The organism is Actinophytocola gossypii (genome assembly GCF_025165815.1).
GTDB classification, from domain to species: domain Bacteria; phylum Actinomycetota; class Actinomycetes; order Mycobacteriales; family Pseudonocardiaceae; genus Actinophytocola; species Actinophytocola gossypii.
The window spans coordinates 1-56189 of sequence record NZ_JAFFZE010000012.1 but is presented as its reverse complement, the minus strand read 5'-3'; the positions used below and the strand labels follow the sequence as shown (position 1 = coordinate 56189).

Annotated in this window: 54 protein-coding genes (1 of these 54 running past the window's edge); 22 read left to right on the top strand and 32 right to left on the bottom strand. The window is 72.2% G+C overall.

From position 1 onward, the window contains the following. Both JT362_RS14170 and JT362_RS14165 read left to right on the top strand, forming a co-directional pair. A protein-coding gene (locus JT362_RS14170) for a heavy metal translocating P-type ATPase (RefSeq protein WP_260191652.1) crosses the window boundary here: on the top strand, positions 1 to 1352 show its 3' portion. It extends 919 nt beyond the left edge of the window; the window shows 1352 of its 2271 coding nt (coding positions 920-2271); its start codon lies beyond the left edge, outside the window; its stop codon occupies positions 1350 to 1352. A gap of 100 nt (positions 1353 to 1452) precedes the next feature. Continuing rightward, on the top strand, positions 1453 to 1926 hold the full coding sequence (locus JT362_RS14165; protein ID WP_260191651.1) for a carboxymuconolactone decarboxylase family protein: 474 nt from the start codon (positions 1453 to 1455) through the stop codon (positions 1924 to 1926). Positions 1927 to 2131: 205 nt separating this feature from the next. Here the strand turns inward: JT362_RS14165 and JT362_RS14160 are convergent, their stop codons facing one another. The 5 genes from JT362_RS14160 to JT362_RS14140 form a co-directional block, all read right to left on the bottom strand. Next, positions 2132 to 2626, bottom strand: coding sequence for a hypothetical protein (locus JT362_RS14160; protein ID WP_260191650.1), 495 nt, complete (start codon positions 2624 to 2626; stop codon positions 2132 to 2134). Positions 2627 to 2642: 16 nt separating this feature from the next. Further along, positions 2643 to 3809, bottom strand: a complete 1167-nt coding sequence (locus JT362_RS14155; protein ID WP_260191649.1) for a phosphotransferase — start codon at positions 3807 to 3809, stop codon at positions 2643 to 2645. Between the two features lie 72 nt (positions 3810 to 3881). Next, a complete protein-coding gene (locus JT362_RS14150; protein WP_260191648.1) occupies positions 3882 to 4544 on the bottom strand; it encodes a response regulator transcription factor in 663 nt (220 codons plus the stop codon). Continuing rightward, entirely contained in the window at positions 4541 to 6007 is a 1467-nt protein-coding gene (locus tag JT362_RS14145; protein WP_260191647.1) for a sensor histidine kinase, read from the bottom strand. Before JT362_RS14145 ends, JT362_RS14150 begins: the two co-directional genes overlap by 4 nt. Then, on the bottom strand, positions 5991 to 6329 hold the full coding sequence (locus JT362_RS14140) for a hypothetical protein (protein WP_260191646.1): 339 nt from the start codon (positions 6327 to 6329) through the stop codon (positions 5991 to 5993). The genes JT362_RS14145 and JT362_RS14140 overlap by 17 nt, the downstream gene beginning before the upstream one ends. A gap of 147 nt (positions 6330 to 6476) precedes the next feature. On the opposite strand from JT362_RS14140, the gene JT362_RS14135 reads away from it, so the two are divergent. Both JT362_RS14135 and JT362_RS14130 read left to right on the top strand, forming a co-directional pair. Further along, positions 6477 to 6815 carry a PadR family transcriptional regulator gene (locus tag JT362_RS14135; protein WP_260191645.1) on the top strand — a complete coding sequence of 113 codons (339 nt, stop codon included), beginning with the start codon at positions 6477 to 6479 and terminating at the stop codon, positions 6813 to 6815. Continuing rightward, positions 6812 to 7735 (top strand): hypothetical protein, encoded by a 924-nt coding sequence (locus JT362_RS14130; protein WP_260191644.1) that lies wholly within the window; start codon positions 6812 to 6814, stop codon positions 7733 to 7735. The genes JT362_RS14135 and JT362_RS14130 overlap by 4 nt, the downstream gene beginning before the upstream one ends. Before the next feature lie 42 nt (positions 7736 to 7777). Here JT362_RS14130 and JT362_RS14125 read toward each other — a convergent pair whose 3' ends face one another. Then, positions 7778 to 8698 carry a DUF1996 domain-containing protein gene (locus JT362_RS14125; RefSeq protein WP_260191643.1) on the bottom strand — a complete coding sequence of 307 codons (921 nt, stop codon included), beginning with the start codon at positions 8696 to 8698 and terminating at the stop codon, positions 7778 to 7780. Between the two features lie 155 nt (positions 8699 to 8853). On the opposite strand from JT362_RS14125, the gene JT362_RS14120 reads away from it, so the two are divergent. Next, positions 8854 to 10563, top strand: a complete 1710-nt coding sequence (locus JT362_RS14120) for a discoidin domain-containing protein (protein WP_260191642.1) — start codon at positions 8854 to 8856, stop codon at positions 10561 to 10563. Here the strand turns inward: JT362_RS14120 and JT362_RS14115 are convergent. Next, positions 10551 to 11357 carry a nucleotidyltransferase domain-containing protein gene (locus JT362_RS14115; RefSeq protein WP_260191641.1) on the bottom strand — a complete coding sequence of 269 codons (807 nt, stop codon included), beginning with the start codon at positions 11355 to 11357 and terminating at the stop codon, positions 10551 to 10553. The genes JT362_RS14120 and JT362_RS14115 overlap by 13 nt on opposite strands. After that, complete coding sequence (locus tag JT362_RS14110) at positions 11354 to 11776, bottom strand: YkvA family protein (protein WP_260191640.1); 423 nt, start codon at positions 11774 to 11776, stop codon at positions 11354 to 11356. The genes JT362_RS14115 and JT362_RS14110 overlap by 4 nt, the downstream gene beginning before the upstream one ends. Positions 11777 to 11845: 69 nt before the next feature. Here JT362_RS14110 and cmtR point away from each other — a divergent pair, with 69 nt between their 5' ends. Together cmtR and JT362_RS14100 are read left to right on the top strand one after the other, a co-directional pair. Beyond that, positions 11846 to 12199: a Cd(II)/Pb(II)-sensing metalloregulatory transcriptional regulator CmtR gene (gene cmtR, locus JT362_RS14105; RefSeq protein WP_260191639.1), complete on the top strand. Its 354-nt coding sequence runs from the start codon at positions 11846 to 11848 to the stop codon at positions 12197 to 12199. Then, entirely contained in the window at positions 12199 to 12852 is a 654-nt protein-coding gene (locus JT362_RS14100) for a cation efflux transmembrane domain-containing protein (protein ID WP_260191638.1), read from the top strand. The genes cmtR and JT362_RS14100 overlap by 1 nt, the downstream gene beginning before the upstream one ends. A 315-nt stretch (positions 12853 to 13167) precedes the next feature. Here JT362_RS14100 and JT362_RS14095 read toward each other — a convergent pair whose 3' ends face one another. The 6 genes from JT362_RS14095 to JT362_RS14070 are packed head-to-tail and all read right to left on the bottom strand — an operon-like array spanning position 13168 to position 20283. Next, positions 13168 to 14556, bottom strand: a complete 1389-nt coding sequence (locus JT362_RS14095; protein ID WP_260192046.1) for a GH1 family beta-glucosidase — start codon at positions 14554 to 14556, stop codon at positions 13168 to 13170. 50 nt (positions 14557 to 14606) lie between these two features. Continuing rightward, positions 14607 to 15617 carry an ABC transporter ATP-binding protein gene (locus tag JT362_RS14090; RefSeq protein WP_260191637.1) on the bottom strand — a complete coding sequence of 337 codons (1011 nt, stop codon included), beginning with the start codon at positions 15615 to 15617 and terminating at the stop codon, positions 14607 to 14609. Then, positions 15614 to 16576 (bottom strand): ABC transporter permease, encoded by a 963-nt coding sequence (locus JT362_RS14085; RefSeq protein ID WP_260191636.1) that lies wholly within the window; start codon positions 16574 to 16576, stop codon positions 15614 to 15616. The genes JT362_RS14090 and JT362_RS14085 overlap by 4 nt, the downstream gene beginning before the upstream one ends. A 4-nt stretch (positions 16577 to 16580) precedes the next feature. Next, a complete protein-coding gene (locus JT362_RS14080) occupies positions 16581 to 17561 on the bottom strand; it encodes an ABC transporter permease (RefSeq protein ID WP_260191635.1) in 981 nt (326 codons plus the stop codon). Beyond that, positions 17558 to 18613: an ABC transporter ATP-binding protein gene (locus JT362_RS14075; RefSeq protein ID WP_260191634.1), complete on the bottom strand. Its 1056-nt coding sequence runs from the start codon at positions 18611 to 18613 to the stop codon at positions 17558 to 17560. Before JT362_RS14075 ends, JT362_RS14080 begins: the two co-directional genes overlap by 4 nt. Before the next feature lie 5 nt (positions 18614 to 18618). Then, the gene (locus JT362_RS14070) at positions 18619 to 20283 is read right to left on the bottom strand and encodes an ABC transporter substrate-binding protein (RefSeq protein ID WP_260191633.1); all 1665 of its coding nucleotides are present in this window, start codon (positions 20281 to 20283) and stop codon (positions 18619 to 18621) included. A gap of 198 nt (positions 20284 to 20481) precedes the next feature. On the opposite strand from JT362_RS14070, the gene JT362_RS14065 reads away from it, so the two are divergent. The 3 genes from JT362_RS14065 to JT362_RS14055 all read left to right on the top strand — a co-directional run bounded on the left by JT362_RS14065 (position 20482) and on the right by JT362_RS14055 (position 23407). Next, positions 20482 to 21723, top strand: coding sequence for an ROK family transcriptional regulator (locus JT362_RS14065; protein WP_260191632.1), 1242 nt, complete (start codon positions 20482 to 20484; stop codon positions 21721 to 21723). A 127-nt stretch (positions 21724 to 21850) separates the two neighbouring features. Beyond that, positions 21851 to 22861 (top strand): LacI family DNA-binding transcriptional regulator, encoded by a 1011-nt coding sequence (locus JT362_RS14060; RefSeq protein ID WP_260191631.1) that lies wholly within the window; start codon positions 21851 to 21853, stop codon positions 22859 to 22861. Between the two features lie 9 nt (positions 22862 to 22870). Further along, positions 22871 to 23407 (top strand): sugar O-acetyltransferase, encoded by a 537-nt coding sequence (locus tag JT362_RS14055; protein ID WP_311202707.1) that lies wholly within the window; start codon positions 22871 to 22873, stop codon positions 23405 to 23407. Positions 23408 to 23429: 22 nt separating this feature from the next. Here the strand turns inward: JT362_RS14055 and JT362_RS14050 are convergent, their stop codons facing one another. The 8 genes from JT362_RS14050 to JT362_RS14015 form a co-directional block, all read right to left on the bottom strand. Then, on the bottom strand, positions 23430 to 25712 hold the full coding sequence (locus JT362_RS14050) for a discoidin domain-containing protein (protein WP_260191630.1): 2283 nt from the start codon (positions 25710 to 25712) through the stop codon (positions 23430 to 23432). A 194-nt stretch (positions 25713 to 25906) separates the two neighbouring features. Further along, positions 25907 to 26905, bottom strand: coding sequence for a LacI family DNA-binding transcriptional regulator (locus tag JT362_RS14045; protein WP_260191629.1), 999 nt, complete (start codon positions 26903 to 26905; stop codon positions 25907 to 25909). A gap of 16 nt (positions 26906 to 26921) precedes the next feature. Then, on the bottom strand, positions 26922 to 27230 hold the full coding sequence (locus JT362_RS14040) for a DUF202 domain-containing protein (RefSeq protein WP_260191628.1): 309 nt from the start codon (positions 27228 to 27230) through the stop codon (positions 26922 to 26924). Then, positions 27227 to 27589, bottom strand: coding sequence for a YidH family protein (locus JT362_RS14035; RefSeq protein ID WP_260191627.1), 363 nt, complete (start codon positions 27587 to 27589; stop codon positions 27227 to 27229). The genes JT362_RS14040 and JT362_RS14035 overlap by 4 nt, the downstream gene beginning before the upstream one ends. Continuing rightward, a complete protein-coding gene (locus tag JT362_RS14030) occupies positions 27586 to 28443 on the bottom strand; it encodes an SMP-30/gluconolactonase/LRE family protein (RefSeq protein WP_260191626.1) in 858 nt (285 codons plus the stop codon). The genes JT362_RS14035 and JT362_RS14030 overlap by 4 nt, the downstream gene beginning before the upstream one ends. Positions 28444 to 28452: 9 nt before the next feature. After that, positions 28453 to 29664 carry an SAM-dependent methyltransferase gene (locus JT362_RS14025; protein WP_260191625.1) on the bottom strand — a complete coding sequence of 404 codons (1212 nt, stop codon included), beginning with the start codon at positions 29662 to 29664 and terminating at the stop codon, positions 28453 to 28455. After that, entirely contained in the window at positions 29661 to 30437 is a 777-nt protein-coding gene (locus JT362_RS14020; protein ID WP_260191624.1) for a DUF1365 domain-containing protein, read from the bottom strand. Before JT362_RS14020 ends, JT362_RS14025 begins: the two co-directional genes overlap by 4 nt. Beyond that, the gene (locus JT362_RS14015) at positions 30434 to 31720 is read right to left on the bottom strand and encodes an NAD(P)/FAD-dependent oxidoreductase (RefSeq protein WP_260191623.1); all 1287 of its coding nucleotides are present in this window, start codon (positions 31718 to 31720) and stop codon (positions 30434 to 30436) included. The genes JT362_RS14020 and JT362_RS14015 overlap by 4 nt, the downstream gene beginning before the upstream one ends. Before the next feature lie 192 nt (positions 31721 to 31912). Here JT362_RS14015 and JT362_RS14010 point away from each other — a divergent pair, with 192 nt between their 5' ends. The 10 genes from JT362_RS14010 to JT362_RS13965 all read left to right on the top strand — a co-directional run bounded on the left by JT362_RS14010 (position 31913) and on the right by JT362_RS13965 (position 42258). Next, positions 31913 to 32665: a FadR/GntR family transcriptional regulator gene (locus tag JT362_RS14010; protein ID WP_260191622.1), complete on the top strand. Its 753-nt coding sequence runs from the start codon at positions 31913 to 31915 to the stop codon at positions 32663 to 32665. A 129-nt stretch (positions 32666 to 32794) separates the two neighbouring features. After that, positions 32795 to 34108, top strand: a complete 1314-nt coding sequence (locus tag JT362_RS14005; protein WP_260191621.1) for a sigma-70 family RNA polymerase sigma factor — start codon at positions 32795 to 32797, stop codon at positions 34106 to 34108. A gap of 702 nt (positions 34109 to 34810) precedes the next feature. Beyond that, a complete protein-coding gene (locus JT362_RS14000; protein ID WP_260191620.1) occupies positions 34811 to 36004 on the top strand; it encodes an extracellular solute-binding protein in 1194 nt (397 codons plus the stop codon). Then, complete coding sequence (locus JT362_RS13995; protein ID WP_260191619.1) at positions 36001 to 37080, top strand: ABC transporter ATP-binding protein; 1080 nt, start codon at positions 36001 to 36003, stop codon at positions 37078 to 37080. The genes JT362_RS14000 and JT362_RS13995 overlap by 4 nt, the downstream gene beginning before the upstream one ends. A 214-nt stretch (positions 37081 to 37294) precedes the next feature. Beyond that, the gene (locus tag JT362_RS13990) at positions 37295 to 38149 is read left to right on the top strand and encodes an ABC transporter permease (protein ID WP_260191618.1); all 855 of its coding nucleotides are present in this window, start codon (positions 37295 to 37297) and stop codon (positions 38147 to 38149) included. Next, on the top strand, positions 38146 to 38958 hold the full coding sequence (locus JT362_RS13985; protein WP_260191617.1) for an ABC transporter permease: 813 nt from the start codon (positions 38146 to 38148) through the stop codon (positions 38956 to 38958). The genes JT362_RS13990 and JT362_RS13985 overlap by 4 nt, the downstream gene beginning before the upstream one ends. Continuing rightward, on the top strand, positions 38955 to 39719 hold the full coding sequence (locus tag JT362_RS13980) for an NAD-dependent epimerase/dehydratase family protein (RefSeq protein WP_260191616.1): 765 nt from the start codon (positions 38955 to 38957) through the stop codon (positions 39717 to 39719). Before JT362_RS13985 ends, JT362_RS13980 begins: the two co-directional genes overlap by 4 nt. Beyond that, a complete protein-coding gene (locus JT362_RS13975; RefSeq protein WP_260191615.1) occupies positions 39716 to 40789 on the top strand; it encodes a hypothetical protein in 1074 nt (357 codons plus the stop codon). The genes JT362_RS13980 and JT362_RS13975 overlap by 4 nt, the downstream gene beginning before the upstream one ends. 28 nt (positions 40790 to 40817) lie before the next feature. Next, positions 40818 to 41783 carry a sigma-70 family RNA polymerase sigma factor gene (locus tag JT362_RS13970; protein WP_260191614.1) on the top strand — a complete coding sequence of 322 codons (966 nt, stop codon included), beginning with the start codon at positions 40818 to 40820 and terminating at the stop codon, positions 41781 to 41783. Then, the gene (locus JT362_RS13965) at positions 41776 to 42258 is read left to right on the top strand and encodes a GyrI-like domain-containing protein (protein WP_260191613.1); all 483 of its coding nucleotides are present in this window, start codon (positions 41776 to 41778) and stop codon (positions 42256 to 42258) included. Before JT362_RS13970 ends, JT362_RS13965 begins: the two co-directional genes overlap by 8 nt. Here the strand turns inward: JT362_RS13965 and JT362_RS13960 are convergent. From JT362_RS13960 to JT362_RS35400, 3 genes are all read right to left on the bottom strand, one after another. Next, positions 42242 to 42709 carry a cyclodeaminase/cyclohydrolase family protein gene (locus JT362_RS13960; RefSeq protein WP_260191612.1) on the bottom strand — a complete coding sequence of 156 codons (468 nt, stop codon included), beginning with the start codon at positions 42707 to 42709 and terminating at the stop codon, positions 42242 to 42244. The genes JT362_RS13965 and JT362_RS13960 overlap by 17 nt on opposite strands. 144 nt (positions 42710 to 42853) lie before the next feature. After that, a complete protein-coding gene (locus tag JT362_RS13955; RefSeq protein WP_260191611.1) occupies positions 42854 to 44551 on the bottom strand; it encodes a formate--tetrahydrofolate ligase in 1698 nt (565 codons plus the stop codon). Positions 44552 to 44634: 83 nt separating this feature from the next. Continuing rightward, positions 44635 to 47190, bottom strand: coding sequence for a helix-turn-helix transcriptional regulator (locus JT362_RS35400; protein WP_311202706.1), 2556 nt, complete (start codon positions 47188 to 47190; stop codon positions 44635 to 44637). 84 nt (positions 47191 to 47274) lie between these two features. Between JT362_RS35400 and JT362_RS13945 the strand changes: the two genes are divergently transcribed. Beyond that, positions 47275 to 47880: a dihydrofolate reductase family protein gene (locus JT362_RS13945; RefSeq protein ID WP_260191610.1), complete on the top strand. Its 606-nt coding sequence runs from the start codon at positions 47275 to 47277 to the stop codon at positions 47878 to 47880. Here the strand turns inward: JT362_RS13945 and JT362_RS13940 are convergent. Beyond that, positions 47859 to 48515: a TetR/AcrR family transcriptional regulator gene (locus JT362_RS13940; protein ID WP_260191609.1), complete on the bottom strand. Its 657-nt coding sequence runs from the start codon at positions 48513 to 48515 to the stop codon at positions 47859 to 47861. The two genes, JT362_RS13945 and JT362_RS13940, sit on opposite strands and share 22 nt — an antisense overlap. A 76-nt stretch (positions 48516 to 48591) precedes the next feature. On the opposite strand from JT362_RS13940, the gene JT362_RS13935 reads away from it, so the two are divergent. Beyond that, entirely contained in the window at positions 48592 to 49278 is a 687-nt protein-coding gene (locus JT362_RS13935; RefSeq protein WP_260191608.1) for a hypothetical protein, read from the top strand. On the opposite strand, the gene JT362_RS13930 is transcribed toward JT362_RS13935, so the two are convergent. The 6 genes from JT362_RS13930 to galT form a co-directional block, all read right to left on the bottom strand. Then, the gene (locus tag JT362_RS13930) at positions 49260 to 49577 is read right to left on the bottom strand and encodes a hypothetical protein (protein WP_260191607.1); all 318 of its coding nucleotides are present in this window, start codon (positions 49575 to 49577) and stop codon (positions 49260 to 49262) included. The genes JT362_RS13935 and JT362_RS13930 overlap by 19 nt on opposite strands. Before the next feature lie 86 nt (positions 49578 to 49663). After that, a complete protein-coding gene (locus JT362_RS13925; protein WP_260191606.1) occupies positions 49664 to 49882 on the bottom strand; it encodes a formate dehydrogenase subunit delta in 219 nt (72 codons plus the stop codon). A gap of 1 nt (position 49883) precedes the next feature. Further along, a complete protein-coding gene (gene fdhF / locus JT362_RS13920) occupies positions 49884 to 52703 on the bottom strand; it encodes a formate dehydrogenase subunit alpha (protein WP_260191605.1) in 2820 nt (939 codons plus the stop codon). Next, positions 52700 to 54280: a formate dehydrogenase beta subunit gene (locus tag JT362_RS13915; RefSeq protein WP_260191604.1), complete on the bottom strand. Its 1581-nt coding sequence runs from the start codon at positions 54278 to 54280 to the stop codon at positions 52700 to 52702. Before JT362_RS13915 ends, fdhF begins: the two co-directional genes overlap by 4 nt. After that, the gene (locus JT362_RS13910; RefSeq protein WP_260191603.1) at positions 54277 to 54747 is read right to left on the bottom strand and encodes an NAD(P)H-dependent oxidoreductase subunit E; all 471 of its coding nucleotides are present in this window, start codon (positions 54745 to 54747) and stop codon (positions 54277 to 54279) included. The genes JT362_RS13915 and JT362_RS13910 overlap by 4 nt, the downstream gene beginning before the upstream one ends. An 82-nt stretch (positions 54748 to 54829) precedes the next feature. Beyond that, positions 54830 to 55951 carry a galactose-1-phosphate uridylyltransferase gene (gene galT / locus JT362_RS13905; RefSeq protein WP_260191602.1) on the bottom strand — a complete coding sequence of 374 codons (1122 nt, stop codon included), beginning with the start codon at positions 55949 to 55951 and terminating at the stop codon, positions 54830 to 54832. Between the last annotated feature and the right edge of the window lie 238 nt (positions 55952 to 56189).

Here is a 56189-nt window from a genome sequence, read left to right as displayed (position 1 = left end):
GCCGCCTGGTCGTTCGGGCGACCCGGGTCGGCGCGGACACCCAGCTCGCGCGGATGGCTGAGCTGGTGGAGCAGGCGCAGACCGGCAAGGCGCGCGTGCAGCGGCTGGCCGACCGGGTGTCGGCGGTGTTCGTCCCGGTGGTGATCGGGCTTTCCCTTGCCGTGCTCGGCTTCTGGCTCGGTACCGGGGCGTCGGCCGCGTCGGCGTTCACCGCGGCCGTCGCGGTGCTGATCATCGCGTGCCCGTGCGCGCTCGGCCTCGCGACGCCGACCGCGCTGCTCGTCGGTACCGGCCGGGGCGCGCAACTCGGCATCCTGATCCGCGGCCCTGAGGTACTGGAGTCGACCCGCCGGGTGGACACCGTGGTGCTGGACAAGACCGGCACCGTCACCGCGGGCGAGATGTCCCTTGTGGACGTCGTGCCGGCGCCCGGCGTGCCCCGCCAACGCCTGCTGCGCCTGGCCGGTGCGCTGGAGGACGCCTCCGAACACCCGATCGCCCGCGCCATCGCGACCGCGGCGGCCGAGTCCGGCCCGCTGCCCGCCGTCGCGTCGTTCCAGTCCGTCGCCGGCCTCGGCGTGCGCGGCACCGTCGACGACGTCGAGGTCGCCGCCGGCCGGGCCGGCCACTCCTGGCTGCCGGACCTCCCGCCCCCGCTGGCCGAGGCCCGGTCGGCGGCGGAGTCCCGCGGCCACACCGCCGTGGCCGTCGCCTGGGACGGCGAGGTGCGGGGCCTGCTGGTGGTGGCCGACACGGTGAAGCCGACCAGCGCCGAGGCCGTGCGCCAGCTGCGCGCCCTCGGCCTGACCCCGGTCATGCTGACCGGCGACAACGAGGCCGCCGCCCGCGCCGTCGCCGACGAGGTCGGCATCGACGAGGTGATCGCCGGCGTCCTCCCCGCCGACAAGGTCTCCGAGGTCCGCCGCCTCCAGGAGTCCGGCCGCGTGGTGGCCATGGTCGGCGACGGCGTCAACGACGCGGCCGCCCTCACCCAGGCCGACCTCGGCCTCGCGATGGGCACCGGCACCGACGTGGCCATCGAGGCCAGCGACCTCACCCTGACCCGAGGCGACCTCCGGGCGGCGGCCGACGCGATCCGCCTCTCCCGCCGCACCCTGAACACCATCCGGGGAAACCTGTTCTGGGCGTTCGCCTACAACGTGGCCACGATCCCACTGGCCGCCGCCGGCCTGCTGAACCCCATGCTCGCCGGCGCGGTGATGGCCTTCAGCTCGGTCTTCGTGGTCACCAACAGCCTGCGCCTACGCGCTTTCCGTACCCTGCCCGGCAACGACACGACGCCACCGGTGCCCGACCGGGAAACCCGTGAACCAGTCGCGACCGCGGCCTAGGACTCGGCGAGGAGACGTACGTCACGTTGGGTCGGGTCACAATTCCGCCGACTGTCTCGTCGAGGGTGTGTAACCAACGTCGACGGCGGAGGAGTCCACAATGGAAGCCCGACTGAACATCTTCGGCAACCAGGTCGCGGGCAAGATCATGAAGCACCTCAACATGGCGGGCAGGGCGGTGACGGACACGTCGCTGCCACTCGCCACCCAGGAGCTGGTGCGACTGCGCGCGAGCCAGATCAACGGCTGCGGCTTCTGCACCGACATGCACACCAAGGAGGCCATCGCGGCCGGGGAGACCGCGACCCGGCTGCACCTGGTCGCGACCTGGCGGGAGGCCACGGTGTTCACCGACGCCGAGCGCGCCGCCCTGGAGCTGGCCGAGCAGGGCACCCGCATCGCCGACGCGGCCGGCGGCGTCCCGGACGAGGTCTGGGCGAACGCGACCAAGCACTACGACGAGGACCAGCTCGTCGCCCTGGTGTCGATCATCGCGATCATCAACGCCTACAACCGGCTGAACGTCATCATCCAGCAGCCGGCCGGCGACTACCAGCCCGGCCAGTTCGGCTGAGCCGGCGTGGCCGGGGCGGCGGCGAGTCGTTCCCACTGACCATCCGCCCCGGCCACGCCTCGCGGCGAGGGGGTCGTTCGCCGCGGTCCTGTGGCGTCAGTCTGGCACTGGTGCTGTCGGCCGGGTCGGGCCCGGGCGAGCAGTGCGATGACGGACGCCTTCCGCGCGAGCCCGGGCGTCCCGCCGAACGTCGTCGGTCACCGCACTAGTCGGGGCTGTTCGCGCTCGCGCCGCTGTTGGCGCTGTTGCCGCTGTTGGCGGAGTCCGCGCCGCGCGGGGGCGCCGGGCTGTTGCCGGAGTCCGCGCCACCGCGGACCGGCGCCGGCGCGGGGCTGTTGGCCGACGCGGCGGCCGGGCTGTTGCCCGAGTCCGCCACCCGCACCGGCGCGGGCGCGATCTTCGCCGGGGCCGGGCTGTTGCCGGAGTCGGCCGCCGGCGCCTTGTGCCTCGGACCATCGGGCGAGTCCGCCGACCGGGCCGAGTTCGCCGACTGGGCCGACCGGGCGGAGTTGGCCGACTGGGCCGACGCGTTGGCGGTGTCGGCCTTCATCCCGCCGGTGTCGCCCTTCAGCTCCACCGCCGGCACCGGCTGTCGGTCCCGCAGCTCCACGTCGTCATTGGCCATCGCGATCCCCGCGCCGGCGAAGCCGGCCACGGCGATCGTCGCGCTGGCCACGATCCAGGTGCGCTTGATGTTCATTCTTCCGTTCCTCCTTCTATCCACGGTGGAGCCAGCGTTCGGCCAGCTCCACCCGGTCGGTGGTTGCCTGCTGCCACCCCGGCTCCTGCACCCGGTGCGGACCGGTGGCCAGGGACAGCACGACCGCGGCGGTACGCCTGGCGAGCGCCGCGGGGTCGAGGTCGCGAACGAACCGCCGGTGCAGCGACAGCCGCAGCCGGTTCAGCTCACCCGCGTGGTCCGGGTACATCAGGGCGAGCACCGCCAGGTGCGCGAGCAGACAGCCGGCGTCGTCGAGCCGCTCGCCCCGTCCGGCGGTGTCGATGTCCAGCACGCCGCTGACCCGCCCGCCGGTGACCATCAGCTGCGCCTCGTAGAAGTCGCCGTGCACCGGCACGTCCGGGCCCTCCGGCGTGTCGTGGTCGACGGCGGCGGCCACCGCCCGCGCCCGCGCGCCGAGCGCCGGCACCGACGTGGCGAGCACCTCCGCGTAGTGGCCCGCCTTCTGCCCCCACGTCACCCGCCGCTCCCCGGCGGCGAGCTCCGCCGGCAACCCGTCGAGCACCGCGACCACGTCGTCCGGGTCGAGGTCGACCCGCTCACCGGCCAGCAGCCGGTCACGCAGCGTGCGCCCGGCGAGTCCGGCGAGCACCAGCAGCCCGTCCTCGGTCCAACCCAGCGGTGCCGGCGTCGGGCAGCCCGCGTCGGCGGCGACCCGGTGCAGCTCGTACAGCGCGCGTACCTTCTCCGGCCGCAGCACCTTGACGAACACCGTCCCGCCCGGGGTCGCGACCTCGACGACCGCACGCCGCCGCGGCCGGTACGTGCGCACCCGCAGGGTCGCCGGCCCGCCCAGCCCGAGCCCGGCGACGAGCCGGCTCATCCGAGCGGGGTCGCACGCGGCCGGCAGCCCGGGAAGGTCCGGGTCGAACGGGAACCGCCACATGCCGACCTCGGTGTCGCCGTCGGTCAGCCGGGTGACCCCGTCGGGCAGCCGCCCGGACGCGGCCCCGAGCGCCTCGTCGGTGACCGACCCGTCCGTCCACACGACGCGCACGTCGTAGGAGACGGTGGTCCGCCCGCCCGGCTGGTGGTCGACCTGCCCGACGCTCCACTCCAGCGGTCGCCCACCCGCCTGCGCCAACACGGCGGCGACCAGGTCACCGGCGTCCGGCCCGGTCAGCAGGTCCTCGTTCGCTCTCACGACTACCAGAGTGCGGCCCGCGAATGACCCCCACCTGAGCCGGATGTGAAGGGACCTTCATCCGGGAGTGCGTCAGCGGCCGACGGCGTAGCCCATGCCGCGGATGGTGGAGACGCTGTCGTGGCCGAGCTTGCGGCGCAGGGCGCGGACGTAGACGTCGACGATGTTCGAGCCGGGGTCGAAGTCGTAGCCCCAGACGTGCGACAGGATCTGCTCGCGGGACAGCACCTGTCCCGGATGGCGCAGGAACAGTTCCAGCAGGGTGAACTCGCGCGCGGTGAGGTCCACCGTCCGGTCGCCGACCTTCGCCCGGCGGGTGCGCAGGTCCAGCGACACGGCACCGGAACTGAGCACGGTGGCCTCCGGGGCGTTGTCGGTACCGCGCAGCCGCAACCGGATCCGGGCCAGCAGTTCCTCGAACCGGAACGGCTTGGTGACGTAGTCGTCCGCGCCGCCCTCCAGCCCGGCCACCGTGTCCCGCACCGAGTCCCGGGCGGTCAGGATGATCACCGGTGTCGTCACCCTGGCCTCGCGCAGCCTGCGCAGCACGGCGAACCCGTCCATGTCCGGGAGCCCGAGGTCGAGCACCAGCAGGTCGAAGTCACCCGTCATGGCGAAGTCCACGGCACCGCGCCCGTTCCCGATGACCGTCGTCGAGAACCCGTTCGCCGACAGTCCCTTGCGGACGAACGACGCGATCCGCTCCTCGTCCTCCACGATCAGGATCCGGTTCACCGTGCACCCCCTGGCAACTCGATTCCGAACGTCGCCCCCGAGCCAGGGGTCGACAGCACCTTCACCGTTCCGTGGTGTGCCTCGGCGATGGCGCGGACGATCGCCAGGCCGAGGCCGGCGCCGCCGCGGTGTCCCCGGCCGCCGCCGGCGCGGGTGAACCGGTCGAAGATCACCTCGATCTCCGCGGGGGTCACGCCGGGCCCGGTGTCGGTCACCCAGAAGGACACGAGACCACCGGTCCGGGCGGAACCGACCATGATCCGGTCACCCGGTTCGGTGTGCTGCACGGCGTTGTGCGCGAGCTGCACCACAGCCTGGGTGACCCGCTGCGGGTCGACGTGCACGATGCCGACCCCGATGCCGTCCAGCCGCCAGTCCCGGTCGCCGAGTGCGCGCACCTTCGCGTCGACGTCGCTGGTCAGCTCGGCCAGCTCCACCGGCTCCGGCCGCACGAAGTCCGGGCGCTCGGCCTTCGCCAGCAGCAGCAGGTCGTCCACGATCCGGCTCATCCGGTCCAACTCGTCGGTGCACAGCCGCACCACCTCGGCCCGCTCGGCCGGGTCGCCGCCGGCGGGGTCCATCAGCTCCAGGTGCCCGCGCACGATCGTGATCGGCGTGCGCAGCTCGTGGCTCGCGTCGTCGAGGAACTCCCGCTGGGTGGCGAACGCCTGCTCCAGCCGGTCGAGCATCGCGTTGAACTGCTCGGACAGCGCGGCGATGTCGTCGTTGCCGGCGACCTGGATGCGGCTGGTGAGGTCGCGTTCGGTGATCTCGGCGGCGGCCTGCCGCACCAGCCGGACCGGCGCCAGGATCTGCCCGGCGACCACCCAGGCCGCGCCACCGGCGAACACCAGGCCGAGCAGCGACACCAGCGCGAGCGTGCGGATCGTCGCGTCGATCTCGGCGAGGTCCCGGTCGATGAGGTAGCCGACGACGTAGGCGCCGCGCCCACCGTCGGGCGCGGTGGTCACGACCTTGATCCACTGCATGTCGCCGGCGGGGGTCGACACCACCCCGGCCGACGCCGGTGAGGCGATGATCGTGTCGGTGATGTCCTGGTGTCGGTTGAGCGGGATCGGGCCGGTACGGGCCTGGTGCAGGTAACCGCCGCCCTCGATCCAGCCGAAGATGACCTCGTCGTCGTCCGGGTACTGCATCCGGACGTGGTTCTCCAGCAGGGCGTTCACGGTGGGGAACGGCTGCCGGGTGGTCTGGTCGACCCCGGTTCGGGCGACCTCGTGGTACTCCAGCGCCTCCTGCTCGAGGGCGGCGGTGGCGTCGGAGAACGCCTCCTGGCGCAGCAGGTTGCGGGTGATCAGGCAGACCGCGACGAGCACCACGGTCATCAGCACCAGCAGCCAGCACATGATCAGTACCCGTGCCGGCACGCCCCGCGTGCGCCGCTCCGGGGGAGCCGGGGGCGCCGGCCCGACCGGCGTGACCCGCTCAGTCGTCGTCGTCATCGTCGTCATCGTCGTCGTCGTCACCATCGTCGTCGTCGTCATCGTCGTCGACGACCGGTGGGGGCGGTACGACCTCCGTGCGCGGCGGCCGGGCCGGCGGCGGCGCCGGTGCCCGGGTCGTGGTCGTCGTGGTGGGTGAGGGTGTCGGGGTGGTCTCGGTCGAGGTCTCCGCCGAGCCGCTCACCGCTCCCTCACCGATCTCGACGACGTTCGGCACCCGCGGTGTCGGCGGATCGGCGGTGAGGGCGAAGGTGGCCAGGACGGCACCCAGCGGCAGCACGAGCGCCGCCGCCAGCACCGCCGTCCGGCTGGTGAACCGCATGTCACCACTATTCAGGCCGGTCGGGCGGCCGCCCATGAACCGGGGATGAGAAATCCTTCATCTCCGGATGGTCACCGCCCCGCGCTCCGCCGGCAACCCGAGGCGGGCGCCTTGCGGATAGTCAGATCATCGGTATATAACACTCACATGAGCGATGCTCCGATGCGCGAGCCGACCTTCCTGATCCTGACCGCGCTGGCCGCCCGCCCACAGCACGGGTACGGCATCCAACGTGACGTCCAGGAGATCTCCGGCGGCCGGGTCACCCTGCGCGCCGGCACCCTCTATGCCGCGCTCGACCGGTTGAGGGAGGACGGCTGGGTCGACGTCGACCGGGAGGAGGTCGTCGACGGCCGGCTGCGGCGCTACTACCGGCTGACCGAACCCGGCGCCACCCGGCTGGCCGCCGAGGTGGAGCGACTGCGAGCACATACCCGCGCCGCGCACAACCGCCTGCGCGCGCGCCTGACGGGAGGAACGGCATGACGGGCCTGGAAACCGGCTACCACCGACTGGTCGCCCTGTACCCACGCGACCACCGGGAACGCCACGGCGAGGAGATGCTCGGCGTGCTCATGGACGGAGCCACCGAGCACGCCCGGCCGGGCCTGCGGGAGACCGTCGACCTGCTGTGGGGCGCGGCCCGACTGCACCTGCGCCGAATGGTGACCGCGGACGGCAAGCCCACCCGGGACGTCTGGGCCGCCGTCGCCCTGCTCGGCCCGCTGGCCGTGCTGCTCGGCGCCGCCGGAGCACTGAACGAACTGCGCACGAGCTCGCCGGCCTCGTTGCTGGGACCGTCCCTCTCGCCCGGCGCCATGCGGTGGCAGGGGTCGCTTCCGGACCTGCCGGTGTGGGTGGTCTGGTTCGTCGTCGCCGTGCTCGCCCTGTTCCGGCTGCGGCGCACGGCCGCGGTCGGCGCCTGGCTGGGCACCGTCGGCTTCCTGAGCGTCCCGTTCATCGCCCCGGACCCCTCGATGCGGTGGTTGGCGTTGCACGCCGGATCGGTGGTGGCCGGCGTCGTGGTCGCGGCCGCCCTGACCTGGTCGCCCGGTCCGGCCAGGGGCTGGGAACTGGTGGGCGCCAAGCGTTTCACGGTGTTCGCCGGTGTCGTCGCCGCGACCGTCGTGCTGTTCGCCATCGCGCCGGGGCGGTACCACGACTCGGTGCTGACGTCGATCGGTTCGGTCCTGCTCGTCGGGGTCGCCGTGGCGGCTGGCGGGGCCTGGTCCAGGACCGGTTACCGGGCGGTGCTGATGCTGGGGCTGCCGGTCGTCCTGCCGGTGGTGCTGCTGTGGACACTGCGCATCGACCCGAAGACGGCGGTGCTGGCGGCGGGTTGCTACGGCCTGCTGGCGGTCGTGGTGCTGGCGGTCATCGGCACACCCCGCGCGCGGTCGGTGTGAGCCGAGCCCGGGGCCCGCGCGGGACGGGCCCCGGGCTCGCCGTCACGGCCGGCCCGGGAGCCGGTAGTTCTCGCCCAGCGCGGCGCCGCGGTGCGGCTTGTACTGGTCGTACCCGCGCGGGTCGCACTGCAGGCCGCCGTTGATGCAGTGCGAGACGAGGGCGGCGAGCGTCGGCGGGTCCCAGGCGTTGAAGAAGTCGTAGTGCCAGGAGTAGCCGCGTCCGCTGGCCAGGCGCACCCGCGAGGTGTCGCCGTCGACCGGGAACGCGATCTTGAACTCCAGCATCGGCACCGGGTTCGGGTGCGTCGACGGGCAGACCCCTTCGACCGGGTAGGCCATGTGGCTCTTGTGGTCGGCCGAGTCCAGGTGCACCCCGTCCCAGCAACTCGGGGCCTGGTAACGGATGTTGAGTTGGCTGCCCGCCATGCAGTGGGTCGGGAAGTCCCAGTTGAAGAAGTCGTTGCCGCACTCCCAGCCCTCGACCCGGCCGGGCGCGGTGCGGAACTCGTCGAGCGAGGCCATCGGGCTGCCGACCACGTACCGCAGGCCCGGCGGGAACGGGCGAACCGAGGTGTAGTCGAGCACGCCGGACTTGTAGTAGATGACCTGCCGCCCGATCGGCACGACCGGCTGGTCGCCGTCGAACATCGTCGGGAACCAGTACGCGGACAGGTCGTCCGGCGCGAGGCAGGACGTCGCGCCGAGCCCGGCGCCGCGCAGTGACTCCAGCGTGGAGTGGGCGTCGGTGGTGATGTTGCCGGCGAAGCTGTGGTCGTGCGACGCGCCGGGCAGGCCGGGGAAGACGATCGGGTCGTCGGGCGCCCGGTGCGTCACCGAGCAGTTGACCTGGAACTCGTGATGGGTGACGTCGTCAACCCGGAGATCGGCCTGGCTGGTGGGGGCGAAGGTCAGCAGCGCTGCGGTGGCCAGGCCGGCCGCCGCGGCGGCGAGATGTCGTCTCATGTACTCCTCCTCGGCAGGGTTCGAGGGAGAGCGCTCTCCCACAGCGTGGCACACCTGTCAAGGCGCACCCTTGACACCGGAAGGGGTGCCCGTACGATCGGAGACGAGTGGGAGAGCGCTCTCCGAACCCACTCGACCCTGCTGAGGAGACCGCGATGACGCGCGTTCGCGCCACCACGACGGTGGCGATCCTGGCCCTGCTGCTGGGCCTGCTGACCGTGCCCGCGCAGGCCGCACCGAGCGTGGTGCGGGTGACCGGCTCGCACGGCGACTGGCAGCTGACCGTCGACGGCAGCCCGTTCACGGTGCGGGGCCTGACCTGGGGCCCGCCGGTCGGCGAGGCCGCCGCCCGGATGCCCGACCTGCGCGCGATGGGCGTGAACACGGTCCGCACCTGGGGCACCGACGGCACCACCCGCCCGCTGCTGGACGCGGCGACGGCCAACGGCGTCAAGGTGATCAACGGCTTCTGGCTGCAGCCCGGCGGCGGCCCCGGCAGCGGCGGCTGCGTCGACTACGTGACGGACACGAACTACAAGTCCACCATGCTGGCGGAGTTCCTACGTTGGGTGAACGAGTACCGCGACCACCCTGGCGTGCTGATGTGGAACGTCGGCAACGAGTCGATCCTCGGCATGCAGAACTGCTACTCCGGTACCCAGCTGGAGGACCAGCGCGTCGCCTACACCCGGTTCGTCAACGAGGTCACCCGCGCGATCCACGCCGCCGACCCGAACCACCCGGTCACCTCGACCGACGCGTGGACCGGCGCGTGGCCGTACTACCGCGACCACGCCCCCGACCTGGACCTGTACGCCGTGAACTCCTACGGCGCGGTCTGCGACATCCGGCGCACCTGGACCGACGGCGGCTACACCAAGCCCTACATCCTCACCGAGGGCGGCCCGGCCGGCGAGTGGGAGGTCCCCGACGACCACAACGGCGTCCCCGACGAGCCCGGTGACGTCGAGAAGCGCGACGCCTACCCCGCTGCCTGGGACTGCCTGATGTCCCACGACGGCGTGGCGCTGGGCGGCACGATGTTCCACTACGGCACCGAGCAGGACTTCGGCGGCGTGTGGTTCAACCTGCTACCCGGCGACGAGAAGCGCCTGTCGTACTACTCGGTCGCCCGAATGTACGGCGGCGCCACACCGTCCAACACGCCGCCGGTGATCAGCGCGATGTCCGACCTCGGCGAGGTCCCCGCCGGCGGGAGGTTCACCGTCGACCTGTCGGCGTCCGACCCCGACGGTGACGCCATCTCGTACTCGCTCATGCTCAACGGCAAGTACATCGACAACGCCGGCGCGCTGGTGCCGGCCCAGTTCACCGGCACCGGCCCGTTCACCGTCACCGCGCCGGACCGGCTGGGCGTCTGGAAGCTGTACGTCTACGCGCGCGACGGCCGAGGCAACGTCGGCATCGAGTCCCGTTCGTTCCGCGTCGTCCCACCGACCGCGCCAGGAACCAAGCTGTCCCAAGGAAAGCCGACCACGGCGTCCTCCCACCAAACCCAGGGCGACGGCGCTCCCTTCCCGCCGTCCCTGGCCACCGACGATTCCCTGACCACCCGCTGGGCCAGCGACTGGAGCGATCCACAGTGGATCCAGGTCGACCTGGGTTCGGTGCGGCGGTTCGACCACGTGCAGCTGGTCTGGGAGACCGCGTACGGCCGTGCGTACGAGATCCAGGTCTCCGACGACGGCTCGACCTGGCGCCCGGTGCACTCGACCACCACAGCCGACGGGGGTGTGGACGCGATCGACGTGTCCGCGTCCGGTAGGTACGTGCGCGTCCACGCCACCCAGCGGGGAACGGGTTGGGGCTACTCGCTGTACGAGTTCGGCGTCTACCGCCGCTGAGCCGCCTCGACCGCACCGGCGCACCGGGCACGCACGGCGTCGGCGGCGGCCACCGGGTCCGCCCGCGCGACGAGCTCATCGACGTCGTGCAGCCCGGCCCGGGCGAGCAGGCCCTTCTCGTTGGTCACCCACTCACCCCGCGCGGCCAGGACCGCGTGTGCGGTCTGGGTCGCGGCCTGCACGACCAGCGCCGTCGCCTGGGCGGTCCGCCCGTGCGCGGCGTGCCCGTCGCGCGCGTACCCGAACACCAGCTCGGCCATGCCCCACCACACCCCGGGCGCCTCGCGCCGCAAGGCGTCCGGGTAGTCGGGCCGGGGCAGCTCCCCGCGCAGCACCCGGTGCGTAGCCAGCTCGCCGACGACCAGGTAGCTCGGGATTCCCGCCAGGTGGAACAGCAGCGGCTCGACCCGGAACCGCCCGGCCCGCGCCTCGACGATCTCGCGCTCGACGACGTCGAGGTCGCGGTAGTGCACGTCGACGTGCTCGCCGTCGACGGTCAGCCACGCGCCGCCGTTGAACACGCCGCCACCCCAGGCACCCAGCTCGGACACCTCGCCCGCCCACCCGATGTCGCGCAGGTCCCGGGGGTCGAACGCACCGCGGTAGTAGAGGGCGAGGTCCCAGTCGCTGTCGGGCCGGTGCGTGCCCCGCGCTCGCGACCCGCCGAGCGTCACGGCGCTCACCCCGGGCAGCGCGCCGAGCCGATCGACCACGGCGTCGAGGAAGGACACGACGGTTCCTCCAGGTCGGGTCGGGCGGCGCTTCCTGGCCAGATCGTACGGTCCCGTGGTCATGGCGGCTCCCGGTTCAGACCGGTGAGCCGGACGACGGCGGCGAAGCCGTCGTCGGTCCCCGGCCAGTGCGCGCGAACCGCGTCGAGCCCGGCGCGGCGGACGACGCCGCGCAGGACGACGGCGACGACGATGGCGTCGTCCGCGTAACCGAGAACGGGGATGAAGTCCGGGACCAGGTCGATCGGCACCGCCAGGTAGGCCAGCAGCAGACCGAGCCGGACGCGGACACCGCGCGGCAGCGTCCGGTCACCGGCGAGCCGGCGCACGAGCCGCAGCACGTCGGGCAGCAGCCGCAGCGTCTCGCGCAGTTCGTCGCCGCGCGGGCGGGCGACGAGCAGCACGACGACCAGGGCCAGCCACGCGACCACCAGCCCGGCGGCCACGCCGATGAGCAGGTCCCACCAGAACGAGCCGGTCATGCCACGCTCCCACCGGGATGACAGTTCAGTGCTTGCTGTTATATCAGCGGGCACTGTAATGTTCCATCCATGCTGACGTGTGAGACGCGGGAGTCGGCGCTGGCCCGCCTCGGTCGTGCCCTCGCCGACCCGACCCGCTGCCGGATCCTCGTCGCGCTGCTCGACGGGGTGAGCTACCCCGGCCTGCTCGCCACCCAACTCGGGTTGACCCGCTCGAACGTGTCCAACCACCTGGCCTGCCTGCGTGGCTGCGGCCTCGTGGTCGCGACCTACGAGGGGCGCCAGGTGCGCTACGCGTTGGCCGACGACCACCTGGCCCGCGCGCTCGGCGAGCTGGTGCAGGTCGTGCTGGCCGTGGACACCGAGGAGCCCTGCGTCGACGACGAGGCTCGGGCCTCGGACGTGGTTGCGGCGGGCAGCTGATGAGCGAGCGGGCAGCGTCGGCGACCGAGCGGGACGAGTGCTGCGCCCCCGCGAGACCCGATCCCCGGCGGACGTTGTTGACGCGCCGGGTGCGGCTGCTGGTCGGCGCGACGATCGTCTACAACGTCGTCGAGGCGGTCGTCGCGATCTCGGCCGGAATGGTCGCCTCGTCGACGGCGTTGATCGGGTTCGGGTTGGACTCGGTGATCGAGGTGGCGTCGGCCGCCGCGGTCGCCTGGCAGTTCTCCGGGAAGGATCCCGAGGCGCGGGAGCGGACCGCGTTGAGGGTGATCGCGGTGTCGTTCTTCGCGCTCGCGCTCTACGTCACCGTCGAGTCCGTCCGCGGTCTGCTGGGCGGGGAGCCGGCCGAGCACTCCACGGTCGGCATCGTGCTGGCGGCGGTGTCGTTGCTGGTGATGCCGTTCCTGTCCTACGCCCAGCGCCGCGCCGGCCGCGAGCTCGGCTCGGCCAGCGCGGTCGCGGACTCCAAGCAGACCCTGTTGTGCACCTACCTGTCCGGCGTGCTGCTGGTCGGGCTGCTGCTCAACTCGCTGTTCGGCTGGTCCTGGGCCGACCCGGTCGTCGCCCTGGTCATCGCCGCCGTCGCGGTCAGGGAAGGCCGCGAAGCCTTGCGCGGCGAACACTGCTGCTGACCGGGGTCGTGCTCCCGCTGGGACGGCGGCAGGAACCGGCGGACGATGCCATACCCCGGTAGTTCGCCGGTGCGGTGTAGGAGACGTGCTCCACGCCAGGACAGCCGGCGCGGCGCGCGACGACCTGACCGAACGGCGTGCCCCACCAGCCGGCAGGCGGCTCGAAGCGATCACCCGGGTGGAGCGCGGCGATCAGTCGGGCGGCGCACATCACCGCCGCGGTCTGATCCGCCCCGAGCAGCCGTTGCCGCACCACCGCGACCAACTGCTCGACCAGTGCGTCGTGCGAAACCGACACCGGAGGTGGTTCCGGACTCAGTGCCCGCGCACCCGGCGGATCGTGTCGCGGTACCAGAGGGCGCTCTGCTTCGGGGTGCGGACCTGGGTCTCGTAGTCGACGTGGACCAGGCCGAAGCGCTTGGCGTACCCGTAGGACCACTCGAAGTTGTCCATCAGCGACCACGCGAAGTACCCGCGCACGTCCGCGCCCCGCTGCCGCGCCGCCGCCACCGCGGCGATGTGCGACGACAGGTACGCCGTCCGGTCGTCGTCGCGGACGTACCCCCCGGCGTCGGCCACGTCGTCGAACGCCGCCCCGTTCTCGGTGATCACCATCGGCACCCCGGGGTAGTCGCGGCTCAGCCGTACCAGCAGCTCGGTGAAGCCCTCCGGCACGATCTCCCAGTCCATCGCGGTCACCGGGCGACCCAACGGAACAGTCGTCTGCACCGGATTGCCCTCGTCGTCCTCCGTCCGGCCCTGGGCGTCCACTCCGGACAGCCGGTGGCTGGAGTAGTAGTTCACCCCCAGCACGTCGATCGGCTCGCTGATGACCGCCAGATCCCCGTCCACCACGGGCAGCTTGACCCCGCGCACCGACAGGTCGTCGAGGATGTCGCCGGGGTACTGGCCGCGCAGCAGCGGGTCCAGGTAGATCCGCGCGCCCAGACCGTCCGCGCGCCGGGCCGCCTCCCGGTCGGCCAGGCTCTCGGTCGCCGGCATCGACGTGCCCATGTTGAGCGTGATCCCCAGCTCGACCGGCGCTGGCGCGGCGGCGCGCATCCGGCCGGCGGCCAGCCCGTGGCCGAGCAGCAGGTGGTGCACGGCCGCCATCGCGGCGGCGAAGTCCCGGCGTCCCGGCGCCTGCCGGCCCTCGTAGTAGCCGAGCATCGCCGAGCACCACGGCTCGTTCAGCGTCGTCCACGTCCGCACCCGGTCGGACAGCGCGTCGAACACGAGCATGGCGTAGTCGGCGAACCGGTGCGCGGTGTCCCGCTCCGGCCAGCCGCCGGCGTCCTCCAACTCCTGCGGCAGGTCCCAGTGGTACAGCGTCACCCACGGGTCGACGCCCTTGCCGAGCAGCTCGTCGACCAACCGGTCGTAGAACCCGAGCCCGGCCGCGTTCGCGGGACCGCGGCCGCCCGGCTGGACCCGGGGCCAGGCCACGGAGAACCGGTAGGTGTCCACGCCGAGCGACCGGATCAGCTCCACGTCGGCCGGCATCCGGTGGTAGTGGTCGCAGGCGACGTCCCCGTTCTCGCCGCCCTCGACCATGCCCGGCACCCGGCAGTAGGTGTCCCAGATGGACTGTCCACGACCGTCCTCGCCTGTCGCGCCCTCGATCTGGTACGCCGAGGTCGCCACGCCCCACCGGAAGTCCGCCGGCAGGCCGGCGATCAGCTCCGCCTCCGCGGCCGGCGCCATGGTCGCTGTGCTGTCCAAGATCCCATCCTCCGTTGTGTCGTTGAACCGGGTCAGGGTGTGACCCGCTCCGCGGTGTGCAGCCAGCAGGCCACGCTCCGGCCCGCGTCCTCCCGCCCGGCCGGCTCGGCCAGCTCCGGCGCCCGGTCGGCGCACGGGTCGAACGCCTTCGGGCACCGGGGGTGGAACGCGCACCCCGCGGGCATCGCGCGCAGGTCCGGCGGGGAGCCGGGGATACCGCTGAGTTCGCGGCGGGGGCCGCGCAGCGCGGGGAAGGAGTGCAGGAGCCCGTCGCTGTAGGGGTGCAGCGACGACCGGTACAGCTCGGCGGCCGGAGCGGACTCGACGATCCGCCCGCCGTACATGATCGCGATCCGGTCGGAGAACTCGACCAGCAGCGACAGGTCGTGGGTGATGAACAGCACGGAGAACCCGATCCGTTCGCGCAGCTCGACCAGCGTGGCGAGGATCTGGCGCTGCATCACGACGTCCAGCGCCGTCGTGGGTTCGTCCATCACCACCACGCGGGGTTCGAGCGCGAGCGCCATGGCGATCATCACCCGCTGCCGCATGCCGCCGGAGAGCTGGTGCGGGTAGCTGCCCAGCCGGTCGGCGTTGATGCCGACGAGCTTCAGCAGCTCGACGGCCCTGGCGCGGCGGGCGGCGGCCGTGGTGCGCGGCTCGTGCGCGGCGATCACGTCGGTGAGCTGGGTGGCGACCGTGTGCACGGGGTTGAGCGAGTTCATCGCGCCCTGGAACACGATCGCCACCTCGGCCCAGCGGAACCGCCGCAATCGTTTGCGGGACAACGACAGCAGCTCGATCGGCTCGCCGTCGCGCGGGTGGTAGGTGACCTGCCCGCCGCGGATCACCCCGGGCGGGGGCAACAGCCGCAGCATCCCGTAGGCCAGCGTGGACTTCCCGCTGCCGCTCTCCCCGGCCAGGCCGAGCACCTCGCCGCGGTGCAGGGTCAGGCTCACGTCCCGCACCGCACGCACCGCCGCGTCGCCGAGGCCGTAGTCCACCGACAGGTTCCGGATGGAAAGCACCGGCTCGCGGGTCATCGGGTCTCCTTCGCGGCGGGCAGGACCGGGGTGAACCCGACCCGCATCGTCACTCCGCGCGCCCGCTGCGGGCCGCCGCGCAGCCGAGGGTTGACGTACTCGTCGATGCCGAAGTTCACCAGGGCCAGCCCGGTGCCGAGCAGCGCGATCGCCAGCCCGGTCGGCACGAACCACCACCAGGCGCCCTGCGCGAGGGCCTGCTGGCTCTGTGCCCAGAACAGGATCGCGCCCCAGTTCCACTCGGACACCCCTGGCACGCCGATGAACGCGAGCGTGATCTCCGACAGCACCGCGAAGATCACCGTGGACACGAAGCTGGCGGCGATCACCGCGGTCAGGTTCGGCAGGATCTCGAAGCCGAGGATCCGCCAGGTGGATTCGCCGGTGGCCCGCGCGGCCTCCACGTAGTCGCGGCGGCGCAGGGACAGCGTCTGCGCGCGCAGCACCCGCGCGCCCCACGCCCACGAGGTGAACCCGATGACCAGCGCGATCGTCAGGTCGTTGGTCTCCGGCAGCGACAGCGTGATGATCAGGATCAGCGGCAGCGCCGGGATCACCAGGAACACGTTGGACACCGCGGACAGCGACTCGCCGCCCGCGCCGCCGAAGTACCCGGAGGTGACGCCGAAGACGATGGCGAGCACGGTGGCGACGACACCGGCGACGATGCCGACGAGCATCACGCTGCGGGTGCCGTCGAGGATCTGGCTGAACACGTCCTGGCCGAGATGGGTGGTGCCGAACCAGTGCTCGGCGCTCGGCCCGACGAGCAGGTCGTCGCCGCGCTGTCCCGGGTCGTAGGGCGCGATCCACGGTCCGATGACGGCGATCACCAGCAGGAACCCGAGGATGACCAGACCGGTGAGCACCTTGCCGTTGCGCAGGAACGACGAGCGGCGCCCGCGCTTGGCCGCCGGCTCCTCGGCCGGCGCGCTCAGCACGTCGGTGGGCACTGCCATGCGGTCAGCCCTCCTTCCTGGTGCGCGGGTCGAGCAGCAGGTAGACCAGGTCCGCGACGAGGTTGGCGACCAGCACGGACAGCGTGATGATCAGGAAGATGCCCTGGATCAGCGGGTAGTCCTTGGCGCCGACGGCGGAGAACAGCTGGAACCCGACGCCGGGGTAGGAGAACACGATCTCCACCAGCAGGGTGCCGCCGACGATCAGGCCGAGCGCGAGCGCGAACGACGACACGCTGGGCAGCAGCGCGTTGCGTGCGGCGTAGCTGACCATGACCCGCCGCTCGGACAGGCCCTTGGCGTGCGCGACGGTGATGTAGTCCTCGGCGGCGACGGTGAGCATCATGTTGCGCATGGACAGCACCCAGCCGCTCATCGAGGTGATGAGGATCGTGATGGCCGGCAGGATGCTGTGGTGGATCGCGCTGCCGATGAAGCCGAGGTCCCAACCGGGCACCACGCCGGGGTCGAACCCGCCGGAGGACGGGAACGGGCCGCCCTGGCCGGCGAACAGGGTGATGGCGATCAGGCCGAGCCAGAAGTACGGGATGGACGACAGGAACGTGGTCACCGGCATCACCAGGTCCACCCAGGATCCGCGCCACCAGCCGGCGAGCACGCCGAGCCCGGTGCCGAGCAGGAAGCTGATCACGGTGGTGATGCCGACCAGCGCGAGCGTCCACGGCAGGCTGTCGGCGATGACGTCGGCGACCGGGGTGGGGAAGAACGTGAACGACAGCCCGAGGTCGCCGCGCAGCAGCTGGCCCCAGTAGTCCCAGTACTGGGACAGGATTCCCTGGTCGGTGTCGAGCCCGAACAGGATGTAGAGCGACTGCACGGCATCCGCGTCGAGCTGCCCCCTGGCGCGGCTGATCAGCGCCTGCACCGGGTCGCCGGGGATCGCGCGGGGGAGGAAGAAGTTGATGGTGATCGCGGCCCACGCGGTGAACAGGTAGAACGCGATCCGCCGGAGCACGTAGGTCATGTGGCCGCCTCCGCGACCGTCGGTGCGTCGTAGAGCCAGCACGCGGCCCAGTGCCCGGACCCGTTGCCGTCGACGGACAGCCGGGGCGGCGCCTCGGTGCGGCAGCGGGCCATGGCGTGCGGGCAGCGCGGGTGGAACCGGCACCCGGCCGGCGGGTCGATCAGGCTCGGCGGCTCCCCGCCCGACTCGGCGGTGTCCTCGTCCGCCTCGCCGGCGATCCGGTCCGGGTCGGGCGCGGAGGCGATCAGCAGCCGGGTGTAGGGGTGGGCGGCGCGCTGGGTCACGGCCTCGCCGTCGCCGCCCTCGACGACCTGCCCGGCGTACATCACCAGCACGTCGTCGGCGAAGTAGCGGGCGGAGGCGATGTCGTGGGTGATGTAGAGGATCGCCAGGTCGAGCCGGTCCCGCAGGTCACGCAGCAGGTTCAGCACGCCGAGCCGGATCGACACGTCCAACATGGACACCGGCTCGTCGGCGAGCAGCGCCTCCGGCCCGGCGGCGAGCGCCCGCGCGATCGCGACCCGCTGCCGTTGCCCGCCGGAGAGCTCGTGCGGGTACTTGGCGAGGAACTGTTCGGGCGGGGTGAGCTGCACGCGGGTGAGCAGGTCGTGCAGGGCCGCGGTGACGTCCCGGTCGCGGTGGTGGATGCGCAGCGCCCTGGTCAGGTGGTAGCGCACGGTGTGCACGGGGTTGAGCGAGGCGAACGGGTCCTGGAACACCAGCTGCACCCGCCGGCAGTAGGCGCGGAACGCCCGGCCGCCCCGGGTGCGGACCTCGTCGCCGTGCAGGCTGATCCGCCCGGAGGTCTGCCGGACCAGCTGGGCGAGCAGCCTGGCCACGGTGGACTTCCCCGAGCCGGACTCGCCGACCATGGCGGTGACCTGCCCGCGACGCAGCACGAGGCCGACGTCGTCGACCGCGCGGACGGCGCGCCGGGTGCGGGTGAGCAGGTCGCGGGGCCGGCGGCGGACGGGGAAGTGCTTGGTGAGGCCCACCGCCTCCAGCACCACGTCGGTGGCGCCGGGGGCGGTGGGCTTCGTGCTCGCGGTCATCCCCGTCACTCGGCGGGCTTCAGGTGCAGGACCACGTCGAGCGAGTTCAGCAGCGTGGGCTGCGGCGGGGCGTACTGGTTGTTCTCGTCCGGCCAGCCGACCCAGTTCCTCGTGCTGTACTCGGCGCCGGCGTTGGCGGCGCCGGTGACCAGCACCGGCTGCTGCTCGACGAAGATCCGCTGCAGCTCGTGCATGGCCTCGGTGCGGGCGGCTTCGGACTCGGCGTTGGCGTACGCGTCGAGCGCGGCGGTGGCGTCGTCGTCGCGGAACCGGCCCCAGTTCCCGTTGACTCCGGGCGTGCCGACCGGCTTGTACAGCGCACCGTCCATCATGGACTGGTAGATGTCGTACGGGGTCGCGCCGGGGTTGGTCCAGTGCATGGCGGCCTCGAACTGGCCGGTGTCGACGTTGGTGGTCCACGCGTCGGCGTTGGCCTTCTCGACGGTCGCGGCGATGCCGAGCTGGGACAGGTTGTCCTTGATGATCTCCAGCGTGGTGATGTAGTCCGACCAGCCGGACGGGTTGGACAGGGTGATCTCGACCGGCGCGCCGGTCCTGTCCAGCAGGGTGTCGCCGTCGTAGGAGTAGCCGGCCTCGGTCAGCTCGCGCTTGGCGCCCTCGACGTCGACCTCGTAGGTCTCGCCCTGGAACTCGTCGGCGATGAACGACTCGCCCGCGGGGGTGGGGATGCCGGTGACGTTGGTGACCTCGGGGTAGAAGTAGCCGGCCTCGGCCTGCTCGAAGACGTCGCCCCGGTCGATCACCTTGCTCATCGCGCGGCGCAGCACCGGGTCGTCGAACGGCTTGTTCTCGGTGTTGAGGAACAGGCCGTGCACGGCCAGCGTCGGCGGGAACCAGAGCTTGTGGTGCTCGGGGTCCTTGTCGACGTAGACGGCCTCGTAGTTGGAGATGAACGTGAACGCCCACTCCGCGGAGCCGTTGGCGAGCGCGGTGGTCTGGGCGTTGTTGTCGTTGTAGGAGGTGTAGCGGAGTTCGCGGACCTCGGGCAGGTCCTGCCAGTACTCGTCGCGGCGGGTCAGGGTGACGGTCTGCGGGGTGAAGGTCTTCAGCTCGTACGGCCCGGTGCCGACCGGGTTCTTGACGGTGTCGGTGGCCGGGTCGTCCATCGCCGACCAGAGGTGCTCTGGCACGACGATCGAGCTGAGCACGTCGACCTGGTTGACGAACTGGGACTTCTCGAAGGTCAGCGCGACCGTGTTCCCGCTCGCGGTGATGTCCCTGAAGGGGATCGCGTTGATGTTCAGCGCGGGGGTGTCCTTGAGCAGGGTGAACGTGTAGGCGACGTCGTTCGCGGTCATCGGCTTGCCGTCGGCCCAGGTGACGCCGTCGCGGATGGTCAGTTCGAGGGCGCGGTAGTTGTCCGACCAGGTCCACTCGGTGGCGAGCCAGGGTTTGCCCTCCTCGTCGGGCTTGATCTGGCTGGTCATCACCAGGGGTTCGTAGATCATGTGGCGGTAGCCGAGCGAGGCGCCCGCGGAGGAGGGCAGGAACGGGTTGTGGTTCTCGGTCTGGGGCCCGTTCGGCATGCCGACGTTGAGGACGCCGGCCGCGTTGCCTCCTTGGCCGCTCTCGCCGCTGCCGCACGCGGCCAGGCCGGACAGGGTCATGGTGAGCGCGGCGATCAGCGCGGCGGTGCGCCTGAGTCGCATCGAATCCTCCTCGTGGACAAGGAAATCGACCGGAAACACCTTTCGGCCGTCGTCGAGTGAACCGGGGTGAGCCAGGTCACGTCAATAACAACTAAGTAACGAATTTAGACTAATTTTAAGTCGCAAATTAAGGCACCCGCCGAACTATGCTGACCGCTGTTTAGGCTGACGGCCCGGTTCGGAGGAGGGACGGGACTCATGGACTCGAAGCGCGCCACCGTGCGTGACCTGCGCAGGCGCAACCGCTCGACCCTGCTGTCGACACTTTTCTTCGACGGCCCCCTCAGCCGCTTCGAGCTGGGCCAGCGCACCGGCCTGTCCGCCGCCACGGTCAGCACCGTCGTCGCCGAGATGGCCGAGGACCGCCTGGTGGTCGAGGCCGGCCTGGTCGAGTCCGACGGCGGCCGCCCGAGGGTTCTGCTGCGCGTCAACCCCACCTACGCCCATGTGGTCGGCGTGGACGTGGGGGAGACCGGCGTGACCATGGAACTGTTCGACCTGGCACTGACCAGGCTGGCCGCACACACCCGTCCGCTACCGCCCCCCAGACCGGCCCCGGCCCTCGTGGGCCCCCTGATCGCCGCCGGCCTGACCGAGCTGCTCGACCAGGCAGGCGTCCCCGAGTCAAGTTTGCTGGGCATAGGCATCGGCGTCCCCGGCACGGTAGAACAGGGCGCCACGGTCCGCGTGCACGCCCAGGCGATCGGCTGGGACGCCATCGCCGTGGCCGAACTGCTGGGCGACAGCGGCGTCACCGCACCCCTGTTCGTCGAGAACGGCGCCAAGACCCAGGGCCAGGCCGAGATGTGGTTCGGTGCCGGGCGCGGCGCCCGGCACGCCGTGATCGCCCTGATCGGCTCCGGCGTAGGTGCCACGGTGATCACCGACGGCACCACCTACCGGGGTTCGACCAGCAGCGCGGGGGAGTGGGGCCACACCAGCCTGATCTACGGCGGCAGAGCGTGCCGCTGCGGTGCCTTCGGCTGCCTGGAGGCGTACGTCGGCGCCGAGGGCATCCTCGACCGCTACCGCAAGGCCCGCGGCGGCCGAGCGATCCCCCGCCCCGACGAACAGTCCCAACTCGACTTCCTGCTGACCGCCGCCGACCGCTCCGCCCCCGCGGCGGCGATCATCGAGGAGACCGTCGGCTACCTGGGCGCCGGCATAGCGAACCTGATCAACCTCTTCAACCCGGAACGCATCGTCCTCGGCGGCTGGGCCGGCCTGGCCCTGGGCACCCGCCTCCTCCCCGACATCCGCCGCGCCACCGCCGACCACGCCCTCCGCCACGCCTACGACCGCACCTCCATCGACCTCTGCCGCCTGGGCCCCGACGCGGTGGCCGTCGGCGCCGCCACCCTCCCCGTCGAAGCCCTCCTGACGTCCGGCACCGACCCCCGCACCCGATCCCGCCTCCAGGACGCCCAGCAGAACGCCTGACCCCGATCCCCTGCTTGTCCACAACCCGCCCAGTTGTCCTGGCCTGCCTCGGCGGGATCGAGTGGGTGCCTGGCCGAACCGGGTTCACCGCGGCCAGTCGGAGAGCGCTCTCCCGTAGCATGTCCGCATGAGTGACAGTGCGCCGACGCTGGAGGACGTGGCGCGGGTGGCCGGGGTGTCGCGGGCGACTGTCTCCCGCGTGATCAACGGCATCCGCAACGTGGACACCGAGATCCAGAAGGTCGTCCGCCGGGCCATCGAGGAGACCGGGTACGCGCCCAACCGCGCCGCTCGCTCCCTCGTCACCCGCCGCACGGGGGCTGTCGCGCTGGTCGTCTCCGGGGCGGGCGAGCCGGCCGAGCACGTGTTCGGCGATCCCTTCTTCGGCCGGGTCGTCGCCGGGGTCGTCGCCGTCCTGCGCCGGCACGGCTCGCACCCGCTGCTCATGCTCGCCGACACCGCCGACGCCCGCGCCGACGTCCTCGCCCACCTGCGGCAGGGTGGCGCGGACGGCGCGCTGCTGGTGTCGACACTCGCCGAGGACCCGCTGCCGGGGATGTGCGTGCGGGCCGGCGTGCCGGCGGTGCTCTTCGCCCGGCCCAACCCGCCCGTCCCGATCAGCTACGTCGACGTCGCGCACCGCGCCGGCGCCGCGCTCGCCGCCGACCACCTGCGAGCCAGAGGGTGCGAACGTCTCGGCACGATCTCGGGGCCGCTCGACGTTCCAGCTTCCCGGGAGCGGCTCGACGGGTTCCGCGACGCGCTGCGGGGGCACGGGCCCGTTCCGAACGAACCGGGCAACTTCACCCACGCCAGCGGCGAGACCGCGATGGCCCGCCTGCTCGCCGCGCACCCCGACCTCGACGGCGTCTTCGCCGCCAACGACCTGATGGCCCAGGGCGCGCTCGGCGTCCTGCACCGCGAGGGCCGCCGCGTCCCGGACGACGTCGCGCTGGTCGGGTTCGACGACTCCAGCCCGGCCCGCTCCTGCCGGCCCGCGCTCACCACGGTCCGCCAGCCCGTCGAGGACATGGGCGCCGAGCTGGCCCGCCTGCTGCTCGCCCACATCGACGAGCCGGCCCGGCCGTCGGTGTCGGTGGTCTTCGACCCCACGCTGGTGGTCCGCGAGTCCGCATAGGATGGCCGGGTGCCAACCCACAAGGAACGCATGCTCGCCGGCGAGTGGTACCTCGCCGACGACCCGGAGATCGCCGCCGAGCTGAACAGGGCGATCGAGCTGAGCGCCAGGTTCAACGCCACCGGCGCGCACGAGGACCTGGTCGCGATGCTCGGCGAGGTCGCGGACGACGTGGACGTCCGCACCCCGCTGCGGCTCGACTACGGCTACCAGATCTCCATCGGCGCCCGCACGTTCGTCAACTACGGCTGCGTGTTCGCCGACGTCGCCCGCATCACGATCGGCGCCGACGTCCAAATCGGACCGAACGTGCAGCTGCTGACACCAGTCCACCCGATCGACCCCGAGCAGCGGCGCGCGAAGTGGGAGGCGGGCAAGCCGATCACGATCGGCGACAACGTGTGGCTCGGCGGCGGCGTGATCGTCTGCCCCGGCGTCACGATCGGCGAGAACACCGTCGTCGGCGCCGGCGCGGTGGTGCCGAAGGACCTGCCGCCGAACGTCGTCGCGGTCGGCAACCCCGCCCGGATCGTCCGGGAGATCTGAGCGGGGCCGCCGAGGACCGCGGTTACGGGTAGTTCCGCACGTAGCTCACCTGGTGCGGCTGGTTCACCGTCTCCCCGGTGTCGTTGATGACCCGGTTGATCGTGCCGACACCGCCGAGCGACACCGTCACCAGACCGTGGAACCGCACCCCGGACCGGTCCGGCACCTCGAACCCCCGGCTGGCCACCACGGACGGGTTGGCGTTGAAGAAGCAGTACACCCCGACGCCCCACGCCTCGTGCGTGGTCACCGAGTCGGCCACCTTGTACGCGGCCCAGCCGAGGTTCCCGCCGCCACTGGACCAGGACGCGTTGTCCGGCGGGTCGTAGGGCATCTCGTTCTGGTAGAAGTACGTCCGGCCGCCGTTGCCGTTCCAGATCGTGTTGTACTCCTGGTAGTGCTCGACGAACAACCCGTACATCGTCACGTCGTCGCCGTTGACGACCAGGCCGTTCGCGGCGGTGTTGAGGTTCCAGCCGATGCCGTCGCCGTGATCGCCGCGCCACAGCCACATGTGGTCGCCGATCACGTCGTCACTGTTGATGCGCAAGGAAACCGACGCGCGGCCGACGTGCGCGCCGCCGACCCGGAAGAACACGTCGTGCAGCGACGTCGGGTTCGCCGAGTGGTCAGCCGACGACCCCGGCTCACCGATCTCCATCAGCACCGGCGAGTTCACCGGCCCGGCGTCGATCAGGAACCCGGCCAGCTTCACGCCGTCCACATCGGACACGGTCATCGCCGGGAGTCCGGTGTCCGGCACCAGGGTGGTGATGCCGAGACCGAGTACGACGGTGTTCGGGTTCGTCACCCGGATCGTGTCGTCGAGGTGGTGCACGCCCGGTGTGATCAGCAGGTGCTTGCCCTCGGCGAGTGCCGCGTTGATCTCCGACGCCGGCGTGCCGAGCTGGACGACGAAGAAGTCGGCCAGCGAGATCGACTCACCGGCCGGTGCCCCGGAGCCCCACGAGGTGCCGCGGGCGTTGGTCCGCAGCGCCGGTACGAACACCCGGTACTCGCCGTCCGGCGCGACGTACAGGAAGGGCTTCTCCCGGATCGTCGGCGTGGTGTCGACGACGGTGTGCGAGGGGTTCGGGAAGTTCGGCGGCGGCGTTCCGGTGCTGCCGGTGAACACCATGTTCCACACCGAACCGGACCAGCCGCCGCGCAGCTCGCTGTTGCGGGTGAAGAACTGCTGCTGCGAGCCGGACACGACGACGCCGTCGATGCGCGAGTCGGCGATCAGCCCGCCGGAGGCCCAGCCGTCGGCGCCGTTCCACAGCTGGACCTGGCCGCGCAGGTGCATCCGGCGGTAGGGCGCGGCCTGGGAGACGGCCCAGCGCTCGATCTGACCGGCCGGCAGCGTGACCGACAGGTTCTCCGCGGCGCGCCAGAAGTTCTGGGTGGCGTTGCCGAGGTTGTCCGGGTTGTCGCCCTGCTGGAGCCAGTCGGCCTCGACCCGGATGTGCCCGTTGATTTCGACGTCGTCCGGCAGCATTCCGAGACCGGCGACCTGGGTGTAGAAGCGGAGGTTGACGTCGGCGTCGTAGCTGCCGGGCTTGAACAGGACCGCGTACCGCTCGGTGCCGAACTGGTTGGTCTTCATCCGCGCGGCGATCTGGTCGAGCCGGCTCTGGATCGTGCTCGTGGGGGTGGACGGGTCGAAGACGTAGGTGTTGGGGCCGAGGTCCGGGTTGTAGGGGTCGGTGTCCGGTACGCCGGGGCCGGTGCTGTCGGCGGTGAAGACGCGCAGCTCCCAGAGCGAGTAGCCGTACCCGGTGGCGCGGGCGGTGCCGTGCACGCGCAGGTAGCGGCCCGTGCCGGTGACGTCGATCGTCTGGTCGCCGCCGGTGCCGGTGGTGGTCTGGTGGACCGTGGTCCAGGTGCCGCCGTCGGCGGACGTCTGGAGCTGGAAGGCGCGCCCGTAGGCGGCCTCCCAGTCCAGCTCGACCCGGCAGATGTCACGCGCGGCGCCCAGGTCGACCCGGAGCCACTGCGGATCGCTGAACGCGGACGACCAGCGGGTGCCGGGATTCCCGTCGACCGCGGCGGCGGCCGGCGTGCCCGCGTTCTCGGTGGAGGACGCGGTCGCGGGCCGGTTCAGAGCGGCGTTCGTGGTGCCGCAGGCCGCCGCTGGGCCGGCGGAACCCGCGGTGGCGTTTCCGGAAGAGGCGGTCGCCGAGTGGGTGGGGGAGGGGCTGGAGCTGGCGGCGGCCGTGGCGGGCAGGACGGTGAAGACGGTGGCGGCGATCGCGAGTAGGGCCGGCCACCTGCGAGGACGTCGTTGTCTGCGGTGCGGATTCATGCTGGTCCAACCTGTCGCAGGGAGGGTGGATCGATCCAGTCGGTATCAGAAACCGGTACCGGAACCGGTTTCGGAGACGTGATGCATTTAACAATCACCCGCTCGCGCTCGTCAAGGGACGCGGCCGGGCCGGGAATGTCCTGAAGGTGACCTTCAGGACGCCGCGCGTCTCGAGGTCACCTTCAGAGCACTTGTCAGGCCGGCGCGGAGTCGCGCACCACCAGGGAGGTGGGCACCACGTGCGGGGTCTCCGGCAGGGCGACCCCGTTCAGGTTGTCCAGGAGCATCGTCGCCGCCGCCTCGCCCATCTCGCGGGAGGGCTGGCGGACCGTGGTGAGCGCCGGCCGGGTGTGGGCGGCGACCGCGATGTCGTCGAAGCCGATCACCGCCACGTCGTCGGGAACCTCGCGGCCCTCGGCGCGCAGGGCGTCCAGGACGCCGACCGCCATCAGGTCGTTGTGCGCGAACACCGCGTCGAACGGAACCCCCGTGGCCAGCAGGTCGGCCACCGCCGCCCGGCCGCCCTCGCGGGTGAAGTCGCCCTCCACCAGCAGTCGGCCGTCGAACTCGACCCCCGCCTCGGTCAGCCGCCCGCACAGCCCGGCCGTGCGGTCCCTGGTGCACCCGAACGCCGCCGGCCCCGACACCATCGCGACCCGCCGACGCCCGGTCGCCAGCAGGTGCGCCGCGGCGTCCGCCGCACCCTCGCGGTTGCTCGTCGCCACCGACGGGAAGCCGGGATGGTGGCCCCGGTCGTCGATCATCACCACCGGCAGGCCGGACTCGTGCAGGCTCGTGATGTAGCTCAACGTGTCCGGCGGCTCCACCAGCAGCAGCCCGTCGAACGCGTTGGACGACACGTGCCGGGCGAACTGCGTCAGCGAGTCCTCGCCGCGGTTCATCGTGTTCAGCAGCAGCCCGTACCCGCGCGCCTCCAGCACGTCGGCCACGCCCTGCAGCACGTCGCCCATCCACGGCCAGGTCAACCCTGGCACCAGCATCCCGACCGTCTGCGTGCGACCGCGCGCCAGCCCGACCGCGCCCGCGCTCGGCGTGTACCCGGTGGCGGCGATGACCTCCCGCACCCGGATCGCCGTGCTCGCGTCCACGTCGCCCTTGTTGTTGAGCACCCGCGACACCGTCGTCTTGCTGACCCTGGCCCGCCTGGCGACCTCGGCGATCGTGACGCGCATGCGGCAACAATACGCGTCAGCGCGCGATCAACAGCAGGCTCAGCCCGCCCAGCAGCACCACCGCCGCGGTCAGCACCAGTGCCGGCAGCGCGAAGTCGACCGGCCGCTCCTCCCGCAGCGCCCTGGCCGTCCGCCGGTACCGGTCGTGCGACCACCCGAGCGCACCCACCGCCAGCACCGCCGTCGCCAACGCCGCCCCCACCGCCCACGGCGTGTCCCGCACGATCGCGAGCCGCCCCGCGAGCACCGCGCACCCGGCCAACCCCAGCGCCGTCCGCACCCACGCCAGCGACGTCCGCTCGTTCTGCACCCCGGGCGGGGTCACAGGTTCGCCACCAGTACGAGTACGAACACGGCGAGCGCGATCACCGCGACCCCGTACGACAGCCAGGGCGCGATCCGGGGCGGCGGCAGTGAGCGTTCCTCCCGCATCGCCACCTCGCTGCGCAGCCAGCGGCGGAACGCGAGCGCGCTGGTCGCCACCCCGGCCAGCACCAGCAGCGCGGCCAGCACCTGCCGCAGCCCCGGCACCGCCAGCTCCGGGGCGAACGCCTCCAGCCCGATGCCCCCGGCCAGCAGGGCCAGCGCGGTGCGGATCCACGCCAGGAACGTGCGCTCGTTGGCGAAGCTGAACCTCGGGTCCGGGTCCGAGCCGGTGTCGCGCAGACGGGTCGGCCAGCTCACCCGCCCCACGCCCCAGCGGGCTGGCCGGACACCCCCGGCTCGCAGGCGAACACCGCGCCCGCGTGCGGCTGCCGGTCCGGGTCGGACAGTCCGACCCGCGCCGACGTGACGTAGAGGGTGGACAGCCCCGGCCCACCGAACGCGCAGCTGGTCACCCGCCGCGCCGGCACCTCCACGGTCCCCGCGAGCCGGCCGTCCGGGGTGTACCGCAGCAGGCCCCAGCCGTCCCACAGCGCCACCCACACCCCGCCCTCGGCGTCCACGGTCAGCCCGTCCGGCCAGCCGCGGTCCACGTCGGCGAAGCGGCGGCGGCCGGTGAGCGCGCCGGTCCCGGGATCGTGGTCGAACGCGTCCACGCCGCCGGTTCGGGTGTCCACGTAGTACATGGTCCGCCCGTCCGGCGACCAGCCGATGCCGTTGGACACCGAGACCCCGGTCAGCACCGTGTGCAGCGAACCGTCCTGGTCGAGCCGGTAGAACGCGGCCGCGCCGTCGCCCGGTTCGAGCATCGTGCCGGCCCAGAACCGGCCCCACGGGTCGGCCTTGCCGTCGTTGAACCGGCCGCCCGGCGGGTCGGTGACCTCGTGCAGGCGCCGACGACCGCTGCCGTCGGCCGCGCAGGTCCAGATGCCGGTGGCGGTGGCGAGCACCAGCCCGCCGGACGCCCGCGCGGCGACCGTGCCGACCCGCTCGCCGAACTCGAAGCAGGTGTCCTCGCCGGTGCCGGGGTCGAACCGGTGCACCAGGCCGGGGATGATGTCGACCCAGCGCAGCACGTGCTCGCGCTGGTCCCACACCGGACCCTCGCCCAGCGTCGCCCGCGCGTCGAGCACGACCTCCACACCACTGTCCACACCGGCAACCTACCTCGCGCGCGCCATCCGCAGCTGCCACACGTCCAGGTAGCCGGACGCGAAGCCGGCCTCCGAATAGGCCAGGTAGAACTCCCACAGCCGGCGGAACGTCTCGTCGAACCCGATGGCGGCGACGTCGGCGGCCAGGAACCGGTCGCGCCAGCAGCGCAGGGTGCGGGCGTAGTGCTCGCCGAGGCTGCGGCGCGCGGTGATCGCCAGGCCGGTGTGCGCGCTGACCTGCTGCTCGATCGCCGGCACCGACAGCAGCATGCCGCCGGGGAAGACGTACTCGTGGATCCAGTTGTGCGACCTGAGGGTGGCCAGCATCCGGTCGTGCGGCAGGGTGATCGCCTGCAGCGCCACCCGGCCGGCCGGCTCCACCAGCCGGTCCAGGGTGGCGAAGTAGGCCGGCCAGAACTCCTCGCCGACCGCCTCGATCATCTCCACCGACACCACCGCGTCGTACCGGCCGGTCGCGTCCCGGTAGTCGCACAGCCGCACGTCGACGCGGTCGGCCACGCCTGCCTCGGCGACCTGGGCCAGCGCGAGGTCACGCTGCTCGGTGGAGATCGTCAGCGTGGTGACGTGCGCGCCCCGGCGGGCGGCGCGGATCGCCAGCGCGCCCCAGCCGGTGCCGATCTCCAGCACCCGGCTGCCGGCGCGGACGCCCGCGTAGTCCAGGATGCCGTCGATCTTGCGCAGCTGCGCGGCGTGCAGGTCGTCGCCGGGCCGGAACCAGGCCGACGAGTAGGTCATCGACTCGTCGAGGAACGCGGCGAACAGGTCGTTGGACAGGTTGTAGTGCCGGTGGATGTTCGCCCGCGCGCCCTCCGGCGTGTTCCGCTCGGCCGCCGGTCGCGCGGCGTCGACGAACCGGCGCAGCACCTGCAGCGGACGCGGCACCAGCCGGGCCATCCGCGCCGCGAACGGGGTGAGCACGGCGGCCGGGTCCGGGCTGGTCCAGTCACCGGCCATGTACGCCTCGCCGAACCCGATGTTGGCCCGGACCCCGAGCCGGTGGAAGAACTCCGGGCGCCGCACGGTCATCGTCGGCGCGTCCGGGCCGCCGCGGCCGAGCACCTCGCCGCCCGGCAGCCGAACCCGCACCGGCAACCGGCGCGCCGCCAGCCGGAACAGCCGCTCGGCGGCCCAGGCGCGGGCGGGGGAGTACGGGGCGCGGAGCTCGACGGACGTGTCGGGCCGTGGTGTTGTCGCGGTCACTGGACACCCTCCTGTGCGACGTGCGGTCGGCGCGGCACGACCGGCAACCGCCGCAACCACAGTGCCACTCCGTGCCGCTGGATCAGCGCGCGAACGCGGTGCGGCTGCAGTGCCTGGGCGAGCAGGGTCCCCGGCCCCGGCCGGCCGGCCCGGCGCCCGGTGAGCACCGCGCTGAACACCGGACGGCCGTCCTGGTGCAGTACGACCGACAGCGCCAGCCGGTCGGTGGGTGGGGGGAGGCGCATCCGGTAGTCCCCGGCGACCTCGAGGAACGGGGAGACGTAGAACTCCTTGGCGGTGTCGGCGTGGCCGTCGTCGTCCGGGTGCAGGAGGTAGCAGTGCCGTTCGCCGTAGGTGTTGTGCACCTCGGCGACCGTGCAGAGCGGGTGGCCGGCGCGGTCGTGGCACCAGTAGACGGTGAGCGGGTTGAACGCGTAGCCGAGCGTGCGGGGAGTGGTGAGCATGAGCACGCGGCCGCCGTCGAGGTGGACGTTCCGGGTGGCCAGCCAGCGTTCGAGGTTCCGCCGGATCGTGCGGCCCGGGTCGCCGAGGTGGTCGCGCGCCTCGAACGTGGCGAACGGCGGCCGGTGCGGCAGGTGGTCGAGGTCGACCAGCCAGGGCCGCAGGGGACTGGTGAAGCGCCGGGTCATGCGCTCGCGCCGGACGTGCACCAGGCGCGCCCGGTAGGTGGTGGGCGTGGCGGTCAGCAGCCCACCTCCGGTGCTCGGCTTGCGCGGTGGGTGCCGAACGCGTGGGGTGGGCGTGTGGGTCACCAGCCGGCTCCGAAGTGCTCCGCTGCGCGGACTCCGGCGGCGCAGCCGTCCTCGTGGAAGCCCCAGCCGTGGTAGGCGCCGGCGAACGCGGTGCGCGGGCCGGCGAGTTCGGGCAGCCTGCGCTGTGCGGCCACCGACTCGCGGGTGTAGACCGGGTGCTCGTAGGTCATGCGGGCGAGTACCCGGTCCGGCGCGATCCGATCCGTCGCGTTCAGGGTGACCACGTGCCGTGTGCGCGGGTCGAGCCGCATCAGGCGGGTCAGGTCGTAGCTGACCAGCACTCGCTCGCCGCCGGCGCAGGTCGTCTTCAGGTAGTTCCAGGACGCCCGGGCGCCGGCCGTGCGGGGCAGCAGGGTGGCGTCGGTGTGCAGCCAGGTCTCGTTGCGCGAGTACCGGAACGCGCCGAGTACCTCGGTCTCGGCCTCGGTCGGGTCGGCGAGCAGCTCGAGCGCCTGGTCGGCGTGGGTGGCCAGCACCACCCGGTCGACCCGGTGCGGCTCGTCGGCGTCGTCGCGCACCTCGACGTGGTCGGCGTGCCGGTGGACCGCGCGGACCGGGGTGCCGACCCGCACGGCGGTGAGGTTCTTGACCGCGCGTTCGACGTACTCACGCGATCCGCCGGTCACCGTGCGCCACTGGGGCGATCCGCCGACCGACAACAGCCCGTGGTTGGCCAGGAACTCGAACAGGTACCGCGCCGGGTAGTCGCGGCTGACGTGCTCCGGCGCCGACCACACCGCGGACACCATGGGCAGCAGGAAGTGGTCGCGGAAGTAGCCGGAGTAACGACCGGTGGTCAGGAACGTGCCCAGCGTGGCGCCGTCGTCCCGCTCGGCGAGCACCCGGCGGGCGTGCCGGTGGAACCGGGTGACCTCGGTAAGCATCCGCAGGTACCGGGGACGGCCGAGCGAACCCGGTGTCGGGAACAGGCCGCGCGGCCCCCGCGCCCCGGCGTACTCCAGCCCGCAGCCGAGGCAGCGGACGCTCATCGACATGTCCGAGTCCTGGGTGCGCACGCCGAGCTCGCCGAACAGCCGCAGCAGGTTCGGGTAGGTGCGCTCGTTGTGCACGATGAACCCGGTGTCGACGGCGAGGGTGTCGGTGCCGGTGTCCACGTCGTGGGTGTGCGCGTGCCCGCCGAGACGCGGCTCGGCCTCGAACAGCAGCACGTCGTGGCGGCGTTGCAGCAGGTGGGCGGCGGTCAGGCCGGCCACCCCGGCGCCGACCACCGCGATTCGTTCCCGGTTCACGGGGTTCTGTTCGGCGCGGCCGGGCGAGCGCATTGGCCTTCGCGCTCCGGCCGGAGCGGGGCCGTCCGGCCCAGTCCCCGCTACGACGAACGCACCACCCGCCTGTTTCCGTTGCACCACAAGCCGACTCCCTTCCTGTGTCCACAGTGGACGTACACGTTCGGATGCCGTTGAATTCCGGGCGCCGAGGGTGAGGCGCTGATCACCCATCGCTAACATGTGCTGGTGGCAGCTACAGACGCGGGCAACGCGGCGACGCCGCACCGGCCGGTCAGACGCGGGGACAAGGTGTCCGAGGCGATCGCGCGGGACATCGTCCGGCGGATCGGGGCCGAGGGCATGGCGCCGGGTACGCAGCTGCCGCCCGAGGCCAAGATGCTCGAGGAGTACCGGGTCGGCCGCGGGTCGCTGCGGGAGGCGCTGCGGATCCTCGAGGTGCACGGGCTGATCTCGATCAAGCCGGGTCCGCGTGGCGGGCCGACCGTCGACCAGGTGCACACCCGCAACTTCGGCCGGATGGCCTCGCTGTACTTCCAGATGGAGGGGATGACCTTCCGCGAGCTGCTCGAGGCCAGGTCGATCATGGAGCCGATGCTCGCCCGCGCGGCCGCCGAGCGGCACGAACCAGGACTGGCCGACGAGCTCGCCCGGTTCGACGGCGTCGTCCGCGGCGAGGACGAGTACCTGCGGCTGGCCGGCGACTTCCACGAGCTGGTCGCGGTGCTGTCCGGGAACCGGATCCTGGCGCTGTTCGGGCAGTCCCTCGCGGACGTCCTGCGGGACCGGCTGCACGACGCGCTGTTCCCGAAGTCCCGCCGGCGGGAGATCCTCGGCGTCCACAGTGACATCGGCCGGGCCATCGTCGCGGGCGACGGCGACCTCGCCGAGCGGTTGATGCGGGCGCACATGGAGGATTACGTCGCGCAGGTGAAACGCCGTCACCCTGGGCTTGTGCAGGAAGTCGTCGACTGGCGCTGAAAACAGCGTATCGCCTTTGCCACTCACTCGTTCATGGTTCAACGGGGCGGCGCGGGTGTCCGTTTCCTCGGGGGTTCCAGTACGACGGTGGGGCTCGCCCGGAACGGGGCGGGTCCGAAAGGGAGTTCGGTGGCCGAGACTCTCGAAGAGATGCCGGACGCGGAGCTGATCGCGTCCGTGCGGCAGGGTGACGTGGCGGCGTTCGGGGAGCTGTACGCGAGGCATCTGGACTCCGCGAAACGGGCGGCGGCCTACCTCGCGCGAACCCAGGCGGAACGGGAGGACCTGGTCGCCGAGGCGTTCACCCGGGTGCTGCGGATGCTGCGGGAGGGTCGGGGCCCGGACGCCGAGTTCCGCCCGTACCTGCTGGTGACGTTGCGCAACGCGGCGATCCAGGGGAGTACCCGGGGCGCGCCGGTGGCGCTGTACGCCGAGCTGCCGGACACCTACGTCACGGAGGAGTACGTCGACCCGGTCGTCGAGCGCTGGCACGCCGGCGTGGCCGCGGAGGCGTTCGCGAGCCTGCCGGAGCGGTGGCGGATGGTGCTCTGGCACACCGAGGTCGAGGACGAGTCGCCGGCCGTGGTGGCGCCGAGGCTGGGGATGCGGCCGAACAGCGTGGCCGCGCTCGCGTACCGGGCGCGCGAGGGTCTGCGGCAGGCGTACCTGCGCCAACACGTGCCGGGCCCGCTGAGGCGCGAGTGCGCGGCGACGGTCGACAAGCTCGCCGGGTACGTGCGGCGCAGCGTGCCGCCGCCGTTGTCGCGGAAGATCACCCGGCACCTCGACCGCTGCGCGGACTGCCGTGGTCGGGTCGACACCCTGACCAAGGTGAACGCCGAACTCGCCGGCGTCTTCGGCCCGCTCGCCGTGGGCGTCCCACTGGCCGCCGGAGCGACCGCCGCCGAGAGCGGACTGAGCGGTGTCCTGCTCATGAAGGTGGGCGCGGCGGTCGCGATCGCGGCCACTGCCGTGACCACCTCGGCCTCCGCCCCGGCGATCGTGGCCGAACCTCATCCCCCGACCGCCGTGATCGCCGAGGTGACCGGCGGCGAGCACGGGTCGACGTTCACCGTCGAGCCCCGCCCGCCGGTCCCGACCCCGGCTCCGGCCGCGGCTACGGCCACGACCCCGGCTCCGGCCAGGACCCCGGCCCCGGCCACGGCCCCAGTTCCGGCCCGGGCTCCCGTCTCGCCCTCGCCAACCCCGGCCACCACCGTCGCGCTCCCCACCCGATCCGCCGCCACCCCCGCGGCGCAAACCAACAAAGGGAACGAGCAATCGGAGAAACAAGCAACCAAGCCCGACAGTTCCCAACAGAAGCAGGCAAACTCGGAAGCAAAGACGGCAAAGAAGCAGGCGAAAGCCGCTGACAAGGAAGCTCGGAAAGCCACCAAAAAGGAACAAAGAGCCGCGAAAAAGGAACAAAAAGGCGGGAAGTGATGGCTCGGAACCGGATTCCGGTCCGGCCCGTTCCAGCGGTCCGCTAGCCGATCGTATGGCCGGATAAGGCCCCCGCCGACGCGTCGTCGACCTCCCGTCGCGCGGCGAGCGTTCGGGCCGGCACGGGAACCAGGTCCAGGCTGTCGTTCATGCGCGAAACGCTACGCCCGCCCGATCACGGTCTTCTCGCGTCCGAAACGCGGCTGGCCGGGGGCTGACCACCCGCCGGCGGCGCGGCTACATACCGTTACCGCGCGGGTCGGAACTCGCCGCGACCCGGTGCCTTCGCGACCGGGTGCCTTCGCGACCGGGTGCCTTCGCGACCGGTGCCTCGCGCCCCGGTGTCTTCGCGACCGGTGCCTTCGTGGCCGGTGCCTTCGTGGCCGGTGCCTTCGCGCTCACGGTGTCCGAGCGCTGAGCAGCCGAAAGTGCTCGCCTCCCGTCACCGCCACCAGAAGCCCTCGCCGCCGTTCGGACCAGCCGGGACCCGGGCCTGAGGGCACGCAGGAAAGCCTTTTCCTTGCGGTAATCCGCCTCCGCGATAGACCACGTCTATGGCCCCCGACGGTCTTGCGGTGTCGACACCGAGATCGTTAGGCTTCCAATGGTTCCGACATGCCGAACCGGCATTCCCGTGCTCCCACCATGTCCACGCCGGGCAGCGGCAGCGGCTCCGATAGTCCACTGTGGAGGGAGAGCGGGATGCGCAGAGTACTGTTGGTTCCGGCGTTGCTGGCCGCCATGGTCGCGTGCGGCGCGCCGGAGGAGAACACCCCGGCGAGCGCACCCAGCTCGGTCCCGGACAAGCCGTCCCAGCCGGTCGAGCTGAACATCCTCGACGTGGCCGGGAACCTCCAGCTGACCCAGGGCATGATCGACGAGTTCGCGCGCGAGAACCCCGACGTCGTCAGCGCCGTCGACTACACCAAGGCCACCTCCCCGGAGATGCCGGGCAAGCTGCAGGCCGAGCAGCGCGGCGGCAACGCCCAGACCCACCTCGTGCTCACCGGCACCGACGGGCTCGCCTCGGTGATCGAGCAGGAGCTGGTGCTGGAGCTGCTGCCGACGTTCGCCGACCGGTTCCCCGGCCTGGAGGAGAACTACCTGCCCGCGGCCGCCGCCATGCACGAGCTCGCGCAGGGGCAGGGCGTCACCATCACCTTCTACCCGTCCGGCCCGCTGCTCGAGTACGACCCGCGACGCGTGGCCGATCCACCGGGCACCGCCCAGGAGCTGCTCGACTGGGCCAAGGCGAACCCGGGCAAGTTCCAGTACGCGCAGCCGGCGAACTCCGGACCCGGCCGCACGTTCCTCATGGGGCTGCCCTACATCCTCGGCGACGAGGACCCGAAGGACCCGGAGAACGGCTGGGACAAGACCTGGCAGTACCTCGCCGAGCTCGGCCAGTACGTCGACTACTACCCCAGCGGCACCACGGACACGATGAAGAACCTGGCCAACGGCACGGCGAACATCGTCGCCACCACCACCGGCTGGGACATCAACCCGCGCGTCCTCGGCACCGTCCCGGACCGGATGGAGGTGACCACGCTGGAGGGCTTCCACTGGGTCACCGACGCGCACTACGCCGTCGTTCCGCGCGGCGTGAGCGAGGACGTGCTGTCGGCGAACCTCGCGCTGATCGAGTGGATGCTGCGACCGGAACAGCAGGCCAAGGCCTACGACAAGGGCTACTTCTACCCCGGCCCGGCGGTCCGGGACGTCACGCTGGACATGGCGCCGGCCGAGTCGCGGGAGGCGATCGAGCGGTTCGGGCGGCCGGAGTACGACCAGCTGATCGCCGACAACCCGCAGGAGACGTCACTGCCGGCGCAGCAGCAGGTGGCGGCGTTCCAGCGGTGGGACCGCGAGATCGGCAGCGGGAAGACGGGATGAGCGAGAACTTCGCCGAGCTGCGCATCGAGCGGGTGCGCCGCGAGTTCGGCGACCACGTCGCGCTCGCCGAACTGGAGCTGACGATCAAGGGCGGCGAGTTCGTCGCGCTGCTCGGGCCGTCCGGGTGCGGGAAGTCGACCGCGCTGAACTGCCTCGCCGGGCTGCTCCCGCTCTCCGGCGGGCAGATCCTGGTGGACGGGAAGCGGATCGACACGCTGCCGCCGGAGCGGCGCGGGTTCGGCATGGTGTTCCAGAACTACGCGCTGTTCCCGCACATGTCCGTGCACCGCAACGTCGCGTTCGGGCTGAGCATGCGCGGGATCGGCCGCGCCGAGCGGACCAGGCGGGCGGACGAGGCGCTGCGGCTGGTGCGGCTGTCCGACCACGCGCACAAGTTCCCGGCGCAGCTGTCCGGCGGGCAGCAGCAGCGGGTGGCGATCGCGCGGGCGATCGTGCTGGAACCGCGGCTGGTGCTGATGGACGAGCCACTGTCCAACCTGGACGCCGCGCTGCGACTGGAGATGCGCACGGAGATCCGGCGACTGCACCAGTCGCTCGGCCTGACCACGGTGTACGTCACGCACGACCAGGAAGAAGCCCTGGCCCTGGCCGACCGGCTCGTGGTACTGCGCGACGGCGTGGTGCAGCAGGTCGGTTCGCCGGAGGAGGTGTACGCCCACCCGGCGAACCGGTACGTCGCCGGCTTCATGGGCTACCGCAACATGATCCCGGCCACCGTGTCCGATGTGGACGAGGAGGTCGTCACCGTCGCCGCCGGGCGATCGGTGCTCCACGGAGTGAACCGGGACGGCCTCACGGCGGGTTCGGCGGCCGTGGTGGCGATGCGCCCGTCGGACGTCACCGTCGGCGAGGGCGAGAACGCGCTGCGGGCTGAGGTGGAGATCGTCGAGTACCACGGGCGGGAGCAGGCCGTACAGGCCCGCCTCCCGGACGGCACCGCCCTGCACGTGCGAACCGGAAGCCGCCTCGCCCCGGGCGACACGGTGTCCCTGACCGTACCCGCCGACCGCGTCCTGGTCTTCGCCGAGGAGCACCCACCCGGGGAGGAGTCGTGAGCGACCGCCCGCACGACGACCCCGCCGCCCCCGAGGAGCGCAGCTCGCGAGTCGTACCTTCCGGGCCGGCGGGTCGGCCCCGCCGGGCGGCGGCGCCGCCCGGGGGGGGGGGGGGGGGCGGGGGGGGGGGCCCCCCCCCCCCCCCGCGACGGGAAGGTACGACTCGCGCGACGGGAACGTACGACTCGCGGGGCGGGGCGGGTGGCGGCATCGGTTGGCGGAGCGTGGGGTCGACCGGGTGCTGTGGTTGCTGGTGCCGGGTGTGGTGTTCGTGGTGGCGTTGTTCGCGTATCCGGTGCTGTACGGGTTGCAGCTGTCGTTCCAGCCGGAGGAGGGGGGCGGGGTACTCGCGAACTACGAGCGGTTCTTCGCCGACCCCTACCTGCGGGACACCATCTGGATCACGTTGCGGCTGGCGGTGCCGGCGGCGTTGATCAACGTGCTCGCCTCCATCCCGATCGCGTACCGGATGCGGGGGCGGTTCCGGGGCAAACGGCTGCTGACCACGATCCTCGTCGTGCCGATCACGTTGGGGACGGTGCTCACGGCGGAGGGGCTGATCAACTACCTCGGGCCGGTGGGTTGGTTCAACAAGATCCTGATGGGGATCGGGCTCACCGACGAACCCGTGCGGCTCGTGCACAACTACTGGGGCGTGCTGTTCTCACTGATCATCACCGGGTTTCCGTTCGCGTTCCTGCTCATCCTGAGTTACCTGTCGGGGATCGATCCGACGTTGGAACAGGCGGCGGCCACGTTGGGCGCGGACCGGCGCAGGCGGTTCCGGTACATCACGTTGCCGCTGCTCGCGCCCGGGCTCGCGATCACGTTCTGTCTGACCTTCGTGCTCGCGTTCTCGGTGTTCCCGTCGGCGTACCTGGTCGGGCTGCCGCAGGGGGAGACCCGGGTGATCTCGATCGCCGCGTACGAGTCGGCGTTCCGGGACACCGACTACCCGCTCGGCTCGGCCATCGCGATGATCATGGCCGTGGTGATGCTCGTCGTGGTCGGGCTGGTGCTGCTGTGGCGGTCGACGTTGTACCGAGGCGCGACAGGGGGCAAGGGATGAGGGTGTCGACCTGGCTGGTGTGGGGCGCCGTCGCGTTCTTCCTGGTCAACCTGTTCGGGTTGGTCCTCGCGGTGGTGGTCAACTCGTTCTCCGTCGAGTGGTTCGGCACCTGGTGGCCCAACGGCCTGACCACCTCCTGGTACGTCACCGCCTGGCGCGAACTGGACCTGCTCGAGGTGCTGGTCGTGACCGTCCAGGTGGCGCTCGCGGTCGTGGTGCTGTCCGTCCTGATCGGCGTTCCGACCGCCTACGCCCTGGCCAGGCGAACGTTCCCCGGCAAGCGGCTGGTCACCGTGCTGTTCCTGCTGCCGATCCTGCTGCCCCCGATGACCTACGGCATCCCGCTGGCGACCGTGCTCTACAAGTTCGACCTCGCCGGCGGGATCGCGGGCGTGATCATCGCGAACCTGGTGCCGTCGGTGCCGTTCGTGGTGCTCACGATGACCCCGTTCATCGAGCAGATCGACCCGAAGATCGAGGCCGCCGCGCGGATGTGCGGCGCGCGCACGAGCGCGGTGTTCACCCGGGTGCTCGCGCCGCTGCTGGTGCCCGGCATCCTCGCCGCGTCGATCCTGGTGCTGGTGCGCACCGTCGGCATGTTCGAGCTGACCTTCCTCACCGCCGGGCCGGGCAGCCAGACCCTCGTGGTGTCCCTGTACGAGGCGATGTTCTCCGCCGGCATCCGCGCCCAGCAGGCGGTGGACGCGATGGCCGTCATCTACACCGGCTCCATGCTGGTACTACTGGTGGTGGCGTTGCGGTTCGTGAACCCGACGCAACTCGTCACCAGACTGAAGGAGCCGGCGTGACCGAACGGATCCTGATCACGGGAGCGGCCGGGCGGATCGGCACGATGCTGCGCAGCCGGATGGCCAGGACCGGCCGGCTGCTGCGGCTGCTGGACGTCGTCCCGGTCGAGTCGGGCGCCGGGGAGGAAGTGGTCACCTGCTCGGTGTCCGACCTGGACGCCATGGCCGAGGCGAGCGCGGGGATGGACGCCGTCGTGCACCTCGCCGGCCACCCGGGCGAGACCGCCTGGGCCGACATCCTGGCCGACAACATCGACGGCACGTACACCGTGTTCGAGGCCGCCCGCCGGGCCGGGGTCCCCCGCGTGGTCTACGCGAGCAGCAACCACGCCGTCGGCTTCCGCCCCGCCGACGACGGCCCCGACTACGCGTTCCCCCGCCCCGACACCTTCTACGGCGTCAGCAAGGTCGTCGGAGAGGCCCTGGGCAGCCTGTACCACGACCGGCACGGCCTGCACGTCGTCTGCCTGCGGATCGGCACCTGCGCCGACCGCCCGACCGGCGAACGCGCCCTGGCCACCTGGCTGTCGCCCGACGACTGCGCCCGGCTCGTCGAGGCCGCGATCGCCGCGCCGGACCCCGGTTTCCGCGTCGTCTGGGGCGTCTCCGCCAACACCCGGGGCACCTGGTCGCTGGCCGAGGCGAGGGCCATCGGGTACGAGCCGCGCGACGACGCCGAGATTTACGCATCCGACGTCACCCCCGCGAGCGATCTCGACCGCACGTACCTCGGCGGAGACTTCTGCGGCGACGCCCCGTGATCACCGGGCACGCCTACCCCTGGGACGTGCTCGGCGACCCCGCGTTCCCCGACCGCGCGCACGCGGCCGGCGTGACGACGGTGGCGCTGGCCTCGGCGTACCACTCGGTCCGCGCGGCCACCCCGCTGCACCCGGACCGCGCGCTCGTCAAAGCACGGCACGCGGCCCTGTACCGCCCGGTCCGCGAGTCCGCGTGGACCGGGCGGCTCCGCCCGGCCACCCCCGACTGGATGTCCACCCAGGACTCCTTCGGCGAGGCGGCCGAGACGCTCCGGGCGGCCGGGTTCGCCGTGTCGGCGTGGATCGTGCTCACCCACAACACCCGGCTGGGCACCGAACACCCGGACGTGGCGGTCGTGAACTGCTTCGGCGAGCGGTACCCGTACGCGCTGTGCCCGTCCTGGCCGGAGGTCCGCGAGTACGCCGCCACCCTCGCGACGGAGGCGGCCGCCGGCGCGGACGCGGTGTCGCTGGAGGCGTGCGGCCAACTCGGCCTGACCCACCAGTGCCACCACGAGAAGACCGACGGCGCGTACTCGCCCGCGGCGACCCGCTGGCTGTCGGTCTGCTGCTGCCCCGCGTGCCGCCGTGGCTGGAACACTCGCGGCCTCGACCCGGCCGAGGTGGTGTCCCGCCTGCGCGCCGCCGTCCGCGAGGACACCGAGTCGCTACCCGGCGAGGCCGAGTTGCTCGCCACCCGCCACGCGTCCACCGACGAGTTGCGTGCCGGTGTCCTGGCCGGCCTGGACGTCCCGGTCACCCTGCACGCCCACCCCGACCCGTGGGCCACCGGCGCGTCCCCCGGTCTCACCCCGACCGCGGCCGACGACGTGTCCGCCCTGGTCGTTCCCGCCTGGCCAACCACGCCGGTCAGCGCCGAGGTGGTGGCCGGCGCCGCGGCCACCGGCCGCCCGGTGGACGCGTACGTGACCGTGCTGCCCCCCGCCGACCCGGCCGGACTGCCCGACCACTGGCGCCGGCTCCGGGCCTCCGGTGCGACCGGGGCGGCGCTGTACCACCTCGGCCTGGCGCCCCGATCACGTCAACCGCTGTTCCGGGTCTTCGATTAGGGGTGTCGCGTGTGGAATGCTCTCCGCCATGGTGGCTGAGGCGGTCGAGCGGTTGGACACCTACCGGGTCGAGCTGACCGGATACTGCTACCGGATGCTCGGATCCGGGTTCGAGGCCGAGGACGCCGTGCAGGAGACGTTCGTGCGGGCGTGGAAGGCCGAGCACGACCCGAACCGCGGGTCGGTGCGGACGTGGCTGTACGCGATCGCGACCAACGTGTGCCTGGACATGCTTCGCAGCGCCCAGCGCCGGGCCCGCGCCATGGACCTCGCACCGCCCGCCTCGCCCGGCCCGGACGTCGGGGCGCCGCTGCCACCATCGGCGTGGGTGCAGCCGGTGCCCGACCACCGCGCGTTACCCGGCGACCCGGCCGAGGTCGCGGCGCTGCGGGAGACGATCCGGCTCGCGTTCGTCGCCGCGTTGCAGCATCTGCCGCCGAGGCAGCGGGCCGTGCTGATCCTGCGGGACGTGCTGCGCTGGTCGGCCGCCGAGGTAGCCCGCCTGCTCGACACCACCGTCACGTCGGTGAACAGCGCCCTGCAACGCGCCCGCGCCACCATGGCCACCCGCGCGCCCGAACCCGCCGAGCCGTTGACCGACGAGCACCGCGACCTGCTCGCCCGGTACGTCGACGCCTTCGAGCGCTACGACGTCGCCGCCCTCACCGCGTTGCTGCACGAGGACGCCACCATGTCCATGCCGCCGTTCGCCTGGTGGCTGCGCGGCCGCGACGACATCGCCGCCGCGCTCGCGCACTCCGACGGGACCTGCGAGAACGCCCGCCTGGTGCCGACCATGGCCAGCGGCACACCCGCGTTCGGCCAGTACCGCTGGAACGGCACCGAGCACGAGCCGTTCGCCCTGGTCCTGATCGAGGTACGCGGCGGCCGGATCGCGTCGGACACCACCTACCTCGACCTGGCCCACGCGTTCCCGATGTACGGGCTGCCGATGAGTTTGCCGGCCGCGGACCGTAGTAGTGGGCATGAGTGAGTTCCAACAACGATCAGAGCAGCCGTACGTGTCCATCCCCGCCCGTGCCACGCTGCGCGAGTGGGGGACGGTGAACGCCCTGGTACCCGAGGTGTACGGATGGCTGGCCGCGCGGGACATCGCACCCGCCGGCGCGCTGTTCTACCGGCACAAGATCGTCGGCGGGATGGACGAGCCGTTCGAGGTGGAGGTCGGCGTGCCCGTCGCCGCGCCGGTCGAGGGTGACGGCCGGGTGCTGGCCGGTGCCAAGCCCGCCGGCCGGTACGCGGTCCGGATGCACCGCGGGCACCCGGACCGGATCGTCGAGACCCACCAGGCGCTGCTCGCCTGGGCCGAGGAACAGGGCTTCCCGGCCGCGCGGGACGGCGAGGCGTGGGTCGGCGTCTACGAGTCCTACCTGACCGACCCGGAGGACGAGCCGGACCCGGTCAAGTGGGAGACCGAGGTCGCCTACCTGGTCAGCCAGCCTCGTTGATCCGCACCAGGGCCGTCGCCGCGTCGGCGGCGGCCCTGGCCAGCAACTCGCCGACCCGCGCGTCGCCGACCAGGTTCGGATTGCCCCGCTCGACGAGCGCGGCGGCGAGTTCGGCCACCTCCGTCGCGGCGGCGGCCACCCGGCGGGGGACCTCGGTGGCCTCGGTCATCGCGTCGGCGATCCGGGCCGCCCGGTTCGGGTCGTCCCTGGGCAGGCGGCGAGCGGCGAGGACGGCGGTGTAGGCGGCGGCGTCCGCGTCGGCCAGCGGTTCCAGCTCCGCGCGCAACGCCTCGGCCCGGTCGGCCGGTTCGCCGCTGAACCGGGCGGCCATCGCGACCAGGGCGGCGGCGGAGGCGCCGGTCAGCGCGGCCACCGCACCGCCGCCCGGCGCGGGCGTACGGGCGGCGACCCGCTCCAGCAGGCCGCCGACCGACAGCTGAAGGAAGCTCACGACCACCCCTCGCAGGCTCGGTGTCGCCGCTCGCGGTCGCCCTGTGTCGATGGTTCGCTCGCAAGCTCGCTCATGACGACCCCTCGCAGGCTCGGTGTCGCCGCTCGCGGTCGCCCTGTGTCAATGGTTCGCTCGCAAGCTCGCTCACGACAGGCCGACGATCTCGCCGTCCGCGTCCAGGTCGATGCGGGTCGCGGCGGGGGAGGAGCCAAGGCCGGGCATGGTGCGCATGTCGCCGCAGATCGGGTACACGAACCCGGCGCCGACGGACGCGCGGACCTCGCGGACCGGCAGCGTCCAACCCGTCGGGGCGCCCAGCAGCTTCGGGTCCGACGAGATCGACAGGTGCGTCTTCGCCATGCACACCGGGAGGTCGCCGAAACCGTTGCGCTCGAAGGTGTCCAGCTGCTTGCGCGCCGCCGCCGAGTAGGTCACGCCGTCCGCGCCGTACACCCGGGTCGCCACGGTCTCGATCTTCTCCCGCAGCGGCGCCGACGACGGGTACAGCAGCTGGAACTCCGACGGCTCCTCCGCCGCCTCGGCCACCGCCTCGGCCAACTCGGTGGCACCCGCGCCGCCGTCGGAGAAGTGCGTGCTCACCGCCACCCGCGCGCCCATCGCCTCGGCTACCTCGCGGATCGCGGCGTGCTCGGACGGGTGGTCGGTGGGGAAGGCGTTGACCGCCACCACCGGCGACACCCCGTGCATCCGGATGTTCTCGATCTGCTTGCGCAGGTTCGCCGCGCCGGCGTGCACGTCGTCGGGGTTCTCGGCCAGCAGCTCCTCGGGCAGCGGCTTGCCGGCGACGATCCGGAACTTGCCGGAGTGCGCCTTGAGCGCCCGGACCGTCGCGACCAGCACCGCGGCGTCCGGAGCCTGCCCGGACACCCGGCACTTGATGTTGAAGAACCGCTCCGCGCCCATGTCCGCGCCGAAGCCGGCCTCGGTGATCAGGTAGTCGCCGCAGCGGATGCCGACCAGGTCGGCCACCACCGACGAGTTCCCGGTGGCGATGTTGCCGAACGGTCCACAGTGGACGATTGCGGGCGTGTTCTCCAACGTCTGCATGAGGTTCGGCTTGATCGCCTCGCGCAGCAGCACGGTCATCGCGCCCGCGGTGTCGAGCTGCTCGGCGGTCACCGGCTCCCCGGAGCGGGTGTAGCCGACCACGATCCGGCCGAGCCGGGCGCGCAGGTCCTCGATGCCCGTCGTCAGCGCGAGCGCGGCCATCACCTCGGACGCGGCGGTGATGTCGAACCCGGTCTGCCGGGTGACTCCGTCCGCCTTCGGTCCGAGCCCGACGACGACGTTGCGCAGCGCGCGGTCGTTCATGTCCAGCACCCGCCGCCAGGTGATCGACTCGACGTCCAGGCCGAGCGCGTTGCCCTGGTACAGGTGGTTGTCGACCATCGCGGCCAGCAGGTTGTGCGCGGCGGTGACCGCGTGCATGTCGCCGGTCAGGTGCAGGTTCAGCAGCTCCATCGGCACGACCTGGCTGTAGCCGCCGCCGGCCGCGCCGCCCTTGATGCCGAGCGTCGGGCCCATCGAGGGCTGGCGGACGGCGACCGTCGCCCGCTTGCCGAGGTGCTTGAACCCCTGCCCGAGCCCGACCGTCGTGGTGGTCTTGCCCTCACCGAGCGGGGTCGGGGTGATCGCGCTGACCAGCACGTACTTGGCCTTCGGCGCGTCCGCGAGCTCGTCGACGGCCCCCAGCCCGATCTTCATCACGTCGCGGCCGTAGGGTTCGAGCAGTCGCGCGGGCAGGCCCATGTCGGCGGCGATGTCCTCGATCGGCTTGAGTTTCGCCCCGCGGGCGATCTCCAGGTCGGACGGGAAGGCCATGGGGACTCCTTCGAGGTCGGCGCCCGGTCGGATGAGCCTCGACGGTACTACTCCGTGTTGCGTTTCGCGCCTTCCGTTGCGCATCAAGGAACCGCGCGGGCCAGCTCGGTGCGGTTGGCGACCCCGAGCTTGGCGTAGGCGCGGGCGAGGTGCGTCTTCACCGTCCCGCGCCCGATGAACAGCTCCGCCGCGATCTGCGGGTTGCTCAGCCCGCGGACGGCCAGCTCGGCCACCGCCCGCTCGGCCGGCGTGAGGCTCGCCCACCCCGTCACCGGCCGCGCGGCCCGCCGGCCCCGCAGCGCCCGTTCCGCCGCCTGCTCCAGGGTCAGCGCCCGGCCCCGGCGCAGTACGGCCCCGTCCGGCAGCGCCGGCCGCCCGGCCTCGTACCCGGTCTCCTGCCGCGCCCGGTCGGCCGCGCCCAACAGCAACCCGGCCCCGTCCGGCGTGCCGGCCAGCGCCGCCAGCGCCTCCAGGCTGTCGACGCAGCCGAGGACCAGCCCGTGGTCGAGCCGGATCCGCAGCGCGTCCCGGTGCAGTGCGGCCGCCGCCGTGGGGTCCTCGCGCGTGAGCTGGTGCGCGCGTTCCGCCACCGCGGCAGCCCTGAGCAGCGGCATCCCGGCGAGCGTGGGGGAGCCCTCGGCCAGCGCCAGCGCGTCCCGGGCGCCCGTCCCGTCGCCGGCGAGGCGCAGCGCGGCCGCGTGGGTGAGCAGCAGGTCGGGCGTGACCGCGTGCCGCTCCCGCGCGCACCAGTCCAGCGCCGCCGGCACGTCACCGCGCCACAGCGCCACCTGGGCCCGGGTCGCCGACCAGCCGGGGACGTACGGGGTCGTGGCCGCCTCGTCGATCACCCGCTGCGACTCGTCCATGATCGTCTCGGCCTCGTCCGGCCTGCCTCGCAGCGCGACCACCCTGGCCAGGGTCCAGGCCGCGGTCCCACTGCGGGCGAAGTCGCGCAGCGGCGCGGCCGCCTCCCTGGCCCGGATCGCGACCCGCTCCGCCTCGGCCAGGTCCCCGGTGTTCGCGCGGCCGATGGCGAGCGCGGCGAGCCCGGTGGTGGCGATCCCCCGGTCACCGCGGGCCAGCAGGGCCGGCGCGGACGTCTCCAGCCGGGCGAACGCGTCGGCGTGCCGCTCGCCGAGCTGGTCGATCAGGCCGACCAGCACCCCGCCGGCGTCCCGGCTGAACTCGTCGCCCGCCTCGGCGGCCTCGTGGTGCGTGCGCAGCGCCAGCTCCCGCGCGGCCCCCAGGTCCGAGCCGAACAACCCGATCGCGACCAACTGCTGGGCCAGCAGCCGGGTGCCCGGGTCGCCGGCCAGCTCCACGGCCCGTTCCGCCGCCGCGAACGTCTCCGCGTCCGGCCGCACCACCTCGCCGACCAGGGCGAGCGACACCAGCACCCTGGCCCGCGCCGCGTCGTCGCCGCCCGGGTCGAGTTCGGCGGCGCGCCGGACCAGCTGCCAGCCGACCCGGTCACCGGTCAGGTGCCACCACCACGCCGCCTCCACGCACAGCCGCCGGCCGAGTTCGAGGTCACCACCGTCGAGACACCACCGCGTCGCGGCCAGCAGGTCGGCCCGGAACTCCCGCACCCGCTCCCGCCACCGGTCCTTGTCGGTGGCCACCAGCGGCCGGAGGGCCGTCAGCAGGTCCAGGTGGACCCGGGCGTGCCGGTGCCGGGCCTCGGTCTCCTCGCCGGCCTCGCGCAGCCGGGCCAGCGCGTACTCCGCCACCACGGCCAGCATCCGGTGGCGCGCCCTCGGGCCGGCGACGTCGCACACGACCAGGGACTTGTCGACCAGGCCACGCAGCGCGCGCAGGAGTCCGTCGCCGCCCAGCGCCCGCACCGCGTCGGCGCCGAACCGCTGGAACGGGGCGAGCCGGCGCAGCAGCACCCGTTCGTCGGCGGTGAGCAGCCGGTGGCTCCAGTCCATCGAGTCGGCCAGCGTCCGCTGCCGGAACGGCGCCGACCGCTCGCCGCCGTCCAGCAGCGGATGGCCGCCGTCCCCGCTCACCGTGTCCGCGATCTCGTGCAGCGACAGGGTTCCGGCCCAGGAGGCGACCAGCTCCAGGGCGAGCGGCAACCGGTCCAGCCGGTCGCAGATCCGGCGTGCGGCAGCGCGCGCCGCCGCGTCCGACGGCTCGCCGCCGGACCGCGCCAGCAGCAGGTCGATCGCCTCGGCCAGCACCATCGGCGCGACCCGCCACACCCGCTCCCCGGTCACCCCCAGCGGTTCCCGGCTGGTCGCCAGCACCGTCAGCCCGGCGGACCGCCGGAGCGCGACCTCGACGAACCCGGCCACCCCCGTCCGCACCTGCTCGCAGTTGTCCAGCAGGACCAGGCCCGGTCCGTCGCCGAGCGCGGCGACCACGGCGGCCGGATCCGATCGCGGCACGGGCACCCCCAGCGCCTCGGCGACCCGCTGGACGATCTGGTCGTCGCTGGTCTCCTCGGACAGGTCCACCCACACCGCCGCGCCGGCGACCTCCCGCGCGGCCCGGACCGCCAGCCGGGTCTTGCCGCAGCCGCCCGGCCCCGCCAGCGTGAGCAGCCGGGTGCCGGCCAACGCCTGGACGACCGACTCCAGCTCGGCCGCCCGGCCGACGAACGACGACAGGTCCGCCGGCAGGGGAATCGCCATGGCTGGGAAGTCTGCCACCCGGTTCGCGAAACCTCTGCCACCTGGCAGATGTCCCGGACCGTCCCGGCGACCACGATCGTCCTCATGCGAAACGAGAACGCGAAGCGAACAGTGGTGGCGAACGTCAGTGTGTCGCTGGACGGCTACGTCACCGGCCCCGACGGCCCGGCCGACATGAGCTGGGTCGCCAGACACGCGGTGAGCGACCAGGCCAGGGAGATCCTGACCCGGATCGTCAACGGCGGCACCACGGCGCTGCTGGGCCGCCGCAACTACGAGGGCTTCCGCGGCTACTGGCCCGCGGTCGGCCGGGACGAGACCGCCGACCCGCGCGACCGGGCGTACGGGCAGTGGCTGGACACGGTGGAGAAGGTCGTCTTCTCCACCACCTTGACCGACACGGACTGGACCGGCGCCCGGATCGTCTCCGGCGACCCCGCCGAGGTGGTCCGCGAGCTGCGCGCCCAGGACGGCGGCGACATCGTGGTGCAGAACAGTCTGAGCCTGATCCGCGCCCTGCTGGCCGCCGACGAGGTCGACCGGATCACCATGTTGCTCTGCCCGGAGCTGTCCGGCGGCGGCGTCCGCCTGTTCGAGGGGACCTTCCCGGCCACCTCCTGGAGCCTGACCGACGTGACCAGTACGGACACCGGCGCCCTGTTCCTGGTCTACGACCGCCCGCGCCGATGACCCGGCTCCTGGTGCGCGTCGAACAGCGCTCGCACCACCGCGCGTGAATGTGCGAGGGGAGAGGTCTCGTCGTCCGGGCGCAGGCCGGCGATGCCGGCTGGTGACAGCAGTTCCAGGTACACGTAGTGCAGGCAGGCGCCGATGATCATGGACGCGCACACCACCCACGGCCCACGGCCGGGCAGGCGTCCTGCCTCGTGTTCGTGTTCGAGGTATCCGCTGACCTCGACGACGCCGGTCAACGGAGTCAGGGGCCCGCCCTCCTGGCCCGGCACCTTCCCCTCGGTGAACCAGGACCTGAGTTCGGGATCACCGACGATCGAACCCACGATGGGCGCGATCTCCCGGAAGAAGTCGATGACCGCCGCCATGAGTGTCACCAGGTTCTCCTCCACGGAGCCCGTGCCGACCAGGTGCTCGAGCTCCCTGGCGCGGCCGCGGATCGCCTCCGTGGCCAGCCCGAACGCCTCCACGATCAGCTCCGATCGATTGGCGAAGTGGTTGTAGATGCTGCCTTCGGAGACGCCGGCACGTCGAGCGACGCTCCTGGTCGTCGTGCCGCCGACGCCCCGTTCGCGCATGCATTCCAACGCCGCCGTGACGATGCGGTCGCGCATCGGTGCCTTGGGGTCCACGCCACGAGCTTAGCTGGGTGAGTACTCACCCATGTTATGTTGAGTGGGTACTCACTCAGCGGCGTTTGGAGGAACCATGGGCACTCGTGCTCCGCTCCCCTTGGTCGAGCCGGAGCCGTACGGCTTCCTCTACCTCGGCCTGCACGTGGACGAGCCCCAGAAAGCACCCCTGTACCACCAGTCGGAGTCCCGCCGGCGAGCGGCGACTCACCTGGTCGAGGCGGCCCGGGAACTCGAACACCGACCGGACGTGCACTCGACGCGGGTTTTTCGAACGCACCTCGTCCCGCCGTTGTCGGGCGCTCCCCGGCACGATCTGGCCATGCTGATCCGGACCACCCGGGTCGACGACCTGGCAGGGGTTCGCGACAGCGACCCGGTCAGAGCGCTCGGCGGGACCGAGCTGCTCGCCGGATCGAACGCCGCGCGCATCGGCGACACGGAGCCGGACGAGGAGGCAACCGAGGACGCGGTCATCCTGTTCAACCACTTCACCTCGGCCGGCGACGCCGATCCGGTCGAGGCCTGGCTCGGCCTGACGGACTGGTACACCTCGACGATCGGCGTCGACAACTCGACGGCACTCCGCCCGATCGACGACGGATCGGAGTTCGCACTGGTGAACTACGTGCGGCTGCGTTCCAACCCGCCGCGCTTCCTGCTGAACCAACTACTGAGACCGAGTTTTCACCGCGTCGTACGAGGCACGTTGAAGCGCAACGAGCTGCGTGCTCTTCCCGGCTTCTACCGGATGATCCGCTGAGCCGAGTCCAGCCGGTCGGCGATCTCGGCCATGCCCCGCCTGATCAGCTGCCCGTACTCGTCGTCGCCGAGGGCGTCGACGGTGGCCTCCGCCCGCCGGAGGTGCTCGCGGGCCTGGTCGAGATCACCGAGCTTGCGGTGGCACTCGCTCAGGTTCAGGTGCAGCGACGGGTACAGTCCGGCCACCGAGAGCGGCACCCCCGCCTCGGCCACCCGCTCGTCGGTGACCAGGTCGGCGGCGACCAGTGCCCGCTGGTCCCAGACCAGATCCTGGTGCACGTCGTCCTGTGCGTCGGCCATCGAGTGCGCGAGCGTGCGTGAGCGGGTCGGTGAAGACGAGGCCGGGCAGCTCGGTGTACTCCTTCAGGTCCGCGATGTACGAGTTGTCAGGCCGGTTGTCGGAGGCGGGCGGCGGCCGCGGCGGCCAGTGGGTCGAGGTCGGCGCCGCCCGCGTCGACGTGGGTGAGCAGCGCGTGCAGCATCCGCCGTTCCCAGAACGAGCGCAGGTGGTTGGCGATGAACGCCGCCGCCTCGTCCGGGTCGAGGTGCCGTACCTGGTCGGCGATCTCGTTGGCCAGCCGCACGTGTGGTGGGAGCGTCGACATGTCAGTTCCCCGCCACCGGGACCGGGGCCCGTTCCGCCCGTTCCTCGGTCGGCGCCGTGACCGACAGAAGGCCGACCTGGACCGCGGTCACCTTGTACTCCGGGCAGTTCGTCGCCCAGTCGGAGTGCTCGGTGGTGACCACGTTCGCGCCGGTGACCGGGTGGTGGAACGTCGTGTAGACCACGCCCACCGGCATCCGGTCGGACAGCTTCGCCCGCAGCGACGTCTGGCCGACCCGGGACGCCAGCGACACCATGGCGCCCTCGGTGATGCCGCGGACCTCGGCGTCGTGCGGGTGGATCTCCAGCACGTCCTCCGGGTGCCAGGCCACGTTCGCCGTCCGCCTGGTCTGGGCGCCCACGTTGTACTGGGACAGGATCCGGCCCGTGGTCAGGATCAGCGGGAACTTCCTGGTGCTGCGCTCCTTCGTCGGCACGTACACCGTCGGCATGAACCGGCCCTTGCCGCGCACGAACGTCTCCTCGTGCATGATCGGCGTGCCGAGCGGCGCGTTCTCGTTGCACGGCCACTGCACGCTGCCGACCCGGTCCAGCAGCTCGAAAGACACCCCGCTGAACGTCGGCGTGGTCAGCGCGATCTCGTCCATGATCTGGCTGGTGTTCTCGTAGGTCATCGGGTAGCCCATCGCCTGCGCGATCTCGCAGACGATCTCCCACTCGTGCTTGCCGGTCTTCGGCCGCATCACCGGGCGCACCCGGTTGATCCGCCGCTCGGCGTTGATGAACGTGCCGTCCTTCTCCAGGAACGACGTGCCGGGCAGGAACACGTGCGCGAACTTGGCCGTCTCGTTGAGGAACAGGTCCTGCACCACCACGAGCTCCAGCGACTCCAGCGCCTTGTGCACGTGCTGGGTGTTCGGGTCGGACTGCGCGATGTCCTCGCCCTGCACGAACAGCGCCCGGAAGCTGCCGTCGATCGCCGCGTCGAACATGTTCGGGATCCGCAGGCCCGGCTCGGGCAGGATCGGCGTGCCCCACAGCTTCTCGTAGATGTCGCGCACGTTCTCGTCGGCCACGTGCCGGTAGCCGGGCAGCTCGTGCGGGAACGAGCCCATGTCGCAGCTGCCCTGCACGTTGTTCTGGCCGCGCAACGGGTTCACACCGACGCCGTCCCGGCCGACGTTGCCGGTGGCCATGGCCAGGTTCGCCATGCCCATCACCATCGTGGAGCCCTGGCTGTGCTCGGTGACCCCGAGGCCGTAGTAGATCGCCGAGTTCGGGCCGGCCGCGTACAGCCGGGCCGCCGCGCGCACCTCGGCCGCCGGCACGCCGGTGACCTCCGCCAGCGCCTCCGGCGAGTTCTCCGGCCGGGCGATGAACTCCCGCCACTCGTCGAAGTCCTCGCACCGGTCGGCGACGAAGTCCTCGGCGACCAGGCCCTCGGTGACCACCACGTGCGCGAGCGCGTTCACGATCGCCACGTTCGTACCGGGTGCCAGCGTGAGGTGGTGCTGGGCCTCGACGTGCGGGGAGCGCACCAGGTCGATCCGGCGCGGGTCGATGACGATCAGCTTCGCGCCCTCGCGCAGCCGGCGCTTCATCCGGGAGGCGAACACCGGGTGCGCGTCGGTCGGGTTCGCGCCGATCACCATGATCACGTCGGACTCGGCCACCGACTTGAAGTCCTGGGTACCGGCCGAGGTGCCGAACGTCTGCTTGAGGCCGTAGCCGGTGGGGGAGTGGCACACCCTTGCGCAGGTGTCGACGTTGTTGTTGCCGAACGCCGCCCGCACCATCTTCTGCACCACGTACACCTCCTCGTCGGTGCACCGCGAGGAGGTGATGCCGCCGATCGCGCCGGTGCCGTGCCGCTCCTGGATGTCCCGCATCCGGGTCGCGACGGTCGAGATGGCCTCCTCCCAGGAGACCTCCCGCCACTCGTCGGCGATCGTGTCCCGCACCATCGGGTTGAGCTGGCGGTCGGGGTGGGAGGCGTAGCCGAACGCGAACCGGCCCTTGACGCACGAGTGGCCCTCGTTGGCGCCGCCGTCCTTGTACGGCACCATCCGGACGACCTCGTCGCCGCGCAGCTCGGCCTTGAACGAGCAGCCGACGCCGCAGTACGCACAGGTGGTGAGCACCGTGCGGTTCGGCATCCCGAGGTCGACGACGGACTTCTCCTGCAGCGTCGCGGTCGGGCAGGCCTGCACGCACGCGCCGCAGGACACGCACTCCGAGTCCATGAACGGCTGGTCCTGGCCGGGGGAGACGTGCGAGTCGAAGCCGCGGCCGGAGATGGTCAGCGCGAACGTGCCCTGCACCTCGTTGCAGGCGCGCACGCACCGCGAGCACGCGATGCACTTGCTGGCGTCGAAGTCGAAGTACGGGTTGGACGTGTCGGTCGGCGCGTCCAGGTGGTGCTCGCCCTCGCCGACGCCGTAGCGCACGTCCCGCAGCCCGGTCACGCCGGCCATGTCCTGCAGCTCGCAGTCGCCGTTGGCCGAGCAGGTCAGGCAGTCCAGCGGGTGGTCGGAGATGTAGAGCTCCATCACGCCGCGCCGCAGCTTCGCCAGCTTCGGCGTCTGGGTCCGCACGGTCATCCCCGGCCGCACCGGCGTGGTGCAGGACGCGGGCGTGCCCTTCACACCGTCCACTTCGACCAGACACAACCGACACGAGCCGAACGGCTCCAACGAGTCGGTGGCGCACAGTTTCGGCACGTCCACCCCCGCCAGCGCCGCCGCGCGCATCACCGACGTGCCCTCCGGCACGGCGACCCCGACGCCGTCGATCTCCACCTCGACGGTCGGCTCACCCTTGCGGCCCGGCGTCCCCAGATCGGGTTCCTTCAACAGACTCATGACGCACTCCCGTTCGGTCCGAAGGTCGGGGTGGGCAGCGGCACCGGACTTCGGTGGAAGTCCTCGCCGAAGTGCTGGACCGCGCTGCGCACCGGCATCGGCGTCAGGCCGCCCATCGCGCACAGCGAGCCGTCGGTCATCAGCTCGCACAGGTCCTCGAGCAGCTCGAGGTTCGCCTCAGCGTCGATGCCGGCGCGGATCTTGTCGATGGTCTCCCGGCCGCGCACCGCCCCGACCCGGCAGGGCGTGCACTTACCGCACGACTCCTCGGCGCAGAACTCCATCGCGAACCGGGCCATCGCCGCCATGTCCACGGTGTCGTCGAACACCACCACGCCGCCGTGCCCGACCATCGCGCCGGCCGCGGCGAACTCCTCGTAGTCCATCGGCAGGTCGAACCGGTCCACCGGCAGGTACGCGCCGAGCGGCCCGCCGACCTGCACCGCGCGCACCGGCCGCCCGGTACGGGTGCCGCCGCCGTACCCGTTCACCAGCTCGCCGAGGGTGATCCCGAACGGGGCCTCGACGATGCCGCCGCGGGCGACGTTCCCGCCGAGCTGGAACACCTGCGTACCGCGCGACCGGCCGACCCCGAACCCGGAGAACTCGGCCGCGCCCTCGGCCAGGATCATCGGCACCGAGCCGAGCGTGAGCACGTTGTTCACCACGGTCGGCCGCCCGAACAGGCCGGCCAGCGCGGGGATCGGCGGCTTCGAGCGCACCTCCCCGCGCTTGCCCTCCAGGCTCTCCAGCATGGAGGTCTCCTCGCCGCAGATGTAGGCGCCGGCGCCGACCCGCACGTGCAGGTCGAACGACAGGTCCGAGCCGAGGACCGACTCGCCGAGCCAGCCGTGCGCGTAGGCGGCGTCGATCGCCTGCCGCAGCGTGGCGATCGCGTCCGGGTACTCGGAGCGGACGTAGACGTAACCCTCGGTCGCGCCGACCGCGTGCGCGGCGATCGCCATGCCCTCGATCAGGGTGAACGGGTCGCCCTCCATCAGCATCCGGTCGGCGAACGTGCCGCTGTCGCCCTCGTCGGCGTTGCAGCAGACGAACTTCACGTCTGCGGTCGCGCCGAGCACGGTCTTCCACTTGATCCCGGCCGGGAACCCGGCACCGCCCCGCCCGCGCAGGCCGGACGCGGTGACCTCCTCGACGACCTGCTCCGGGGTCATCGCGAGCGCCTTGCGCAGGCCCGCGATGCCGCCGTGCCGCTCGTAGTCGGCGGCCGAGAGCGGATCCACCACGCCGACCCGGCGGAACGTGATCCGCCGCTGGTCACGCAGGAACGGGATGTCCTCGGTGAGCCCGAGGGAGTGGTCGGTGTCCGCGCCGTCGAGCATGCCGGCCGCGACCAGCCCGTCGACCTCGTGCGCGGCGACCGGGCCGTAGGCCACCCGGCCCCGGTCGGTGGCCACCTCGACCATCGGTTCCAGCCACAGCAGCCCGCGCGAGCCGGTGCGCACCACGCGCACGCCGTCGCCGCCGGCCGCCGCGATCCGTTCCGCGACCTCGTCGGCGCCGACGGAGCGGGCCGCGGCGTCGCGGGGTACATAGACGATCGTTTGCGTCGTCATACTGTATGCACCTTACGCTCGAACGGATCGGCGCTCGCGACGAGGGCGTCCAAGCGGGCCGCGTCGACCCGCCCGGCCAACTTGCCGTTGACCTCGACCGCGGGCCCGAGAGCGCAGTTGCCCAGGCAGAACACCTGCTGGACGGTGACGCCGTCGCCGAGGTTCCGCTCGGCGTGCGCCATCAGCGCCTCCGCGCCGTTCGCCTGGCAGGCCTCCGCGCGGCAGACCCGCACGACCGTGCCGGGTGCCGGACTCTCGCGGAAGTCGTGGTAGAAGCTGATCACACCGTGCACCTCGGCCCGGGACAGGTTCAGCTCCTCGGCCAGGACCGGCACCACCGCCGGGTCGACGTAGCCGAACTCGGCCTGGAGGTCGTGCAGGATCGGCAACAGCGCCCCGCGTTCCCCGCGGTGGGCGGCGACCGCCGATCGTGCCCGCGCTGCCACGGGCGATTCGCCGGATGTCATGTCCTCACTCTGGAACGCGTTTCCCGACAGGTCAAGGCGTAGCTACTTATGCCTTGAGAACTTTCGTTTATCGCCGGGCGCGCTACCGGATGCCGCGGAGCCGTTCGGCCACGGCCTCGGGCAGCACGTCGGTGATGAAGGCACCCATCGCCGACTCCGAGCCGGCCAGGTACTTCAGCTTGTCGGCCGAGCGCTGGATCGAGGTGAGCTGCAGGTGCAGGTAGGCGTGCTCACGGCCGGGCCCGGTCGGCGCCTGGTGCCACGCGGCGATGTAGGGCAGCGGCTTGTCGTACATGGCGTCCAGCCGGCGCAGCACGTCGAGGTAGAGGTGGGTGAAGTCGTCGCGCTCGGCGTCGGACAGGGACGGGATGTCGGGCACCCGGCGGTGCGGGTACAGGTGCACCTCGACCGGCCACCGGGCCGCCGCCGGCACGAACGCGGTCCAGTGCTCGGTGGCCGCGACCACCCGCGCGCCGGACTTCCGCTCCCCGGCCAGGACGTCGGCGAACAGGTTCCGCCCGGTGCGCTCGGCGTGCGCGGCGGCGTTCCCCAGCATCTGCCGGGTCTTGGGGGTGACGAACGGGTAGGCGTAGATCTGCCCGTGCGGGTGCGACAGCGTCACCCCGATCGCGGCGCCCCGGTTCTCGAAGCAGAACACCTGGGCGACCCCGGGCAGCGCGGACAGCTCGGTCGTGCGGTCGGCCCAGGCGTCCACCACGAGCCGGGCGTGCGCGGGGGAGAGGGTGGCGAAGGCGGCGTTGTGGTCGCTGGTGAAGCAGACGACCTCGCAGCGCCCGATCCCCGGCGCCGAGTCGACGAGTTCCGGCAGCCCCGGCACGTCCACCGGATCGGCGTGCGTGGACAGGCTGGGGAACCGGTTCTCGAACACCGCCACGTCGTAGTCCGACGAGGGGATCTCGGTGTGCCGGCCGTCGGTGGAGGGGCACAGCGGACACTCGTCGGCCGGCGGCAGGAACGTCCGGTTCTGCCGGTGCGAGGCGAGCACCACCCACTCGTCCAACACCGGATCGTGCCGAAGCTGCGACGCGGTCGACACCGGATCCAGCTCGCGCGGGTCGGTCGCCGTGCGCGCGGGCGCCCCGGGCAGGTCGAAGTAGATGATCTCCCGCCCGTCGGCGAGGAGGGAAACGGTTCGCTTCCCTCCAGCGCTCCAGCCGGCGGACGCTTCGTCGCTCCCGCTCACGGTGGCTTCGGTTCGCTCCGCTCCTGCGCTACCCGCCGGCTTCCCTCCTGTGCTGCTCGCCGTTCGTTCCTCACGGCTGCGCTGCTCGTCGGTCCAGCCGGCGGACGCTTGGTCGCTCCCGCTCACGGTGGCTTCGGTTCGCTCCGCTCCTGCGCTACCCGCCGGCTTCCCTCCTGTGCTGCTCGCCGTTCGTTCCTCACGGCTGCGCTGCTCGTCGGTCCAGCCGGCGGACGCTTGG

Bases quoted from the DNA above. Each gene is read 5' to 3' on its own strand.
- JT362_RS14165 (WP_260191651.1), top strand. From the start codon at position 1,453: ATGGAAGCCCGACTGAACATCTTCGGCAACCAGGTCGCGGGCAAGATC.
- JT362_RS14160 (WP_260191650.1), bottom strand. From the start codon at position 2,626: ATGAACATCAAGCGCACCTGGATCGTGGCCAGCGCGACGATCGCCGTG.
- JT362_RS14145 (WP_260191647.1), bottom strand. From the start codon at position 6,007: ATGACGACGACGACTGAGCGGGTCACGCCGGTCGGGCCGGCGCCCCCG.
- JT362_RS14140 (WP_260191646.1), bottom strand. From the start codon at position 6,329: ATGCGGTTCACCAGCCGGACGGCGGTGCTGGCGGCGGCGCTCGTGCTG.
- JT362_RS14135 (WP_260191645.1), top strand. From the start codon at position 6,477: ATGAGCGATGCTCCGATGCGCGAGCCGACCTTCCTGATCCTGACCGCG.
- JT362_RS14130 (WP_260191644.1), top strand. From the start codon at position 6,812: ATGACGGGCCTGGAAACCGGCTACCACCGACTGGTCGCCCTGTACCCA.
- JT362_RS14125 (WP_260191643.1), bottom strand. From the start codon at position 8,698: ATGAGACGACATCTCGCCGCCGCGGCGGCCGGCCTGGCCACCGCAGCG.
- JT362_RS14120 (WP_260191642.1), top strand. From the start codon at position 8,854: ATGACGCGCGTTCGCGCCACCACGACGGTGGCGATCCTGGCCCTGCTG.
- JT362_RS14115 (WP_260191641.1), bottom strand. From the start codon at position 11,357: ATGACCACGGGACCGTACGATCTGGCCAGGAAGCGCCGCCCGACCCGA.
- JT362_RS14110 (WP_260191640.1), bottom strand. From the start codon at position 11,776: ATGACCGGCTCGTTCTGGTGGGACCTGCTCATCGGCGTGGCCGCCGGG.
- cmtR (WP_260191639.1), top strand. From the start codon at position 11,846: ATGCTGACGTGTGAGACGCGGGAGTCGGCGCTGGCCCGCCTCGGTCGT.
- JT362_RS14100 (WP_260191638.1), top strand. From the start codon at position 12,199: ATGAGCGAGCGGGCAGCGTCGGCGACCGAGCGGGACGAGTGCTGCGCC.
- JT362_RS14095 (WP_260192046.1), bottom strand. From the start codon at position 14,556: ATGGCGCCGGCCGCGGAGGCGGAGCTGATCGCCGGCCTGCCGGCGGAC.
- JT362_RS14090 (WP_260191637.1), bottom strand. From the start codon at position 15,617: ATGACCCGCGAGCCGGTGCTTTCCATCCGGAACCTGTCGGTGGACTAC.
- JT362_RS14085 (WP_260191636.1), bottom strand. From the start codon at position 16,576: ATGGCAGTGCCCACCGACGTGCTGAGCGCGCCGGCCGAGGAGCCGGCG.
- JT362_RS14080 (WP_260191635.1), bottom strand. From the start codon at position 17,561: ATGACCTACGTGCTCCGGCGGATCGCGTTCTACCTGTTCACCGCGTGG.
- JT362_RS14075 (WP_260191634.1), bottom strand. From the start codon at position 18,613: ATGACCGCGAGCACGAAGCCCACCGCCCCCGGCGCCACCGACGTGGTG.
- JT362_RS14070 (WP_260191633.1), bottom strand. From the start codon at position 20,283: ATGCGACTCAGGCGCACCGCCGCGCTGATCGCCGCGCTCACCATGACC.
- JT362_RS14065 (WP_260191632.1), top strand. From the start codon at position 20,482: ATGGACTCGAAGCGCGCCACCGTGCGTGACCTGCGCAGGCGCAACCGC.
- JT362_RS14060 (WP_260191631.1), top strand. From the start codon at position 21,851: ATGAGTGACAGTGCGCCGACGCTGGAGGACGTGGCGCGGGTGGCCGGG.
- JT362_RS14050 (WP_260191630.1), bottom strand. From the start codon at position 25,712: ATGAATCCGCACCGCAGACAACGACGTCCTCGCAGGTGGCCGGCCCTA.
- JT362_RS14045 (WP_260191629.1), bottom strand. From the start codon at position 26,905: ATGCGCGTCACGATCGCCGAGGTCGCCAGGCGGGCCAGGGTCAGCAAG.
- JT362_RS14015 (WP_260191623.1), bottom strand. From the start codon at position 31,720: ATGCGCTCGCCCGGCCGCGCCGAACAGAACCCCGTGAACCGGGAACGA.
- JT362_RS14000 (WP_260191620.1), top strand. From the start codon at position 34,811: ATGCGCAGAGTACTGTTGGTTCCGGCGTTGCTGGCCGCCATGGTCGCG.
- JT362_RS13995 (WP_260191619.1), top strand. From the start codon at position 36,001: ATGAGCGAGAACTTCGCCGAGCTGCGCATCGAGCGGGTGCGCCGCGAG.
- JT362_RS13985 (WP_260191617.1), top strand. From the start codon at position 38,146: ATGAGGGTGTCGACCTGGCTGGTGTGGGGCGCCGTCGCGTTCTTCCTG.
- JT362_RS13970 (WP_260191614.1), top strand. From the start codon at position 40,818: ATGGTGGCTGAGGCGGTCGAGCGGTTGGACACCTACCGGGTCGAGCTG.
- JT362_RS13965 (WP_260191613.1), top strand. From the start codon at position 41,776: ATGAGTGAGTTCCAACAACGATCAGAGCAGCCGTACGTGTCCATCCCC.
- JT362_RS13955 (WP_260191611.1), bottom strand. From the start codon at position 44,551: ATGGCCTTCCCGTCCGACCTGGAGATCGCCCGCGGGGCGAAACTCAAG.
- JT362_RS35400 (WP_311202706.1), bottom strand. From the start codon at position 47,190: ATGGCGATTCCCCTGCCGGCGGACCTGTCGTCGTTCGTCGGCCGGGCG.
- JT362_RS13945 (WP_260191610.1), top strand. From the start codon at position 47,275: ATGCGAAACGAGAACGCGAAGCGAACAGTGGTGGCGAACGTCAGTGTG.
- JT362_RS13935 (WP_260191608.1), top strand. From the start codon at position 48,592: ATGGGCACTCGTGCTCCGCTCCCCTTGGTCGAGCCGGAGCCGTACGGC.
- JT362_RS13930 (WP_260191607.1), bottom strand. From the start codon at position 49,577: ATGGCCGACGCACAGGACGACGTGCACCAGGATCTGGTCTGGGACCAG.
- JT362_RS13925 (WP_260191606.1), bottom strand. From the start codon at position 49,882: ATGTCGACGCTCCCACCACACGTGCGGCTGGCCAACGAGATCGCCGAC.
- fdhF (WP_260191605.1), bottom strand. From the start codon at position 52,703: ATGAGTCTGTTGAAGGAACCCGATCTGGGGACGCCGGGCCGCAAGGGT.
- JT362_RS13915 (WP_260191604.1), bottom strand. From the start codon at position 54,280: ATGACGACGCAAACGATCGTCTATGTACCCCGCGACGCCGCGGCCCGC.
- JT362_RS13910 (WP_260191603.1), bottom strand. From the start codon at position 54,747: ATGACATCCGGCGAATCGCCCGTGGCAGCGCGGGCACGATCGGCGGTC.